This is a genomic window from Streptomyces sp. NPDC017940, assembly GCF_044328435.1.
Taxonomy (GTDB): Bacteria; Actinomycetota; Actinomycetes; order Streptomycetales; family Streptomycetaceae; genus Streptomyces.
The window spans coordinates 888,952-946,168 of record NZ_JBIRHJ010000001.1 but is presented as its reverse complement, the minus strand read 5'-3'; the positions used below and the strand labels follow the sequence as shown (position 1 = coordinate 946,168).

The following is a 57,217-nucleotide window of genomic DNA, read 5'->3' as shown; positions in this document are numbered from 1 at the left end:
CCGCGGGGGCGGGCACTTCGTGGGAGACCTGGGGCAGCCACCTCAGGTACCGCGGGGTGTGCCAGTTGCGCTCACCGAGGAGACTCATGAGGGAGGGCAGCAGCACCATGCGGACAACGGTCGCGTCGAGCAGGACGGCCACCCCGAGCCCGACCCCCATCTGCTGCATGTCCTGCATGGACAGCGTGCCGAAGACGGCGAACACCGCCACCATGATGACCGCGGCCCCGGTCACCGCACCGGCCGTCCGCGTGATCCCCTCCCGGATGGCGTCCGCGTTGCCGAGCCCCCGGTCCCTGGCCTCACGGATGCGGGACACCACGAACACGTGGTAGTCCATCGACAGGCCGAAGAGGACCACGAGCACGAACAGCGGCATCCAGTTCTCGATGGCCCCGACCTTCTCCGAACCGACCAGCGACGCGCCCCAGCCGTGCTGGAAGACGGCCGTCATCACCCCGTACGCGGCCCCCACGGACAGCAGGTTGAGGACGATGGAGGTCACCGCGATGACGACGGAGCGGAAGCTGACCAGCATGAGCAGGAAGGTGACGGCGGCGATGAAGACGAAGACCGGCACGATGCCCCTGCCGAGCTGATCGGTGAAGTCCTCGGACTCGGCCAGGTCCCCGCCGACGTACGCGGTGAGAGCGGTGCCCGTACCGGCGCGCACGTCCCGTACGTCGGCACGCAGCGCGGCCAGTGCCTTCCTGGCGTCCGCGCCGGTTCCGTCGCCGGGCAGCGGCACCGTGATCTCGGCGACGTCCTGCCGTTCGTGGACGGTGAGTTCGGCGCCCTCGCCCGCCCTGCGCGTCAGCTCCCGCAGCGCGTCCCGTGCCGCCGGGGCGCGGATGTCGTCCGCCTCGGCCACGACGCGGGCGGGTGCGGGGCCGCCGGGGAACTCCGCGGTGATCTCACGGAAGGAGACCGAGAGCGGCGCGTCGGAGCCGAACTGCTTCTCCAGGCCCAGCTGCTCGGTCTTCATGCCGAGCGCGGGCGCTGCCAGGGCGAGCAGCAGGGCGGTCGCGGCGACGGCGAAGAACGCGGGCTTGGCCAGTACCGGCTTGAGCAGTGATCCCGCGAGGGAGCCGCCGGCGTGGACGCCCTTCTTGGCGCGGCGGTTGAGGAAGGGGATGCGTCCGGCGTCGATGCGGTCGCCGAGCCAGGCGAGCAGCGCGGGCAGCACCGTCACGGACCCGAGCATGGCCACGCAGACGACGAGGACGGTGGCGACCGCGAAGCCCTTGAACAGGAGCAGACCGGACAGGAACATGCCCGCCATGGCGACCATGACCGTCAGGCCCGACACCAGGACGGCGCGTCCGCTGGTGGCCGCCGCGATCCTGAGGGCCGTCTCCGCGTCGTGCCCCGCGGCCCGCTCGTCGCGCTCGCGGCGCAGGTAGAACAGGCAGTAGTCGACGCCTACGGCGAGGCCCATCAGGAACATCACGGAGAACGTGGTCTCGAACAGGTGCAGCGAGTGGCTGGCGAGGGAGAGCAGGCCGAAGGCGGCCACGCACGCGGTCAGGGCGAGCCCGACGGGCAGCAGCGCGGCCACGACGGCGCCGAAGGCGACCAGCAGGATGCCGAGCGCCAGCGGCACGGCCGTGAACTCGGCCTTCCTCAGGTCGTCGGCGAGCAGGTCATTGAGGTGCTTCTCGGAGCTCGCGTCGCCGAACTGGTGGACGGTGATGCCGCGTTCCGCGCCCGCGTCCTTCGCCTCGCCGACCGCGTCGAGCACCGGCTGCACCCGGTCGGCGGCCTCGTCGGACGCGCCCTTCATCTCGAAGCGGAGGAGTGCCTCCTTGCCGTCCTCGGAGGGCAGCGGCTCCTTCATCCCGGTCACCCTGCCGGTCCGCTCCAGGGCGCGGGACAGGTCGGCGGCCGCGTCCCGCCAGGCGCCGGGCGACTTCGCGCCGACCATGACGAGTTCGCCCGCGGGCTCGTCGATGCCGGCGTCGTCGAGGATCTTCGTGGCCTTCGCCGAGTCGCCGGTGCCCATCTCGTCGTCGGTGGCCGTGACCGTACCGGTCGCACCGCCGACGACCGTGGCGAGCACCACGAACAGCAGCCAGCCGAGGATCGCCGTCCTGCGGTGGTGTGCGCTCCACACCCCCAGTCGTGCCGCGAGGTTCTGCCTCTTGGCGCCCATGTCCTTCGCCCCCAGTCGAGTAAGCGTGCAACAAGCCGAGCTGACGTGGATCACGCTAGGAAGGAGCGCGGCGCGGCCCCAGCCGCCGAGACCCCCTGTGGGTGAAGCACAGGGCGAGGCCCGGGGGTGTTGCCGGCACCACCCTGGGACGGGTGCGAGGCCCCGTGCCCCCGGCCCCGGTGACCAGCGAGAATGTTCGCGTGCCGGTACACAGGCCGGGTACGGGCCGCACGGAGGAGAGGGACAGCATGAGGACGTCGAGGGTGCGCGAGGCGCTGTTGTCGGGGGCGCGCGGCCTGTATCTGGCCGTCGCCACCCTTGCCGGGTCGATCACGCTGTTCGTGCTCTCGGTCGTGTCGATCGTGCTCATCCCGCTCGGCGTCGGTGTCTTCACGACCCCGGTGGTCCTCGCGGCGGTCCGGGGCTACGCGAACACGCGCCGCTCCCAGGCGCAGGCGTGGACGGGCATCCGGATCCCGAGCCCGTACGGGAAGCGGTCCGGCGGCGACCCGGGCGGTGTCGTCGGCCAGGTCGCGCGCTGCACGCGGCTGCTCAAGGACCCGGCGACCTGGCGGGATCTACAGTGGCTCCTCGTCGACATGACGGCGGGCTTCGTCTCCGTCGTCCTCGCGCCCGCGCTCGTGCTGTATCCGGTGTACGGCTGGGTGCTCGCCCTCGGCGTCTGGAAGCCGATCCACAGCGCGGGCGGCGGCGAGTGGTACGGCTTCATCCACGTCGTCTCGCAGTCGGCGGCGAACGGTGCCGCGGCGCTCGGCACGGCGCTCGCCGTCCTCGCCCTCTTCCTCAACCCGGCCATCGTGCGCGGTCACTTCCTCCTGGCCCGCACCCTGCTCGCCCCCACCGCCGCCATGCGCGAGCGCGAACTGGCGCGGCGCGTGGGCCGCCTGGAGGAGACCCGCCACGACGCGGTGGACAGCTCCGCCGCCGAGCTGCGCCGCATCGAGCGGGATCTGCACGACGGCGCGCAGGCCCGGCTCGTCGCCATGGGCATGGACCTCGGCACGATCGAAGCCCTGGTCGAGAAGGACCCGGCGAAGGCCAAGGAGATGATCGCCAAGGCCCGGCAGAACTCCGGCGAGGCCCTGACCGAGCTGCGCGACCTGGTCCGCGGCATCCACCCGCCGGTGCTCGCCGAGCGCGGTCTCGGTGACGCGGTGAAGGCCCTCGCGCTGCGTCTTCCCGTACCCACGGACGTCGACGTGGAGCTGGCGGGCCGGGTCGGGGAGCCGGTGGAGGCGGCGGCGTACTTCGCGGTGAGCGAGACGCTGACGAACGCGGTGAAGTACGCGAACGCGGAGCGCATCTGGGTGGACGTGCACCACGCGGACGGCCATCTGCGCATCGCGGTCACCGACAACGGCAGGGGCGGCGCCGTCGTCGGCGGCGGGTCGGGCCTGAGCGGGATCGAACGGCGACTCGGTACATTCGACGGCGTACTGGCCGTCAGCAGCCCCGTTGGCGGTCCGACCATGGTGACCATGGAGATCCCTTGCGAGTTGTCCTAGCCGAAGACCTCTTTCTGCTGCGCGACGGCCTCGTGCGGATGCTGGAGGCATTCGACTTCGAGATCGCGGCGGCGGTGGAGACCGGGCCCGAGCTGACCCGGGCCCTGGCCGAGCTCGAACCGGACGTCGCCGTCGTCGACGTCCGGCTGCCGCCGTCCCACACCGACGAGGGGCTCCAGTGCGCGCTCGCCGCCCGCCGGGCACGCCCCGGCCTGCCGGTGCTTGTGCTCTCGCAGCACGTGGAGCAGTTGTACGCGCGTGAGCTGCTCGCGGACGGCAACGGCGGGGTCGGCTATCTCCTCAAGGACCGGGTCTTCGACGCGGAGCAGTTCGTCGACGCGGTGCGCCGGGTGGCCGCGGGCGGCACCGCGATGGACCCGACGGTCATCCAGCAGCTCCTGTCCCGGCGCGCCACCGACCAGCCCCTCGGCGCGCTCACACCGCGCGAGCGCGAGGTCCTGGAGCTGATGGCGCAGGGGCGGTCCAACGCCGCGATCGCCTCCCAGCTCGTCGTCACGGAGCGGGCCATCGCGAAACACACCTCCAACATCTTCGCGAAACTCGACCTGCCGGTGTCCGACGACGACAACCGCCGTGTCCTCGCGGTTCTCGCCTATCTCGATCAAGGGCGCTGACGCGCGCGCGTGGTGCCGGGGAGTTTTCTCCGGGCGCCGTTGAACGACGTGGACTGCTGATGCGTACGTAGTCCCATGGGACGTACCTCACGACGCACCTCACGAAAACGATCGAAGCTGGCCGGGCGGGCGATCACCGCGTCGGCGGCGCTCATCCTGGGCGGCGGCGGACTCGTCGCGGTGAATGTCTACGCGAATGCCGACGAGACCGGCGGCCGGTCGCCCGATGCCCGAACGCGGGCCCAGGCCCAGGAGCAAGGTGTCGGGCAGCGGGCGAGCACCATCAGCTGCCCGGACGTAGGCAATCAGCTGCCGGACGTTCCCCCGGGTGCCCGCGCCGAAGTCGACCGCGAACTCGCCGCCCTCGACAGCCAGCTCACCGACGCCTACGCGAAGTTCGCACAGGCCGGGGACAAGGATTCCGTACTCGGCCCGCTGGCGGAGCAGCGGCGACCCACCATCGAGAACATCCGCTCCGCGCTCGACCGGGACGGCAGCCCGCCGGAGGACCTCGGCGGGATGGTTGCCTGCACCCTCAAGGCCGACGACGACGACGGCGGCGCACGGCAGGGCAGCGTACCCGGTCAGGGGCAGGACCAGGGGCAAGAGCAGGGCCAGGGGCAAGAGCAGGGCCAGGGGCAGGGGCAGGCGGGGAACGGGCCCGCGGCCGGGGACTTCGTCGACATCACCTCCGTCCGGCCCAATGTCCGCAAGCCCCGCACCCAGCGCGGCGCGTCCCGCGGCACCTTCACCACCGACTGCGGAACGAACGAGAACGGAAAGTTCAACCCGGACAACGTCATCGTCGCGCCCGGTGTGAGCAATGGCGCGCACCACATGCACGACTACGTCGGAAATCAGGAGACCGATGCCTTCTCCGGCGACGGCGACCTCGCGAACGGTGACACCAGCTGCCGCGACCAGGGCGACAGGTCCACGTACTACTGGCCCGTTCTGCGGTTGCAGAACGGAAACGACGAGAACGACGCGGACGCGGACGGCGGCGGCCGGGACAAGAACGTCGGTGAGATCCAGACGCCGGACCAGGTCACGCTGAAATTCGCCGGAAGTCCGGTCGGCAAGGTCACCGCGATGCCGCGATTCCTGCGCATCATCACGGGCGACGCCAAGGCTTTCACCAATGGGAACGCGAATGCCAACGCCTCCTGGAGCTGCACCGGTTTCGAGAACCGGCAGCTGAAGGACAAATATCCGATCTGCCCCGACGGCAGCAAGGTCGTGCGCACCTTCACTTTCCAGAGCTGCTGGGACGGGCGGAACACCGACAGCGCCAACCACCGCACCCATGTGGCGTTCGCCGACCCGCGCAGCGGCCGCTGCCCGCGGGGCTTCCGCGCCATCCCGCAGTTGGTGCAGCGCGTCGTGTACGACGTACCGCCGGGGCCCGGCTTCGCCGTGGACTCCTTCCCCGAGCAACTGCACAAGCCCGTCACCGACCACGGTGACTTCATCAACGTGTTCGACCAGAGGCTGATGCGACGCGTCGTCAAGTGCATCAACGACGGCCGCCGCTGCGCCTGAGCCTTGACCTGCTCCCCTCCTCCCCCCGGGACTGCTGCGCGGTCGGTCCGCGCGGTGGCGGTGGAAGTGCCCCACGTGCCCAGGGCCCGGTCCTCGCTCCCCCCACCACGCCTCTCGTCAGGAGTGGTGCGAGGACCGCTCCACCGTCCCGCCGAGCCGGCCGCGCAGCGCGCCGACCACGGCGGGCTCGCCGACCGCGACCCACTTCCTGCCGACCAGATAGGTGCCGCCGTAGTCCTTGGCCGCGTTGAGCCACTCGCGTTCGCCGCGGTCGGTGGCGAAGGTGGCGAGGACGAAGCGGCCGTCGTCGTTCAGGCAGTCGGCCTGGCGCAGCTCGTCGGCGTCCGTCTGGATGTCGGGCGCGCACTCGGCCTTCGCGGCGAGCTGCTCCAGGGTGCCGGTCGCCGTCGTCGGCGCCGCGTCCGCGCCCCGGGCCCCGCCCGCACGGTCGCCGCCGGACCCCGCGGCGAGCCCCGCCGCGATCACCAGGCCGCACGTGGTGGCCGAAAGCGCCCCCGCGGCCCACATCATCTTCCTCATCGCTCTCTCCCGTCACGTCCGGCGAGCCGAACTCGCCTTGTGCGTACGCACCGTTGAGCACGGGAGGCCGCCCGGATACCGTGCGCCGCAGCCATCGACGCAGGGGGGTACACATGTCCGGACCGTCGCGACGCTCCGTGCTCGGCACCGCCGGTGCCATCGGCCTGACGGGCGCAGGAGGCCTCGGCGCCGCCGTCGGCACCGGGGCCCCGGCCCGCGCGGCCGAGGGGCCCGCCGCGGGCCCAGCCCTCGATACGGATTCCGCGCGCTCCGTGCTCAATCGACAGCTCCCGCACCACGCGGACCAGTTCCGGCTCCGGCTCGTCCCGGCAAAGGGCGGCCGGGACCACTTCCACGTACGCGGCGCCAAGGGCCGCATCGAGGTGTCGGGCACCACTCCCGCCGTGCTGTGCACCGGAGTCCACTGGTATCTGAAGTACGTGTGCGGCGCGCACATCGCCTGGAACGGCAACCAGCTCGACCTGCCACGGCGCCTGCCCGCGCCCGCGCGCCCCCTGCACCGCTCGACCGCGCTCCCCCACCGGTTCGCCCTCAACGACACCAATGACGGCTACACCGCCCCGTACGCCGACTGGCCGTACTGGGAGCGCATGATCGACGTCCTGGCGCTGCACGGCTGCAACGAGGTGTTCGTCATCGCGGGCATGGAGGGCGTCTACCACCGCGTCCTGAAGGACTTCGGGTACACCGACGCGGAGTCCCGTGCCTGGCTGCCCGCGCCCTCGCACCAGCCGTGGTGGCTGTTGCAGAACCTGGCCGGGTACGGCGGCCCGCTCTCGCCCGGGATCATCGACCGGCGCACCGCCCTCGGCCGGCGGATCGTGGACCGGCTGCGGGAGCTCGGCATGGCCCCGGTCCTGCCCGGCTACTACGGCCACGTCCCCGACGGCTTCGTGGCCCGCAACGGCGGTGACGCCCGCGTGGTGCCGCAGGGAACCTGGCACGGCTTCGAGCGCCCCGACTGGCTGGACCCGCGCACGGACGCCTTCGCGCGGGTCGCCGCGTCCTTCTACCGGCACCAGGGCGATGTCCTCGGCGGCGCGCGGCACTTCAAGATGGACCTCCTGCACGAGGGCGGCACGGCGGGCGACGTGCCGGTGCCGGCAGCGGCCAAGGGCGTGGAGACAGCGCTCCAGAAGGCGCACCCGGGCGCGACCTGGGTGATCCTCGGCTGGCAGGAGAACCCGCTGCCCGAGCTGCTCGACGCCATAGACAGGAAGAGGATGCTGATAGTCGACGGCGTCTGCGACCGCTACCAGAGCGTCACCGACCGCGAGCGGGACTGGGGCGGCACGCCCTACGCCTTCGGCACGATCCCCAACTTCGGGGGCCGCACCACCATCGGCGCCCGCACCCACCTGTGGCAGGAGAAGTTCTTCGCCTGGCGCGACAAGGAGAACAGCGCCCTCGCCGGCACCGCGTACCTGCCCGAGGCCACCGACCGCGACCCGGCGGCCTTCGAGCTGTTCTCCGAACTGGCCTGGCGGGACGAGGAGGTGGACCGCGCCGACTGGTTCGCCGGGTACGCCGACTTCCGCTACGGCCGCCGCGACCGGCACGCCCGCGCCGCCTGGCGGGCCCTGCACGACACCGCGTACCAGCACCGGGCCGTCGAGCGCAGCGACCCGCACGACTCGCTGTTCGCCGCCCGCCCCGACCTCGCGGCGAACCGCGCGGCGGAGTACGCGCCGCGCGCCCTCACCTACGACCCGGGCCGCTTCGACGCCGCCCTCGCGGGCCTGCTCGGCGTCGCGGGCGACCTGAGACGCAGCGCCGCCTACCGCCACGACCTCGTCGACGTGGCCCGCCAGGCCCTGGCCCACCGCAGCCGCCAGCTCCTGCCGCAGCTGAAGAAGGCGTACGAACGCAAGGACCGGACCGCCTTCCGCTCCCTCAGCGAGCTGTGGCTGCGCCTGATACGCCTCACCGACGACGTCGCGGGCACCCACCCGGCGTTCCTGCTCGGCCCCTGGATCGAGGACGCGCGGCGCCTGGCCACCAGCGACACCGAGCGCGCCGAGTTCGAACGCACCGCGAAGGTCCTCATCACGGTGTGGGGCGACAGGCCCACCTCGGACCCCGGCAACCTGCACGACTACGGCAACCGCGAATGGCACGGCCTCACCGCGGACCTCTACTTCGTCCGCTGGCGGAAGTGGCTCGACGAACTGGCGGACGCGCTCGCCGCCGGACGCGCGCCGACGCCGGTGGACTGGTTCGGCGCGGTGGAGGAACCCTGGACCCGCGAGCGCAAGGACTACCCCCTGCGTCCCGTCACGGACGCGTACCGCACCGCGGCCCGGGTCCACGGCGTCCTCGCCCGCGCCCCCTACCAGGGCTCCCTGGAGGTCACCGCGGAGCCGCCGTCCTTCCCGCCCGGCGGGCACGCGCGCGTGGAGGCGCTGTTCCGCAACGTCAACGGGCTGCGCGCGACCGGCCGCGTCGACTTCACCCTGACCGGGCCGGACGCGGAGCCCGAAGGGCCGACGGCGCTCCCCCGCGTGCCCGCAGCGGGCACCGGCACCGTCGCGTGGCGCGTGGACGCCCCCGCCACCTCCCTCGACCGGCCCCTGCGGCCGCTCCCCTTCACCCTCACCGCGCGCTACGGCCCGCAGGGGGAGCCGCGCGTCGACGCCGTGCACGAGGGCACCCTGTTCGTGGCGGGCCCGGTCCCGGCGGACTGGCGCACGTACACCAATAACGAGGCCGTCTTCGGCGCACTGGACGGGCGCTACGCCATCGACGGCGGCGGCGCCGATCTGTGGCGGGGCACTGCGGAGTTCGGGGCGCTCTTCCGTCCCGGTGCGCTGCGGGACGGCGTGTCCGTCACGGTCCGCGTCGACTCCCAGGCCAACACGGGAGCCTGGGCCCGCGCCGGCATCATCGCCCGCAACTCCCTGACCACCCCCGGCTCCCCCGGCTTCCTCAACCTCGCCGTCACCCCCGCCAACGGCGTCGTGCTCTCGTACGACACGACCGGGGACGGCACCCTGGACACCTACCGCCGCGTCACCGGCGTCAAGGCCCCCCTGCTGCTGCGCCTCTCCCGGGCCGGGGGTACCTTCACCGGGGAGTTGTCCACCGACGGGGGCACCGCGTGGCGGACGGTCGCCTCCGTGCCGGTGCCGGGGGCCGCCGCCGCCCAGGACGTGGGGATGTTCATGACGGCCACGCACGGAGGTGCCGGGGGTCGGGGGACCGTGGAGTTCAGCGGGTGGAGGGACGCATGAGCGGACAGAACGAGACGACCGAGGAGTGGGAGCGGCGCGTAGCCGCCGCGTGGGCGGACATCGACGCCTACGGGGACGATCGGGCCGAGGAGTTCCGGGAACGCGTGGGCGAGCTGGCGGACGAGCTGCCGGAGGGCAGTGCGGTCGCCCCGTTCGAGCGGGCGTGCGCCTACGACTCCACCGGGCACTCGGACAGGGCGGTACCCCTGTACGAGGAGGCCCTGGCCAAAGGCCTCTCCGGGTACCGCCGGCGCCGCACCGCCGTCCAACTCGCCAGCTCCCTGCGGAACACCGGCCGCCTGGAGGAGGCCATCGAACTGCTGACCCCGGAACTGGAGGCCGAGCACGACGAGTTGGACGACGCGGTGCGCGCGACCCTCGCGCTGTGCCTCGTCGACGCGGGCCGCGGCCGCGAGGCCGTGTCACTCGCCGTCGGCGCCCTCGCCCGCCACCTCCCGCGCTACCAGCGGTCGATGGCGAACTACGCGCGCCTCCTCGTCGAGCCGGAGTGACCCGGGTGACCCCAGTGACCCCAGTGACTCCAGTGAGCCCCGCGCGTCCCACCGGAGTCGGGTGACCGACCGGCGATTCGCTCGTTCTGCTGAACGTGTCGTCATCGCAGTCCACGAAAGCCCTTGCCTCGACCGGCTTCACGCCGACCGGGTCCGCCACCGTCGTCGACGTGGAGCAGGTCGAGGCCGCTCTCGTCGAGCACTACCCGCGCCTGGTCCGCCTGGCCTACCTGGTGCTGCCCCCCGGCCTCGGCCGCAACCGCCGCGTCCTGACCGCGCACGCCCTGGTCCAGCGCGCCCTCCCGCGCAGCCGCACCACCACCCCCGTCCTGCCGGAGCAGCGCAACCCCGCGAGCCGCGGCACCGACCCCGGCTACGCCTACGTACGCTGCCAGGTGCTGCGCGCCGCCCTCGACGCCGGTAGGCCGCTGCTGCGCCTGGCCCGGCCCCGGCGGGCCCAGCTGCCGCCGCTGCTGCCGCAGGTGTGGGGCCTGCGCCTGTTCCCGCGCTCCGGCGGAGCCGACGAACTCGCCCTCGACCAGAGGCTCTCCGCCCTGCCCGGGCCGGCCCGCGCCGCCTACGTGCTGCGCGGCCTCGAACGCCTCACGGACGACGAGGTGCGCCGGGTCCTGGAGGCCGTCGGCGTCGACACCGACCGGCAGGACGGCGCGCACGCCGAGGCGATCGACGCCGCGCTGGCCGAGGCGGGCGCGCAGACACCGCCCGGCGTCCGGAGCCCGGCCGCGCTGCTCGAATCACCGGAGTTCGACCCGTGCCTGCTGCGGGCCAGGCCCACCGACCTGATGCGCCGGCGCCAGCACCTGAAGGCCCTGGGCATCGCCGCCGTCGCCGCCCTGGTGTGCGGGGCGCTGCTCGGCATGCCCGGCGACGGCTGGGGTCCGGACGGCGCGGCTGCTCCGCCGTACGCGAAGAACCCCGCCGCCGAGGCCGCGCTCGACCCCGCTCGGCTGACCCGGGCCGCCCCCGCCGCCTGGAAGGAGTCCGCGCGCACCGACTTCTCCGTGTGGCCCGCCCGCGGTGAACTCGCCGACGACGAGGGCCTGCTGCGCCGCGCCCTGGCCGTGTGGGCGCGGCCCGGCAAGTCCGTGCGGGTCTCCGCGACGCCGGGCACGGTGACGGGGGCGCCGCCAGGACCCGCCCGACTGCTGTTCGCGGGACCGGTCGACTCGGCGCGCGTGGTGCTCCTGTACGACGGCCTGCGGGTCGTGCGGTACGCCGAGCCGCTCGACGGCACCAGCGGCGCCGCGCTCGACTTCGCCCGTGTCGACGGCGCGGGCACGGCCGACGCCGGTGCCGTCGTGGTCGGCCGCGCGGACGGCAACGTGCGCTATCTGACGGCCCCCTGGGTGCGTGAGGCGGCCGTGCAGGACCTCCTGGAGCCGACCGCGACCCCGTCGGCACTGCGGCGCACCGCCGACGGGGTCACCGCCCCCTTCGCCAGCCCCGCCCTCGCCCGCGCGTGCACGTCCTGGAACACGCTGCGCCTGCGCGACCGGGAGGGGGCGGCGCGGCTCGCCACCGACCTCGGCGAGCTCGTCCCCGCGCACCTCACCGCGGGCCGCCCGGACGCGCCCCGCGAGGCGACGCCCGCGGACTGGTCGCGCACCGCCTGCTCCCTCGCCGCGGCCCGTTCGCACGGGGTACGCACCGTGAACGCCTGGTCCTACGCCGCACAGGCCCTGCCCGACGGCAGCGGCGAGGCGAAGTGGGTGTGCACGCGGGCGGAGACCTGGCGCGGCGGCGGCGGGCGGGCGCTCGCCCAGTTCCTCGCGCCCGGGGCGCGGACGGCCGCCGTGGCCGCCAAGGCGGAGGGCGAGCCCGCCTGCGGGGTGCGGGAGCCCTCGGTCCTCGCCGGAGTGCTGTGGAAGTCCGCCACCGGGTCCTGGTACGTCCTCGCCGGAGGCAGCAAGGACGTGGCGTCCCTCGCCGTGTCCGGCGGGCAGCGGTCACCCGGCAACACCCTCGCCGTACGCAGCAGCCAGGGCGCCCGCCCCACGCTGACCGGCCGCCTCGACGACGGCAGGACGCTCCGCACACTGCGCTGAGGCCTCCCCGCAGCACCCCGCCGGATGCCCCGCCGGACGGGCCCCCCGCGGCCCCGTCCGGCGGGATCAGAAAGCTGCCGCGCACACCTGTACCCCGTCACTACCCGCCAGTACATTGACGCCATGTCTGATAAGAGGGCCCGGCCCCCGCAGCCCGTAGCCTCCGAGCACATCGCGCTCAAGGCACGCAACGTCTCCTTCTCCTGGGAGAGCACCCCGCTCCACTGGCTCCCGGGGGACCCCTTCTCGACGCACACCATCAACGTCCTGCACCTGCTCCTGCCGGCGGGCGAACGCTGGTTCGTGCACGTGTACAAGCAGGTGCTCCCGCTCATCGAGGACGAGCAACTGCGCGAGGACGTCATCGGGTTCATCGGCCAGGAGGCCATGCACTCCCAGGCCCACGACGAGGTCCTGCCGCACCTGCGCGAGCAGGGCCTCGACCCCACCCCGTACACCGCCCAGGTCGACTGGCTCTTCGAGAAGCTGCTCGGGGACCGCACGCTGCCGCCGGGGCGGCCCCGGCGGTGGTGGCTGATGGAGCGGGTCGCGCTGATCGCGGCGATCGAGCACTACACGGCGTTCCTCGGCGACTGGGTGCTGAACGCCGGGGAACTCGACCGGCGGGGCGCCGACCCGACGATGCTCGACCTGCTGCGCTGGCACGGCGCCGAGGAGGTCGAGCACAGGTCGGTCGCCTTCGACCTGTTCCTGCATGTCGACGGCGGGTACCGGCGGCGTGTGCGCACCTGGGCCACCGCCTTCGGCGCCCTGGTGTTCCTGTGGCAGCGCGGCACCCGCTTCTTCATGGCGAACGACCCGACGCTGACCGCAGGCAGGGCCACGCTCCGGGACTTCCACCGCGCCGGACGGGCCGGCACGCTGCCCACCACCGGCGCCATGATCCGTTCCATACCGCGCTATCTGAGCCGCGACTACCACCCCTCGCGGGAGTGCAGCACCGCGCAGGCGGTGGCCTACCTCGCCTCATCGCCCGCGGCCACCGCCGCCGCGGCCCGCACGCACGGAGCCGCCTGACATGCCGCTGCCACGCCCGCTCGGCTCCCGCGCCGCACACACCGCCCTGGCCCTCACCGGCGCCGCCCTCCTCGCCCGCCGCTCCCTGCGCCGCCGCACGGCGGCCTCCCCGCTGTGGCCGCTGCCCGCCCTGGCGGAACCCGTCTCCGGGCAGCCGCGCACGCGGGCGCTGCGGCTGCTCGTCGCCCGGCACGAACGCGTCGCCGACGGCGTCGTCCGACTGCGCCTGGAGAGCACCTCTCGCGCGCCGCTGCCGAGCTGGGAGCCGGGCGCGCACCTCGACCTCGTGCTGCCCTCCGGACTCGTCCGGCAGTACTCGCTGTGCGGCGACCCCGGCGACACCTCCTCGTACACCGTCGCCACCCGGCTCATCGGCCCCGGCGACGGCGGCCGGGGCGGCTCCCGCGAGGTGCACGAGGCGCTGGCCGAAGGCATGGAGGTCGAGGTGCGCGGGCCGCGCAACCGGTTCCCGCTGATCGGCGAAGCGGCCTCGTACACCTTCGTCGCGGGCGGGATCGGGATCACGCCTGTCCTCGCCATGGCGCGGGCCGTGGACGCGGCGGGCGCCGACTGGCGGCTGCTGTACTGCGGCCGGTCCCGGGCCGCCATGCCCTTCCTCGCGGAACTGGAGGAGCTGGGCGGGGCCGCGGGGCGGGTGCGGGTCGTCGCGGAGGACGAGAGCGGCCGGCCCGACGTCGGGGCCTTTCTCGGCGGGGCCGCGGCGCCCGCGGGTGCCGTGTACGTGTGCGGACCCGAAGGCCTCATGGACGCGGCGGCCCGCGCGCTCCCCGAGGGCTGTTCGCTGCACCTGGAGCGGTTCGCGCCCGCCGCCTCCGCCGGCGGGGACAGCGCCTTCGAGGTCGAACTGCGGCGCTCCGGGCGCACGGTGGCCGTCGGCCCCGGCACCACGGTGCTCGCGGCCGTGCGCGCCGAGCTGCCCGGGCTCGCGTACTCCTGCGAGCAGGGGTTCTGCGGGACCTGCCAACACCGCGTCCTGGAGGGCGAGATCGACCACCGGGACGAGCTGCTCACCGACGGGGAGCGCGCGGACTCGATGCTGATCTGTGTGTCCCGGGCCCTCGGCCCGCGGCTCGTGCTCGACCTCTGACCGCCAACTCGACATCTGACCGTCAAGGGGTGGAGCGGGGCGTCCGTTCGCGGCCGGATCGAATCGGTAGAGTGTTCGCATGACTACCGGGGTGCGCCGCAGGATGGGTGTCGAGGAACGGCGGCAGCAACTGATCGGGGTCGCGCTCGAGCTGTTCAGCAACCGCTCGCCCGACGACGTCTCCATCGACGAGATAGCGGCGGCCGCGGGCATCTCGCGCCCGCTGGTGTACCACTACTTCCCCGGCAAGCTCAGCCTGTACGAGGCCGCGCTCCAGCGGGCGGCCGACGATCTGGCCGAGCGGTTCGTGGAGCCGCACGAGGGCCCGCTCGGTGCCCGGCTGCTGCGGGTGACCGGCCGCTTCCTCGGCTTCGTCGACGAGCACGGGCCCGGCTTCTCCGCGCTGATGCGGGGCGGCCCCGCGGTGGGCTCCTCCTCGTCGCCGACCACGAACGCCCTCATCGACTCGGTCCGGCAGGCCGCGTACGAGCAGATCCTCGCGCACCTGGGGGTCACGGACCCGCCCGCGAGGCTCGACCTGGTCGTGCGCTCCTGGGTCTCGCTCGCCGAGTCGACGGCGCTGATCTGGCTGGACGGCCGCCGCATCCCGCGCGCCGAACTGGAGCGGCAACTCGTCCACGACTTCGCCGCGTTGGCCGCGGTGAGCGCGGCGTACGACGACGAGATGGCCCGCCTGCTCGGCACCATCCTCGCGGAGGAGCCCGCCGACGGCCCGTTCGCGGACCTGCTGTCCCGGCTCGCCGCCCTCGCGCCCCGGGCCACGGCGCCCTCCTAGGGCCCGCCCTCTCCCGGAAACCGCCCGCGCCGTCCCTCAGTCGTCCGCGGGCGGTTCTGTCAGGCGGAGCGCGAGCAGGGCGATGTCGTCGTCCCGCTCACGGCCGAAGCACTCCAGGAGGGTGTCGCACAGGGCGGCCACTCCGGGCGGCGTCGCGATGGCCGCGAGGCGCAGTTGCTCCATGGAGACGGCGAGGTCCACGCCCCGGGTCTCGATCAGCCCATCGGTGATCATCAGGAGGCGGTCGCCGGTGGTGAGGCGGGTCTCCACGGGCGGTGGCCGGTCGAGGCCGAGGCCGAGCAGCGGGCCGCTCGCCCTGACGTAGGCGGCCGTGCCCGAGTCGTGGACGACGAGCGGCGGGATGTGACCGGCGTTGGCGATGCGGACGCGGGCGGACGGCAGTTCGACGTGGGCCAGGCACATCGTGGCGGTGACGTCGGGGTGGTAGCGCTGGAGCATGCGGTCGAGACGGGCGGCGAGGCGGCCGGGGTCGGGGTCCTCGACGCAGTACGCCCGCAGGGCGTGCCGCAGCTCCACCATGACCGTGGCCGCGTCGAGCGAGTGGCCCGCGACGTCCCCGATGCCGGTGAGCACACCGGTGGGCGTGGGCAGCGCGGCGTAGAAGTCACCGCCGATCTTCGCCTGCCGGGACGCCGGTTCGTAGCGGACGACGACCTCCGTGCCCGGCAGCAGCGGCAGCTCGCTCGGCAGGAAGCTGTGCTGGAGGGTCAGCGCGACATGGCGCTCCTTCTCGTACATCAGGAGCCGTTCCGCGACCCGCGCGGTGGCGTGCGCCAGGCGGCCGAGGCCGGCGGTGCGGTCCTGCGCGGGACCCGCGGTGGCCAGGCAGACCGGGGTGTGGTCCTCCCGGGTGCGGGCGAGCGCGAGCAGCACCCCGTCGCCGGGTCCCGTCGGTTCGTGGACGCCGTCCGCGGCTCCTTCCCGCGGGGCCGCCCTCGCGCCGCGCGGCTCCGCGCCCCCGAACGCTTCGTACCCGTCGGCCCTGCGCGTCGCGACGCCCAGGAAGCCCGCGGGCCACAGCGACCACGGCACGGTCGTGGTGTGCACGCCGATCCGCCCCGCCATCAGGCGGTTGATCAGTCCTGCCATGCTCTCGAGGCTGTCCGGGCCGGGGTGCGCCGCGAGGGCGCGGCGGTGGGAGCGGCCCCAGTGGATGCCGCCTTCCTCGTCGAGGACGAACGCCGCGGCGGGAGCGCCGCTGAGGTCCGCCGCGTCGGCGGCGGCGACGTCGACGAGCTCGCGCACGCAGCCGGCCGACTGGACGTCGAGGACGGCCTCCGCGAGGCGGCTGAGGCGGCCCGCCCGGGTCTGTACGTCGCTGCGGTGCCGGGCGCCGCGCGCGGCGGCCCTGACCACGGCCGCGATCTCCTCCGGCTCCGCGGGCACCGTCAGATACGCCTCGCCGCCCGCGTCGAGCCCGCGGCAGCGGTCCGCGGAGTCGTGCGCGGCGGCGGAGAAGTGCACGACGGGCAGGGCGGCGGTCGGCAGTGCCTGCTTGAGGCGGCGGCACAGGTCGTAGCCGCTCATGTCGGGCAGGCCGACGTCGACGAGGGCGACATCGGGGAGCCGGCCCTCGCGCAGCCGCGCCTCGATCTCGCCCAGCGCCTCGGCCGCGCTGGCGGCGAGCACCACGCGGTGACCGGCACGGCGCAGCACCGCACCCAGCGCGTACCGGCTCGCGGGCACGTCGTCGACGACCAGGACCGTGGTGACACCGGACCCGGCCGCACCGGCCTCACCCTCGGCACCCTCGGTCTCTTTGCTCTTGGCGCTCACGCGGACATCCCCCAGGAGCGGCGGAACGAACGGGCCCCCACGGGCCCGCATGTCCACGCTAGCGTCCCGGCACGGCGCCGGGGAGTCGACGGCATCCCTACGACCTGGAACGGGGGAGATCGCGCGTCCATACGACTCCCGCGGCCCGAGTGCCGCTAAGATCTGCCCCTCCCCGGCCCGGTCCGCCCGGTCCGTGACCTTCGTGTCGCGCGGGACGTTCACTTCAGTGCCCGGCTCCCCGGCGCGACACGGTGGGGAACGGTCAGCGGATCCCCGTACCGGCAAGGGACTTCATGACTCAGCACAGCACCGGCCCCGCCTCGGGGTCCGTACGCTCCGCCCACACCGCCCGCACGGCTGCCGCGGGGCGTACCGACTGGTGGCGGGACGCCGTCATCTACCAGGTGTACCCGCGCAGCTTCGCCGACTCCGACGGCGACGGCATGGGCGATCTGCCGGGGGTGAAGGACCGGCTGCCCCATCTGCGGCGGCTCGGCGTGGACGCCGTGTGGCTCTCGCCGTTCTACTCCTCGCCGCAGGCCGACGCGGGCTACGACGTCGCCGACTACCGCGCGGTCGACCCCGTGTTCGGCACCCTCGCCGACGCCGAGGAACTCGTGCGGCGGGCGCACGCGCTCGGCCTGCGCGTCATCGTCGACATCGTGCCGAACCACTGCTCGGACCGGCACGCGTGGTTCCGCCAGGCCCTCGCGCAGGGCCCCGGGTCGGCGCTGCGGGAACGCTTCCACTTCCGGCCGGGGCGCGGCCCGGGCGGTGAACTGCCGCCCAACGACTGGGAGTCCGTCTTCGGCGGCCCCGCCTGGACCCGCACCACCGACCCCGACGGCACCCCCGGCGACTGGTACCTGCACCTGTTCGCGCCCGAGCAGCCCGACTTCGACTGGGAACACCCGGCCGTGCGCGCCGAGTTCCGCTCCGTCCTGCGGTTCTGGCTCGACCTGGGCGTAGACGGCTTCCGCGTCGACGTGGCGCACGGCCTGGTCAAGGCGGCGGGGCTGCCGGACGTCGGCCACGCCGAGCAGGTCAAGCTGCTCGGCGCCGCGCCCGTGCCGTACTTCGACCAGGACGGCGTGCACGAGATCTACCGGGACTGGCGCGTGCTCCTCGACGGCTACCCGGGCGAGCGCATCGCCGTCGCCGAGGCCTGGACCCCGACGGTGGAGCGCAGCGCCCTGTACCTGCGCCCGGACGAGCTGCACCAGGCGTTCAACTTCGCGTACCTGACGACGCGCTGGGACGCGGCCGCGCTGCGTGCCGTCATCGACCGCTCCCTGGAGGCCATGGACTCCGTGGCCGCGCCCGCCACCTGGGTCCTGTCCAACCACGACGTCGTCCGGCACACCACGCGCCTCGCCGACGGCGACCCGGCGCGCGGTCTGCGCCGGGCCCGCGCGGCGACGCTCCTGATGCTGGCGCTGCCCGGCTCCGCGTACCTCTACCAGGGCGAGGAGCTCGGCCTGCCCGAGGTGACGGACCTGCCCGCCGAGGTGCGCCAGGACCCGGCGTTCTTCCGCGGCTCGGGGCAGGAGGGCACGCGGGACGGGTGCCGGGTGCCGCTGCCGTGGTCGGGGACGCGGCCGCCGTTCGGGTTCGGTCCCGCCGACGGGGGGCCGAGCTGGCTGCCGCAGCCCGCCGACTGGGGGGACCTCACGGTCGAGGCACAGGAGGGCGACCCCGCCTCGACCCTGGAGCTGTACCGGGCCGCCCTCGCGCTGCGCAAGGCCCACCCGGCGCTCGGCGCGGGCCGTTGCGTCCAGTGGCTCGCGGCGCCGGAGGGCGTGCTCGCGTTCCGCAGGACGGCGGGCGGGACGGCCGGGGCGGAGGGCGGCGCGGAGTCCGTCGTCGTCACCGTGAACCTCACCGGGCGTCCCGTCACCGTGCCGTGCCCCGGCACCGCGGTCCTGAGCAGCCTGAAGTCGCGCGTGCCCGCGGCCGACTCGGCGGGGTCGGGATCCGACGTCGTACTGCCACCGGATTCAACCATCTGGTGGGCAGCGTGAGGGACGACCGGTACAGTCCAATCCTGTGACCGCGCGACTGGCCGACATCGCAGCCCAGGCGGGGGTCAGCGAGGCGACCGTGAGCCGGGTCCTGAACGGCAAGCCGGGCGTCGCTGCGGCCACCCGTCAGTCCGTGCTCGCCGCACTCGACGTCCTCGGCTACGAACGCCCGGTGCGGCTGCGCCGGCGCAGCGCGGGCCTGGTCGGTCTGATCACGCCCGAGCTGGAGAACCCGATCTTCCCCGCGCTCGCCCAGGTGATCGGCCAAGCCCTCACCCGGCAGGGGTATACGCCGGTGCTCGCCACCCAGACACCCGGCGGCTCCACCGAGGACGAGCTCACCGAGATGCTGGTGGACCGGGGGGTCGCGGGCATCATCTTCGTCTCGGGGCTGCACGCCGACACCACGGCCGACATGCGGCGCTACGAGCAGCTGCGGGCGCAGGGCGTGCCGTTCGTGCTCGTGGACGGCTTCTCGCCGCAGGTGCAGGCGCCGTTCATCTCGCCGGACGACCGGGCGGCGATGCGGCTCGCGGTGACCCATCTGTCCTCGCTCGGGCACAGCCGCATCGGGCTCGCGCTCGGGCCGCGGCGCTTCGTGCCCGTACAGCGCAAGATCGAGGGTTTCACGCTCTCGATGCGCGAGCGGTTCCGGCTGCCGCCCGAGGAGATCGAGTCGCAGCTCGTGCAGCACTCCCTGTACACGCTGGAGGGCGGGCAGGCGGCGGCAGCAGCGCTCCTGGACCGCGGTTGCACGGCCGTGGTGTGCGCCAGTGACATGATGGCGCTCGGCGCGGTACGGGCCGCGCGCGAGCGGGGCCTCGAGGTGCCGGACGACGTCTCGGTGGTCGGCTTCGACGACTCGGTGCTCGTCGCCTTCACGGACCCGCCGCTGACCACGGTCCGCAAGCCGGTTCCCGCGATGGGCCAGGCCGCGGTGCGCACCCTCCTGGAGGAGATCGCGGGTACTCCGGCACCGCACAGCGAGTTCGTCTTCATGCCGGAGCTGGTGGTCAGGGGCTCGACCGCGTCCTGCCGCCCCGCGGGGCCTGAGGGGCCCCCGGGGCGCCCCTGAGGGGTTCGCCCGGGGCGGCTCGTCCTTGGGGCGTAGGGAGTGCGGCCGGAACCCGACCGGGGGATGATCTGGGGAGAGGTGGGCATCTGGCAGACTCTGTCCCTATGGGTGAGATGACTGTGACGACACTGGAAGGCCGAGGGCCCGCCACCACATCACCCATCGCGGGCGAGGCAGATGACCGCAATGGGCGGAATCTCCTGCGCCGGTTGCGGACCCCGCGCCGGCCGCGGCTGTGGTTCGAGATCCTGCTGATCGCGGTGAGTTACTGGACGTACTCGCTGATCCGCAACGCCGTGCCGGAGCAGAAGTCCGCGGCCCTGCGCAACGCGGACTGGCTCTGGGGCGTGGAGCACGACCTCGGCCTGGCCTTCGAGCACAGCGTCAACCACGCCGTCGACTCGGTGACATGGCTCATCGTCGGCATGAACTACTACTACGCGACGCTGCACTTCGTCGTGACGCTCGGTGTCCTGGTGTGGCTCTACCGATGGCATCCCGGCCGCTACGCCGCAGCCAGGCTGGGGCTGTTCGCGACGACGGCGGTCGCCCTCGTCGGTTACTACCTGTATCCGCTCGCCCCGCCGCGCCTGATGCCCGGCGGTGACTTCATCGACACGGTCGTGGTGCACAACACCTGGGGCTCGATGGCCTCCGGCGACCTGAAGAACGTGTCGAACCAGTACGCGGCCATGCCCTCCATGCACATCGGCTGGTCCCTGTGGTGCGGTCTGACGATCTTCGCGCTCGCGTCGGTGCCGTGGGTGAAGATACTCGGCCTGCTCTATCCCACGGCCACCCTGGTGGTGATCGTGGCCACGGCCAACCACTTCTGGCTGGACGCGGTGGGCGGCATGATCTGCCTGGCGTTCGGCTTCGCGGTGGCCCGGTTCTGGTACGGGAGCCTGCCGCACCGGCTGCCGCGGCTGATCCCCGACGAGCCGCCCCGCGGCACGGACGCCGGGGGCGAGCGCCGCCGCAAGCGCTACGCCCCGTAGAACCGCTCCTCCACCACGGCCCGCGCCCGCCGCGTGATCCGCCGGTAGTCGTCCAGCATCACGCCGACCGTGCCCGCGTCGTACCCGAGGTAACGCCCCACGGCGGCGAGCTCCCTGCCGTCCGACGGGAAGGTGTCCCCCGCCCGGCCGCGCACCAGCATCACCGCGTTGCGTACCCGGGTGGCGAGCACCCAGGCCTCGTCCAGGGTCGCCGCGTCCTCCGTCGCGAGGAGCCCGGCCGCGCAGGCCGCGTGCAGGGCCGCACGGGTGCGGGTGGTGCGCAGGCCTGGCTCGGCCCAGCCGTGCTGGAGCTGGAGCAGCTGGACGGTCCACTCGACGTCGGAGAGCCCGCCGCGGCCCAGTTTGGTGTGCAGGGTGGGGTCGGCGCCGCGCGGCAGCCGCTCGGACTCCATGCGCGCCTTCAGCCTGCGGATCTCGCGTACGGCGTCGTCGCCGAGGCCCTCGACGGGGTAGCGCAGCGGGTCCACCAGGTCGATGAAGGCCCGGCCGAGGTCCGCGTCGCCCGCGACCGGCTCGGCGCGCAGCAGGGCCTGCGCCTCCCAGACGAGGGACCAGCGGCGGTAGTAGGCCGCGTAGGACTTCAGGGTGCGTGCCAGGGGTCCCGACTTGCCCTCCGGGCGCAGATCGGCGTCGACGAGGAGCGGCGGGTCCGCGCTCGGCAGCTGGAGGAGCCGCCGCATCTCGGTGACGACGGCGCCCGCGGCCTTCGCCGCCTCCTGGTCGTCGACGCCCTCGCGCGGCTCGTGCACGAACAGGACGTCGGCGTCCGAGCCGTAGCCGAGCTCACGGCCGCCGAAGCGGCCCATGCCGATGACCGCGAACCGGACCGGCAGGTCGTCGCCGAAGCCCTCGCGGACCACGGCGCGCAGCGTGCCCGCGAGGGTGGCGGCGGTCAGGTCGGACACGGCCAGACCCACCCGGTCCACCAGGGCGCCCGCGTCAGCCCGCCCGTCTCCCGCCACCACCCTTGTCCCGAGCGCTGCGCGCACACCTTCCCCTTCGGGGCTCTCCTGCGTGCCGTACGAGGAGATGATGTCGGCGGCCGTGGTGCGGAACAGCTCGCGGCGGCGCACGCCGCGGGCCGCCGCGACGGCCTGCTCGGCGCCGTTCGCGCGGCGCACGGCGGCGAGGACCTCCTGTTCCAGGATGCCGCGTCCGCGGGGTTCGAGGCCGCGTTCGTCGCCGAGCAGGGCGACGGCCTCGGGGGCGCGCAGGAGCAGGTCGGGGGCGAGCCGTCCGGCCGAGAGCACCCGGGCGAGGTTCTCGGCGGCCGCGCCCTCGTCGCGCAGGAGCCGCAGGTACCAGGGGGTCTTGCCGAGGGCGTCCGACACCTTCCGGAAGCCGAGGAGACCTGCGTCCGGGTCGGCGGAGTCCGCGAACCAGCCGAGCAGGACGGGCAGCAGCGTGCGCTGGATGGCGGCCTTGCGGGTCACGCCGGAGGCCAGGGCCTCCAGGTGGCGCAGGGCCGCGACGGGGTCGGCGTACCCGAGGGCGACCAGGCGTTCGCGGGCCGCTTCGGTGCTGAGCCTGCTCTCGCCGGGGGCGAGTTGGGCGACGGCGTCGAGCAGCGGGCGGTAGAAGAGCTTCTCGTGCAGGCGGCGGACGACGGACGTGTGCCGTTTCCAGGCGCGGGCGAGGTCGGTGAGGGGTTCGGTGCGCATGCCCAGGGAGCGGCCGATGCGGCGCAGGTCGGCGTCGGTCTCGGGCAGCAGGTGGGTGCGGCGCAGCCGGTGCAGCTGGATGCGGTGTTCCAGGGAGCGCAGGAAGCGGTAGGCGTCGTCGAGCTGGGTGGCGTCGACCCGGCCCACGTAGCCGCCGGCGGCGAGCGCGGCGAGGGCGTCCAGGGTGGTGCCGCTGCGCAGGGACGCGTCGGCGCGGCCGTGCACGAGCTGGAGCATCTGGACGGCGAACTCGACGTCGCGCAGACCGCCGGGGCCGAGCTTCAGTTCGCGGTCGACCTCGCCCACGGGAATGTTCTCGACCACGCGGCGGCGCATCCTCTGCACGTCGGGGACGAAGTTCTCGCGTTCTGCGGCCCCCCACACCAGGGGCGCGACGGCGGCCGCGTACTCCTTGCCGAGGTCGGTGTCGCCCGCGACGGGCCGCGCCTTGAGCAGCGCCTGGAACTCCCAGGTCTTCGCCCAGCGCTGGTAGTACGCGAGGTGGCTGGAGAGGGTGCGCACCAGGGGGCCGTTCCTGCCCTCGGGGCGCAGGTTGGCGTCGACCGGCCAGATGGTGCCCTCGACGGTGGTCTCGGAGCAGATCCGCATCAGATGGGCGGCGAGGCGGGTGGCGGCCCGGAGCGCCGCGCCCTCTTCGACGCCGTCGACGGCCTCGCCCACGAAGATCACATCGACGTCGGAGACGTAGTTCAGCTCGTGGCCGCCGCACTTGCCCATCGCGATCACCGCGAGGCGGCACGACGCGGCGTCGTCGGGCGCCGCGCGCTCGGCCATGGCGAGTGCGGCGCGCAGGGTGGCCGTGGCCAGGTCGGCGAGTTCGGCCGCGGCCTCGGCGACGTCGGTGGTGCCGCAGACGTCGCGGGCGGCGATGGACAGCAGGCAGCGGCGGTAGGCCACGCGCAGCGACACCGGGTCGGTGGCCCCGGCGAGGCCGCGCTCGAACTCCTCGACGCCCGGATGCAGGTCGGCGGCCTCGTAGGTGACCAGGGCACGCCAGTCGCCGGGGTGCCGGGCGAGGTGGTCGGCGAGGGCCTCGGAGGCGCCGAGGACACCGAGCAGGCGGTCGCGCAGGGGCTTGGCGCTGAGCAGGGTGTCGAGCAGCTCGCGGCGCGCGGTGGGGTCGGGCTGCGCCTCGGCGAGCCGGACCAGGCCGAGCAGTGCGAGGTCGGGGTCGGCGGTGGCGCCGAGGGCGTCGAGGAGCACCGCGTCGGTGCGGACGGCGGCCAGCTCGTCGGCGCCCAGGAGCCGCTCGGCGGTGGAGGGGTCGGTGAACCCGTGCCGCAGCAACCGCGTGAACGTGCTGCTCCTGCGTCCCTGCGGCACCGTCATCCCCGCGCCCTTCGCTCGCCCGTTCCTGGCCCCGAGCCTACTAAGAGCCCGCCGATGAGTTCTGCGCGCGTGCGCGGTCCACACGGGGACAGGAGTATGAAGAGCAGGAGGCCACGCCATGCCGAGCCAGGAACCCCGCGTCGACGTCGACGCCCGCTACAGCAGCGAGGGAGCCGCCGCGACCCCCTGGCCCCGGGCCCGGGAGGTGCTCGCGGCGGCCGAGCTGTTCTGGATCTCGACGGTGCGCCCCGACGGGCGCCCGCACGTCACCCCCCTGAGCGCCCTGTGGCAGGGGGACGCTCTGTACTTCTCCACCGGCCCCGCCGAGCGCAAGGCCCGCAACCTCCTGGCCAACCCCGAGGTCGTCCTGACGACGGGCACCAACGTCTGGGACGAGGGCCTCGACGTGGTCGTCGAGGGCACGGCGGTCCGGATCACGGACGACGCGCGGCTGCGGGGCCTCGCGGCGGCCTGGGAGGAGAAGTACGGCGGCTTCTTCCGCTACGAGGTGCGGGACGGCTGCTTCCACCACGAGTCGGGGCAGGCTGACGTGTTCGCGGTGACGCCCCGTACGGCGTTCGCGTTCGGCAAGGGCGACCCGTTCGGCCAGACGCGCTACCGCTTCGCGTGAGGCGGGCGGCGTACACCGTACGGAGCTGTGCGGCCTGCGCCTTCCCTTTCCCCGGGACAGGGCTCCCGATCGCTGGTGTACTCCTCGCATGGAATACACACTCGAAGTGATCGGCGTGCCCGTCAGCGACATCGACCGCGCCAAGGAGTTCTACGCGGCCAAGTGCGGCTTCCACGTCGACCTCGACACGGAGGTCATGCCGGGGGTGCGCGTCGTGCAGCTCACCCCGCCCGGGTCCGGCTGTTCCATCATGCTGGGCGACGCCATCTGGGACACCACCCCGGGCCCCACCCCGCGGCCCGGCACCTACCACGGCCTCCAGCTCTGCGTCCCCGACATCGAGCGGGCCCACGCCGAGCTGACGGCCCGCGGCCTCGAGGTCACCGAGCCGGTCAAGTACGCCGAGCAGGACGGCGGCACGTTCATGTACTTCACGGACCCGGACGGCAACGGGTGGTCCGTCCAGGAGTACCGGGTTCGGGCGGGGACGCCACTGCGGGAGGCAATCCGCCCCTGACCGGGCTGTGGGGGGTGCCCCCACCCGGGGCGCGGGCCGCGCCCCGAAGCCCCGGACTCACGGTCGTGCCCCGCAGGGGCGCGGGGAACTGCGCGAGCAACCAGCGACAAGCCGCAGACGCGTCTGCTGCGTCACGAGCAGACGCGTCTGCGGCCTTTCTCCGGCTGAGCGCGCCGTTCCCCGCGCCCCTTCAGGGCGCTCCCGCACAGGGGGGTTACAGGACCGGCAGGTTCTTGCGGAGTTCGAAGGCGGTCACCTCGGACCGATACTCCTCCCACTCCTGCTTCTTGTTCCGCAGGAAGAAGTCGTACACATGCTCCCCGAGCGTCTCGGCGACCAGCTCGGACCGCTCCATGAGCGCGATCGCCTCGCCCAGGTTCTGGGGCAACGGCTCGATCCCCATCGCGCGGCGTTCGGCGTCGGACAGGGCCCACACGTCGTCATCGGCGCCCGGCGGGAGTTCGTAGCCCTCCTCGATGCCCTTGAGGCCGGCGGCGAGGAGGACGGCGTACGTGAGGTAGGGGTTGGCGCCGGAGTCGATGGAGCGGACCTCGACGCGGGCCGATCCGGTCTTGCCGGGCTTGTACATGGGCACCCGGATGAGGGCCGAGCGGTTGTTGTGCCCCCAGCAGATGTACGAGGGGGCCTCACCGCCCGCGCCCGCGGTGCGCTCCGAGCCGCCCCAGATGCGCTTGTAGGAGTTCACCCACTGGTTGGTGACCGCGGAGATCTCGGCGGCGTGCTTGAGCAGGCCCGCGATGAAGGAGCGGCCGACCTTGGAGAGCTGGTACTCGGCGCCCGACTCGTAGAAGGCGTTGCGGTCGCCCTCGAAGAGGGAGAGGTGCGTGTGCATGCCCGAGCCGGGGTGCTCGGAGAACGGCTTGGGCATGAAGGTGGCCTGGACGCCCTGCTCCAGGGCCACCTGCTTCATGACCAGGCGGAACGTCATGATGTTGTCGGCCGTGGAGAGCGCGTCGGCGTACCGGAGGTCGATCTCCTGCTGGCCGGGGGCGCCCTCGTGGTGGCTGAACTCGACCGAGATGCCCATGGACTCCAGCATCGTGATGGCCTGGCGGCGGAAGTCCATGCCGACGTTCTGCGGGGTGTGGTCGAAGTAGCCGGAGTTGTCGGCGGGGACGGGCCGGGAGCCGTCCAGGGGCTTGTCCTTGAGCAGGAAGAACTCGATCTCGGGGTGGGTGTAGAAGGTGAACCCGAGGTCGGAGGTCTTGGCGAGGGCGCGCTTGAGGACGTAGCGCGGGTCGGCGAAGGACGGGGAGCCGTCGGGCATCAGGATGTCGCAGAACATCCGGGCCGTGCCCGGGGCCTCCGCGCGCCACGGCAGGACCTGGAAGGTGCCCGGGTCCGGCTTGGCGATCATGTCGGACTCGTAGACGCGGGCGAAGCCCTCGATGGCCGAGCCGTCGAAGCCGATGCCCTCGTCGAAGGCCTGTTCCAGCTCGGCGGGGGCGACCGCGACCGACTTCAGGAAGCCGAGTACGTCCGTGAACCACAGGCGTACGAACCGGATGTCGCGCTCCTCCAGAGTGCGGAGCACGAACTCCTGCTGCTTGTCCATCTCGACTTCCACCCATCCTTGCTGGTCGGAACCGGCTGCTCCCGAGCCTCGGGACGTCGCCCCGGCACATGAGCATCCCACCACACGGTTTCCTGCGCGTTGCGGCCGTTCCTTGCCCATAGTGCACGCTCCCCCGACCGCGGTGACAGCGGCGCCGGCCCACTCCTTCGAAGTGTCCGGCGGGAACCCGGCGGCCCGCCCCCGCCGGGGCCGTCGCCCGGTTCGAACAGAGATCGCTGCCGGGCCGGGGCGGGCGGCCGGGTCCGCGCGTCCGGTATTTGCCGGAGCGGCCCTTCCCTCCGCCGGGGTGAAGGCTACGATCAACGCACTCAGTCGCACCGTCGCAGCACCACCACCGCACCGCCACTTGTTCAACCCATCCGATTCCGTCCCTTTCCGCAGAAGGACACACCATGGGTTCCGCCAAGAAGTCGAGCAGCGCCGAGCGCAAGGCCCGGATAGAGGAGATGCGGCGCGCCGAACGCGCCCGCGAGCGCCGCAACCGCGCTCTCACCATCACCCTGAGCGCCGTCATCGTCGCCGCAGTCGGCATCGGCGGCTTCTTCCTCATCTCGAGCGCCGACGACGACTCGGACTCCGGCGGCAAGGCGGGCGACGCGAAGGCCGCGGCCAAGTTCACCACGACCGGCGACGGCGAGCGGGTCTGGGACGCCAAGAAGCTGGGCCGCACCCACGTCGACGGCAAGGTGAACTACCCGGTGACACCGCCGGTGGGCGGCAACCACAATCAGGTGTGGATGAACTGCAACGGCGACGTCTACACCAAGGAACTCCCGAACGAGAACGCCGTGCACTCCCTGGAGCACGGCGCGGTGTGGGTGACGTACAACGACAAGGCGAAGCCCGCCGACCTGAAGAAGCTCGAAGCGAAGGTCAAGAAGACCCCGTACTCGCTGATGAGCCCCGTCAAGAACCAGAAGGACCCGATCCTGCTTTCGGCGTGGGGCCACCAGCGCGTGATCGAGCGCGCGGACGACCCGAAGGTGAACGCGTTCTTCTCCACGTACGTCCAGGGCAAGCAGACCCCCGAGCCCGGTGCGGCCTGCACCAACGGCCTGGGGCAGTGATGAGGCGCACGGACTGGCTGATCGGCGCCGTCGCGGGCGCGGTGCTCGCGGCGGGCGGCATCACGGCGGCGGTGGCGTCCACCGGCGACTCCTCGGGCTCCGCGGATTCCTCGGACGCCGCCCGTACGCCCGCGACTTCGTCCGCCGACGCGGGTTTCGCCCGGGACATGTCGGTGCACCACCAGCAGGCCGTGGAGATGTCGTACATCGTCCGGGACCGCACCGAGAACGAGGAGATCCGCCGCCTCGCCTACGACATCGCCCAGACCCAGGCCAACCAGCGCGGCATGATGCTCGGCTGGCTCGACCTGTGGGAACTCCCCAAGGTCCCGCCCGGTGAGCCCATGGAGTGGATGGACATGGCGGGCGCCCCGTCGCCCGGCGACGGCTCCCTGATGCCGGGCATGGCGACGAACGCCGAGATGAAACGACTCGGCCGGCTGAACGGCAAGCAGGCCGAGGTGTACTACCTGCGACTCATGACCGCCCACCACAAGGGCGGCATCCACATGGCCGAGGGCTGCGTCGAGCGCTGCGCGGTGCCGGTGGAGAAGCGGCTCGCGCAGGGGATGGTGGAGTCGCAGGCGTCGGAGGTCAAGCTGATGGGGGACCTGCTGAGGGCACGGGGCGCGAAGCCGTAGGGGGCCCTGCCGGGGCCTCAGGCCGCGCCCCACACCACCCCCGGCGGCCGCACCCCCGCGCACAACGGCATCCCCTTCTCGTCCGTGAGCCCCAGCTCCCCCACGGCCACGCCCGCCGCCACCGCCGCCGCGGGGATGTCCGCGAACCACAGCTTCGCTCTGCGGAACATCGCGAACTCGCCGCCGGGAGGCAGTTCGCCCCAGGTCAGGTAGAAGAAGCGCTCGCCGCGCCCGCCCTGGACGTGCGGCCCCTTGAAGTCCGGGGTGCCGTCCGGCGCGGCGACCACGGACACCTCGAACTCGAACACCGCCTCGGCGGCGTCGGCCCGCACCGGGTCCTCGGGCCCGGACCCGCGCTGCACGGCCACGTGCACGTCCCGGTACTCCCCGCACTCCGCCCCGGGCAGCTCACGGCCGACGAGGCGCACGGTCAGCTTCTGTGCCATGCCCCCAGTGCACCACGGGGGTACGACATCGCCACGGGGTACGACATCGCCACGGGGGCACGACATTCCCTCCCGGCGGAACCGCTGCGGGGGAGGAGGGGCACAGCCCGTGCGGGGTGCGCCTCACCGTGCCGCCAGGATCGCTTCCGTGACCTCGCGGGGGCGGGCCCGCATCAGGAGGTGCCCCGCGGGGGCCAGCACGTGGAAGTTCGCTCGCAGGGTGTCGGCGAGGGCGTGCTGGCGGCGTACCCAGGCGTCGGTGCCGGACGCCGTCGGGGACGCCGCGAGGACCGTCACCGGCGCCCCGCCGGGCAGGGGGGCCTCCCGCCGCATCGTGTCCAGTTCGCGGGCCATGTCCCCGTACGTCAGATACTCCGTCAGCGCCGCCCGCCACACCCGCTTCGAGCCGTACACCGCACACGACTCCCGCGCCGGAGGCGGGCTCCAGCGCCCCTCGGCCAGGCGGCGGACCGGCGGCCCCACGGCGCGCGGCACGCCGAGCCCGCCGAGGGCGGCCCCCGCCCCGCGCGCGAGCGCCGGCCGCAGCCTCCGGCCAGGAGCGTCCCCCGTCCCGGTCCCCTCCTCCACGCTGGAGTCCACGAGGACGAGCCCCGCCGTCCGCCGAGGGCACAGCCGCGCGAACGCCTCCGCGTGGAAGCCCGCCAGCGAGTGCCCCACCACGGTCACGGCCTGCTCACCGAACCCGACCGCGTCCAGCACGCGCCCGATCCGCTCGGCCTCCCCCACCAGCGTGGGCGCCTCCCGCGCGGGCCCGCTGAGCCCGAGCCCGGGCCGGTCGAAACGGACGACGGTACGGGAGCGGGCGAGCAGCGCCACCACCGGATCCCACTCGAACCAGGCGAGCCCGAGCCCCGCACTGAGCACGCACGCGGGCCCCGCGCCCGTCACCCGCACATGGTGCGGCACCCCGTCGATACGGACGAACACCCCCCTCACGGCCGCCGACGCCCCGCCCACACCAGCCACGCCATCACCACCAGCCAGACCGCGATCGTCAGCAACTGGATGCGCTGGGCGACCCCCAGGCCCCATGTGTCCAGTACGGAGGGGCCGTGGCCGGAGGGGCCGTGGCCGGAGGTGCCGTACCCGGAGTCGAACGCCGCGACGGCGGCCAGCGTCCATCCGGTGGCGATCAGTTCGACCCCGATCAGCGTGCGCAGCAGCCCCCTGAACCGGACCCCGGCCAGGTCCCCGCTCCGGTGCACCACCACCGTCAGGAGCACCATCCCCACCAGTGCCCCCGCCACCGCCACGCTGCTGCTGACGGCGTGCGCGGCGTGGGTGAAGGGCACCGCGCCCGCCCGCTCCCGTGCCGCGCAGGCCGCGTCCGCGGTGGGTGCGCAGCTCAGTGGGAGCCGCGAGTCGGCGGCCGTCGCGGCGCCGAAGACGGCGACGGCGGCCCAGCCGCCGACGGCGAGGAGCACCCGCCCGCGCACCGCGGCGCGCGGGCGCAGCCACACCAGGCCGCCGACGGCCCCCGCGCACACCAGGATCCCCGCCGCGAGGTCGAGCGTCCGGAAGAACGTGCCGTACGGCTGGTCCTCGGCGGCGAGTTCACTGACGTACGTACGCAGCGGCGAGAGCCCGGTGGGCAGGAACGCCTCCAGGGTCCAGGTGGTGTAGGAGAGGGCGCCGAGCGTGAGGAGCACGGCGACGGCCGCGCGGGCGCCGGTACGGGCCGCTCCGGCGGCCGGGGGCCCTCCTCGCTCGGCGGAGGCCCGCCCGGGCACGAGCGTGCCGACGTCCGACGGGAGGCGGCGCACGCTCGCCGCCGCCGCGGTCCCGCTCCGCCCCGATCCGTCCGAAGTCGTCATGGGCTCATGATCGTCGGTGGCGGCCGGGCCCGCATGTCGCCCCATACCGGGGAGGGGTAGGCTCCCGCCCGTGCCCCAGTGGAACCCGAAGAGCCCGGCGACACCCGCGAGCCATCTCGCGCTGCTCGCCGTGCTGCTCCTCGGCATCGTGGCCATGCACTCGCTGGGCCACCCCCGGGAGCACGGAACGGGCACCGAACAGGCACCGGGCGAACACGCGGTGACGGCACACGACGACCGCCGGGGGGCGGGGCGCTCCGGTGCGGGGGGCGACACTCGGCCGCACTTCCTGGTGGACGGCACGCGGCCTGACGCCGGGGCTGGCGGCACGCGGCCGTACGCCGGAGTGGAGGGCACGCAGCGCTCGGGGGCGAAGGACACGGGGCGGCACATCGGAGCGGACGGCACGCAGCCGCGCCCCTGGGCTGACGGCACGCAGCCGTACTCCCGAGCGGAGGACACGCGGCGTCACGCCACAGCGGACGGCACGCAACCGCACTCCCGCGCGGACGGCACGCGGCGGCACACCGCAGCGGAGGACACGCAACCGCGCCTCGGGGCTGACGGCACACAGCCGTACTCCCGCGCGGACGGCACGCAGCCCCACCCCGCAGCGGACAGCACGCAGCCACCCCCCGAGGCAGCGACCGCGCCCCAACCCCCCTCCCCCGCGCCGCACGGCCCCAGCACGGACCCGCTCTCCGTCTGTCTTGCGGTCCTCGGGGCCGCCCTCGTCCTCGCCCTGTCGCACGCGGCGGTCCGCCACCGGCCAGGGGGTGCCCCGGTCCCCGTACAGCGGCTCGCCGGGCTGCTCGACGCGCTGTGGCCGCGGCCGCCGCCCCGCACCCTCCTCACCCGTCTGTCCGTGCTGCGCGTATAGGCCGCCGCACCGGCTGCTTCGCGCTGCCCGCACGTCCGGGGTCCGCACCAGGGAACCTCCGGGCACCGAGCGGGGCGGCAGGAGCAGCGGACGCGCCCTCACGCACGCACCACACAGACGAGGTGTTCATCAACCATGCGCAAACCGATCACGCGCATCCCCGGTCCCGCGTCCCCCGACGGTCCTGCGAAGCCGTCGCGGCGCGCCCTGCTCGGCGCGGCAGCCGGCGCCGCGGGCGCCGGACTCGTGACGGCCTGCTCCGGAGCCGGGAACGGGGGCGGCGGCTCCCACTCCGGTCACTCCGGCGGCGGCGAAGCGGGACCGTCCGCGGCCCCGGAGGGCTTCGTGTCGCCCACCGGCGACGAGGTCGCCGCCGCCGAGCGCGCCCGCCCCGGGGGCGGCCGGGTCCGCGAGGTCCGGCTGACGGCCGCGAAGGCCACGCTGGACCTGGGCGGCCCCACCGTGCGGACGTGGGCGTACGGCGAGGAGCTGCCCGGCAGGGAAGTCCGTGTCACCGCGGGCGACACCCTCGCCCTCACGCTCGCCAACCACCTTCCCGAAGCCACCACCCTGCACTGGCACGGCCTCGCCCTGCGCAACGACATGGACGGCGTCCCCGCCCTCACCCAGCGCGCCGTCGCCCCCGGCGCCGACTTCACGTACCGCTTCAAGGTCCCGCACCCGGGGACGTACTGGTTCCACCCGCACTCCGGCACCCAGCAGGACCGCGGTCTGTACGCACCCCTGATCGTCGACGACCCCCGGGAGCCGCTGCGGTACGACGAAGAGTGGGTGGTCGTCCTGGACGACTGGGTCGACGGGGTGGACGGCTCGACGCCGGACGGGGTCCTGACCGAACTGCGCGCCGGTATGGACCACGGGGGCGGCACGGACCAAGGCGGCGGTATGGACCACGGGGGCGGAGGTGACGGGGGTGGCGGTCACGAAGGGCACGGCATGGCGGCCGGGCCCACCAGCCGCACCGGGCCCTCCCGCATGATGATGGGCGCGCGCAGCGACATCCTCGGCCCGGACGCGGGCGACGTCGCGTACCCGCACTACCTGATCAACGGCAGGACCCCCCGCTCCCCCGAGGTGTTCCGCGCCCGCCCCGGCGACCGCATCCGGCTGCGCCTGATCAACGCGGGCGGGGACACGGCCTTCCGCGTGGCCCTCGGCGGCCACGAGCTGACGGTGACGCACACGGACGGCTTCCCGGTCCGGCACCGCACGACCGACGCGCTCCTGATCGGCATGGGCGAGCGGTACGACGTCCTCGTCACCGCCAAGGACGGCGTCTTCCCGCTGACGGCGCTGGCCGAGGGCAAGAGGGCCGCGGCGCGGGCGGTGCTCCGCACGACGGGCGGCAGGCCGCCCGCGGCGTCCGCGCGGCCCGAGGAGCTGAAGGGCCGCGTCCTGCTCGCCGACCGCCTCACGGCCGACGACTCGGTGGCCCTGCCGCGCCGGAGGCCGGACCGCACGATCAGGATCCGGCTGACCGGCGGCATGGGCAAGTACGACTGGGCCTTCGACGGGAAGCCCTACACACCGGATCAGCGGCATCCGGTGCGGGCCGGTGAGCGGGTTCGCCTGATGTTCACCAACGGCACGGCGATGTGGCACCCGCTGCATCTGCACGGCCACACCTTCGCCCTCGCCGACGCCCCGGGCCGCCCCCGCAAGGACACGGCGGTCGTCCTGCCGAACGGCACCCTGACGGTGGACTTCGACGCCGACAACCCGGGCCTGTGGATGATCCACTGCCACAACGTCTACCACGCGGAGGCGGGCATGATGACGGCCCTCGGCTACCGCGCGCGGTAGTCCGGTCCGAGCGGATCACGGGGCGCGTCCGGCGCCGCGGGCGCACACCCGCGGGCAGCCGGACGCGCACCCGCCCGAGGCCCCGTTCACGAGGACATCGCGTCTCTCTGACGATTAGAGTGGGCCGCGTGCCTCAACTACGCCTCGCCCTGAACCAGATCGACCCGACCGTCGGTGATCTCGCGCGGAACGCCGAGGCGATCGTCCACTGGACCCGGCACTCCGCCGAGCAGGGGGCGCACCTGGTCGCCTTCCCCGAGATGGCCCTGACCGGCTGCCCCGTGGAGGACCTCGCGCTGCGCTCCTCCTTCGTCGACGCCTCGCGCCGGGCACTGGGTGCCCTCGCGGAGCGGCTCGCCGACGAGGGCTTCGGCGAACTGCCCGTGGTGGTCGGCTATCTGGACCGTACGGAGGAGGCGAAGCCGCGGTACGGCCGGCCCGCGGGCGGGCCCCGCGACGCGGCGGCCGTGCTGCACCGCGGCGGTGTGGCCCTCGCCTTCTCCCAGCACCACCTCCCCGAGCACGGCGTCCTCGACGAGTTCCGGTACTTCGTGCCGGGCGGGACGCTGCCCGTGGTGCGGGTGCACGGCGTCGACGTGGCGCTCGCGATCGGCGAGGACCTGTGGCAGGACGGCGGCCGGGTGCCCGCGGCGCGCACCGCGGGGGCGGGCCTCCTGCTCTCCCTCAACGCCTCGCCGTACGAGCGGAACAAGGGCGACCAGCGCCTCGACCTGGTGCGCAAGCGCGCCCAGGAGGCGGGGTGCACGACGGCGTACCTGGCGATGACCGGCGGCCAGGACGAGCTGGTCTTCGACGGGGACTCGATCGTGGTCGACAAGGACGGCGAAGTCCTCGCGCGGGCGCCGCAGTTCGCGGAGGGCTGCGTGGTCCTCGACCTGGAGCTGCCCGCGGCGGGTCCGGTACCGCACGGTGTCGTCGGCGGTGGCGGTGACGGTGACGGCGGTGGGCTGCGCGTCGAGCACGTGACGCTGTCCGCGGAGCCGCTGCCCGCGTACGAGGCGGAGTTCGGCGGCGGTCACGCCGACCGCCTCGACGACACCGAGGAGGTGTACTCGGCCCTAGTGGTGGGGCTGCGCGCGTACATCACCAAGAACGGCTTCCGCTCCGTGCTCGTCGGGCTCTCCGGCGGCGTCGACTCGGCGCTGACCGCGGCGATCGCCTGCGACGCGGTGGGCGCGCGGAACGTGTACGGGGTCGCGATGCCCTCGCGGTATCCCTCCGCGCACGCGTCGACCGACGTCGAGGAGCTGGCGCGGCGCACCGGGCTCCACTTCCGTACGGTGCCGATCGCGCCGATGTTCGACGCGTACACGGAGTCCCTGGAGCTGACCGGGCCCGCCGAGGAGAACCTCCAGGCGCGGCTGCGCGGGACCGTGCTGATGGCCCTCTCCGACCAGGAGGGGCACCTCGTCCTCGCGTCCGGCGACAAGTCGGAGCTCGCGGTCGGTCGTTCGACGCTGTACGGGGACTCCGTCGGCGCCTACAGTCCCCTCAAGGACGTGTACAGGTCCGCGGTGTTCCGGCTCGTCCGGTGGCGCAACGAGGCCGCCGCGGAGCGGGGGCAGACGCCGCCGGTGCCCGACTCGATCCCCGAGCCGCCGAGTGCGGAGTCGCGGCCCGGGCAGGTGGACACGGACTCCCTTCCCGACTCTCCGGTCCTGGACGGGATCCTTGAGCTGTACGTGGACCGGGGCCAGGGGGCCGACGCGATCGTCGCCGCCGGGTTCTCGGCGGAGCTCGTCGCTGCCACGCTGCGCCGGGTGGACGCCGCGGAGTACGAGCGGCGGCGGTATCCGCCGGGGACGAAGGTCTCCCCGAAGGGGTTCGGGAGGGGCGGCGGTTGCCCGTCACCAACCGCTGGCGCGAGGGCGGCTGACCGCCTGGGTCGGGGCGGGGGTTGTTGCTTGCCCGCGGGCCGGTGGGGGTTGCTGCTTCCCCACCGCTACCGCGGCGGGAACCTCTCCCACCCACCCACCCGTTTCCAGCCACCCGACAGGCACAGGCACGAAGAACATCCCAACCGCCCCCACCCCTGCGGGCACCGTCCCCCGTCCCCCTGCGGGCAATCGCCCCCAGGACGGGCCGGGTGGGCACACCCCGCACCGCCCCCGTCCCCCTGCGAGCCCTCACCCGCAGGACGGGCCGAGCAGACACACCCCGCGCTGGCCCCGCCCCCCCTGGGAACCCTCGCCCGCTAGGACGGGCCGGATGGGCACACCCCGCGCCACCCCCGCCCCCCTGCGACCCCTCGCCCGCAGGACGGGCCGGGTGGGCACACCCCGCACCGCCCCCGTCCCCCCTGTGGGCAATCGTCCCGCAGGGCGGGACGGGTGGGCACAGCCGCAGTGCCGGGTTTCCGTTCTGTGGGCGTCAGGGAAGGCCGGGCAGGTCCTCGTGCCCGGTGCCCGGCCACGGAGCGTCAGGGGAGGTCAGGCGTTCACCCGGTCCCCGGTGCCGGGCACATGCTCGGCGACCAGGCGCTCCGCGCCGGCGGCGGAGGGGCGGGCGCGGTCGACCGCGTAGGCCACCGTGGCGACCCCCACGCCGAGCACGGCGAGCCCCGCTCCCGCGACGGCGGGAGAGGTCACGCCGAAGCCGGCGGCGAGGGCCAGGCCGCCGATCCAGGCCCCGCCCGCGTTGGCGAGGTTGAACGCGGCCTGGTTCGCCGACGAGGCGAGCGAGGGCGCGGCGGCGGCCTTCTCCATGACCATGAGCTGAAGCGGCGACCCGGTCGTGAACGCGGCCATGCCGAGCAGCGTCACACCCACGGCCGCACTCCACTCGGCCCGCATGAGCAGCGGGAAGAACGCGAGCACGACGACCAGCGAGCCGAGCCCGCCGAACAGCGTGCCGCGCAGCGAGTGGTCGGCGAACCGCCCGCCGAGCAGGTTCCCCGCCGTGGCCCCCACGCCGAAGAGGGCGAGCAGCAGCGTGACCCCGGCCTCGGCGAACCCGGCGGAGTCCGTCAGCATCGGCGTGACGTAGCTGTAGGCGGCGAACAGCGCGCCGAAGCCGGCGACGGTCGTACCGAGCGCGAGCCACACGGGCAGCGAGCGCAGCGCCCGCAGCTCGCCCCGCAGCCCGGGGTTCTCACCGTGCCCGTGGTCGGCGGGCACCAGGAGCGCGAGCGCGGCGATGGCGGCGATCCCGATGGCGCTGACGGCGAGGAACGTCGCACGCCAGCCGAGCTGCTGCCCCATGAGGGTGGCCACGGGCACACCGACGACGTTGGCGACGGTGAGGCCGAGGAACATCAGGGACACCGACCGCGCCTTGCGCTCGGGCCCGACGAGTCCGGTGGCGACGACCGCGCCCACGCCGAAGAACGCGCCGTGCGGCAGCCCGCTGACGAAGCGGGCGGCGGTCAGGAGGTGGTAGTCGGGCGCGGCGGCGGACAGCGCGTTGCCGACGACGAACAGCCCCATGAGGCCGATCAGGACCCGGCGCCGGGGCATCCGCGCGGTGACGGCGGCGAGCAGCGGTGCGCCGATGACGACGCCGAGCGCGTACGCGGAGACCAGGTGTCCCGCGGTCGGGATGGACAGGTGCAGGTCGTCCGCGACGTTGGGCAGCAGGCCCATCATCACGAACTCGGTGGTGCCGATGCCGAAGGCGCCCACGGCTAGGGCGAGCAGGGCCAGGGGCATGAGGACGTACCTTCCAAACGGGCTGGGCCATACGGGCGTGGGTGCGGGCGGGCGCGCGGGGGCAGCGGGGACGGCGCGCGCGACCCGTAAGTTTACGTACGGAACAAAAGATCCCGGCCCGAGTATTCCGCGAGGTCACCGGGGGTGGGCCGCGCGGTCAAGAGACGGGGACCGTCAGAGGTCCACACTCGCGGCGACCGGCAGGTGGTCACTGCCCGTCTCGGGCAGCGTCCAGGACGACACCGGCTCGACGCCCTTGACCATGATCTGGTCGATGCGGGCCATCGGGAACGAGGCGGGCCAGCTGAAGCCGAACCCGTCGCCCGCGGCTCCCTGCGTGGACCGCATCTGCGAGGTCACGGCGTTCAGCGCGCGGTCGTTCATCGTGCCGTTCAGGTCGCCGAGCAGCACGACCCTGCCGACGCTCTCGCGCCGGATGGCCGTACCGAGCGCGTCGGCGCTGTCGTCGCGCTGGCCCGCGGTGAAGCCCGCGTCCAGCTTGACCCGCACCGACGGCAGGTGCGCCACGTACACGGCGACCTCGCCCTTGGGGGTGTCGACGGTGGTCCGCAGCGCCCGCGTCCAGCCGAGCTTGATGTCGACGGGCCTGGTGCCGCTCAGCGGATACTTGCTCCACACGCCGACGGTGCCCTGCACCGAGTGGTACTTGTACGTGCCCGCGAGGGCCTTCTCGTACGTCGGTACGGCGCCGGAGGTGAGCTCCTCCAGGGCGATGACGTCGGCCCCGGACGCCGCTACGTCGCGGGCGGTGCCGGACGGGTCGGGGTTGTCGGCGTTGACGTTGTGCGTGGCGACGGTCAGGTCGCCGCCGCTGCCGGACTTGTCGGTCATGAGGCCGCCGAAGGCGCTGAACCAGGCGCTCACCGGCAGCAGCAGGGCGATCAGGGCGATCGCGGACCTGCGGACGACGGCGACGACGAGCAGGACGGGGACGAACACGCCGAGCCAGGGCAGGAACGTCTCGGTGAGGCTGCCGAGGTTGCCCACGCCGTTGGGGATCTGGGCGTGCAGCAGCATCACGAGCCCGATGAGGACCGCGCATCCCGCCGTGACGAGCCCGCGCCGCCAGATGCCGGGGTCGCCCCGCCATCCGCCGACCAGGCGTCGCAGTCGGGAATCCGGACGCTCGGGCTCCGTGCCGCCGCTGTCCGTCTCCGCCTTGTACGCCTGCGCCATGTCTGTCGTCGCCTCACTGACTGCCGTGCACACCGTCTTCCCGCCCTCAGCACCCTAGGCGATGATCCGGTGTCGTCCCCGCCGTCCGGGGACGGCCGTACGGGGACGAGGACGAACGGGAGCGCTCACGGGGTTCCGTATGTGTGTGCGGGGGGTGACCTCTGTGACAAAACGCGCACATCGACCCGGTGCCCGGCGTGGTGAACGCCACGCCGGGCACCGCCGGTTCACTTCTGCGGACGCATCCCCTCGAGGACCGCGTCGACGATGCGCACCGCCAGGTCGTCGTCCAGCGGGTCGTTCGGGCGCATCACGGCGCGCACCAGCATGGGGCCGACGAACAGTTCGTTGGCGAGCACGAGGTCGACGTCCGCACGCAGCTCGCCGTTCTCGACGCCGCGGCTCAGGACGTCCCTGACGATGCGGCGCTGCGGTTCGATCACCGTCTCGTGGTACACCTCCCAGAGCTTCGGCAGGCTCTTCATTTGTGCGAACACGTTGTGCAGGAGTGCCGAGGAGCGCATGCTCAGGCCGCGGCGGCGGATGCGTTCGACGAGGACCACGAGGTCGTCGCGCATGGAGGTGCCCGGCAGGACGGCGGGGGGCTCCTCCAGGCCGCGCAGGACGTCGACGAAGATCTCCTCCTTGCCGCTCCAGCGGCGGTAGATCGTGGCCTTGCCCACGCCCGCGGTGCGGGCGATGCGCTCCACGGAGATGTCCGCGAGGGGGATGCCCTCCTCGAAGAGCTTGACCACGCCTTCGAGGATGGCCCTCTCCACGGCCTCACTGCGGGGCCGCCCCCGCGCCCCCTTGGCGTTCCGCCCCTGCTCCACGTGTCACGACTCCTTAGCGGTGTGCGTCCCCCGCATTCTCCCCGGTCGGATGTGTCGGCTCCGCCGGTCGGTGGCCGTGCCCACCCGTGCGGGCGCGGTCAGCGGTCGGCGCGCACCCGGTCCTCCTCCGGGGCCGACGCGCCGGCGGGCGTGGAGAGGTCCTTGCGCGCCTTGCCGGGCAGGTACAGGGACACGACGAGCACACCCACGAGGGCGACCCCCGCCCCGCACAGGGCGGTGATGTGCATGGCGTGCAGGAAGGAGTCGTTGGCGGAGGCGACGAGCGCGTCCCCGCGGCCCCCGAGCCGCCCGGCGGCCCCGAGCGTCGCCTCGATCGACTCCCCCGCGGTGTGCCGCGCCCCCGCGGGCAGCACCTTCAGCTCGTCCTCCACGCCCCCGCGATAGGCGGTGGACAGCACGGACCCGAGCACGGCGATGCCGAGCGCCCCGCCGACCTGCCGGAAGGTGTTGCTGAGCGCCGACGCGGAGCCGGCCTTCTCGCGCGGCAGGGCCTGCATGATGACGACGCTGGTCGGCGTCATGATGTGCGCCATGCCCGCGCCCATCAGGAAGAAGATGACTTCCAGGACCCAGATGGGCGTGTCGGCGTCGAGGAGGGTGAAGCCGACGAGCGTGAGGGCGACGAGCCCGAGCCCGCCCGCACACACCGCGCGCACCCCGAAGCGGTCGACGACGAGCCGGGCGCGCGGCGCGAAGATCAGTTGGGCGACGGCGAGCGGCAGCATCAGCAGACCGGTCTTCAGGGGCGAGTAGCCGCGCACGCTCTGGGTGTAGAAGACGGCGAAGAACGTCACGCCCATCAGCGCGAAGAAGACGAGCGCGATGGCGGTGATGGCGGCGGAGAAGACGCGGTTCCTGAAGTACGAGATGTCGATGGACGGGTGCTCGCTGCGCTTCTCGTACCAGACGAAACCGGCGAGCACGGCGACGCCCGCGAGGATCGTCGCGAGGGCTGCGGGATCGGTGAAGTCGGCGAGCTGGCCGCCCTTGATGATGCCGTAGACGAGCAGCACGAGGCCGATGACGGACAGGACGACGCCGACCAGGTCGACGCGGCCCGGCTTCGGGTCCCTGGAGTCCGGGACGAGCGCGATCATCAGTCCGATGGCGGCGAGCACGATCGGCACGTTGATGAGGAAGACCGAGCCCCACCAGAAGTGGTCGAGGAGCAGGCCGCCGGTGATCGGTCCGATCGCGACGGCGAGGCCGACACCGCCCGCCCAGATGCCGATGGCCTTGGGCTGCTCCTCGCGCTCGAAGACGTTCATGAGGACGGCGAGGGTGGCGGGCATCACGAAGGCGGCGCCGAGGCCCATCACCCCGCGGAACGCGATGAGTTCGACCGGTGAGCCGGACTGGGCGGCCAGCGCGGAGCCGATGCCGAAGACGGCGAGCCCGGCGATCAGGACCTTCTTGCGGCCGACGCGGTCGCCGAGCAGGCCCGCGGTGAAGAGCAGTCCGGCGAAGACGAGCGTGTAGGAGTTGATGGCCCACTCGAGCTCGCTCTGGGTGGCGCCGAGGCCGGTGGGTTCCGGGGTGGAGATGGTCTTGATGGCGACGTTCAGGATCGAGTTGTCCAGGACGACGATCAGCAGGCTGAGCATCAGGACACCGAGGATCGCCCAGCGGCGCCGGTGGACCGCCTCCGGTATGCGGGGCGCGTCGGGGACGGCAGGTGTGGTCATGGATCCGAGCGTAGGGGCATTTCGATACGAGACCGTCTCGTATTGGAAAGGCTTTACCGCGGCTTTCCCTGACCGTCACCCGGCCCGGCAGCCGGTCCACTCCGCGGAACAGCTGCGTCCACTCTGCGGAATGCGCCCTTCCGGAGACCAGAACCCGCCAGGCCTCCGCCCGAGCCGGAAATGGCCGAAAAAACATCCCCTAGCCGCAAGGCGGCACGCGATGCCACCATGGACGTGATCCGGGGACGCCGTCAGGGCGCCTCGAGACGACAGAAGGAGCCGTTGCGATGACGCAGCTTTCGGCTGCCCAGAGCCCCGCTTCCACGGAGCGGAAGACCGACAGCAGCAAGGCGCTGTACGGCGGCAAGGGCACACGCCGCATCACGGTCCGCGACATCACCGCCGCCAAGGAGCGCGGCGAGAAGTGGCCCATGCTCACCGCGTACGACGCGATGACCGCGTCGGTCTTCGACGAGGCCGGGATCCCGGTCATGCTCGTGGGCGACTCGGCGGGCAACTGCCACCTGGGGTACGACACCACCGTGCCCGTGACCCTCGACGAGATGACCATGATGGCCTCGGCCGTCGTGCGCGGCACGAGCCGTGCCCTGATCGTCGCCGATCTGACCTTCGGCTCGTACCAGGAGGGTCCCGTCCAGGCCCTCAGGTCCGCGACCCGCCTGGTCAAGGAGGCCGGTGTCGGCGCGGTGAAGCTGGAGGGCGGGGAGCGCTCGCTGGCCCAGACCGAGCTGCTCGTGCGGTCCGGCATCCCCGTCATGTCCCATCTGGGGCTCACCCCGCAGTCGGTGAACACCATGGGCTACCGCGTCCAGGGCCGCGGCGAGGAGGCCGCCCACCAGCTGCTCAGGGACGCCAAGTCGGCCGAGGCCGCGGGCGCCTTCGCGGTGGTGCTCGAACTCGTGCCCGCCGAGCTGGCCGCCGAGGTCACCCGGTCCCTGAACATCCCGACGGTCGGCATCGGCGCGGGCGCCGACTGCGACGCCCAGGTCCTGGTGTGGACCGACATGCTGGGCCTGACCGGCGGAAGGATGCCGCGCTTCGTGAAGCAGTACGCGGACCTGCGCGGCGTCATGGGCGACGCCGCGAAGGCCTTCGCCGAGGACGTGGTGGGCGCCGCGTTCCCGGCCCCCGAGCACGCCGTCCACTAGCGGAACCCGTGCCGTGGGCGCCGACACCGCGTGCCGGTGCCCACGGCCGACCTGAACCATCGCGGCACCAACGGCAGCCCGCCGGCCGTCCCCCGTCGGCGGGCTGCCCTCCACCCCGGCGCTTCCGTTCGCCTGTGACGGAACCCGCGCCTCCGGGGCGACTTCACGCCATCTTGATCATGAGGCGTCATGTGCCGCTTCGTGGCGTTCTCCACCCCCCTGTCACCGTGCCCACCGACCTCCTGTCGCTTCCCGCTCCTGCCGCTGTCGGTCGGCTGTCGGCGGATTGTCGGTGGCGACTGCTCTCATGTACGGCATGACAGAAATCGACAACAAGCCCCAACGGGTGACCGGCGGAGCGGCGAACGCCGTCTCGGTACGGGGGCTGGTCAAGCACTACGGCGAGACCAAGGCGCTGGACGGCGTCGACGTGGACGTCCGCGAGGGCACGGTCCTCGGCGTCCTCGGGCCCAACGGCGCCGGCAAGACCACGCTCGTGCGCTGCCTCTCCACCCTGATCACCCCCGACTCCGGCTCGGCCGTCGTCGCCGGGTACGACGTGGTGCGCCAGCCCCGCCAGCTGCGCCGCGTGATAGGCCTCACCGGTCAGTACGCCTCGGTGGACGAGAAGCTGACCGGCTGGGACAACCTGTACATGATCGGGCGCCTGCTCGACCTGCCCCGCAAGGAGGCCCGCTCCCGGGCCGAGGGCCTGCTCGAGCGGTTCTCGCTCACCGAGGCCGCCAAGCGTCCCGCGCGGACGTACTCGGGCGGCATGCGCCGCCGCCTGGACCTGGCGGCGTCCATGATCGGCAGCCCGGCGGTGCTGTTCCTCGACGAGCCGACGACCGGCCTCGACCCGCGCACGCGCAACGAGGTCTGGGACGAGGTCAAGCGCATGGTCGGTGACGGCGTCACCGTCCTGCTGACCACGCAGTACATGGAAGAGGCCGAGCAGCTCGCGAGCGAGCTCACGGTCGTCGACCGCGGCAAGGTCATCGCGAACGGCCGCATCGAGGAGCTGAAGGCGAAGGTCGGCGGCCGCACCCTGCGCGTCCGCCCGGCCGACCCGGCGCAGCTGCGCCCCACCGCCGCGGCCCTCGACGAGTCGGGCCTCACCGGCCTCGCCACCACCACCGTCGACGACGAGACCGGCGTGGTCCTGGTGCCGATCCTCAGCGACGAGCAGCTCACGGCCGTCGTGGGCACCCTCACCGCGCGCGGCATCACGCTCGCCGACATCGCCACCGAACTGCCCAGCCTCGACGAGGTCTTCCTGTCCCTCACCGGCCACAAGGCCGGCGAGTCGCAGGACGCCGCGTCCACGAAGGCCACCGACTTCGAGGAGGTCGCCGCATGAGCGCCACCACGGCCCCGGCGCCCCCCGCGGCGCCCGTCGACAGCCCCGTCGGCAAGGCGGGCGCCGACACCCGCATCGGCCCCCGCGGCCATGTCCGGCACACCGCCGCCCTGGTCCGCCGCAATCTGCTGTGGATCAAGGCGGACATGGAGTCGATGATCGACGCCGTGCTCATGCCGATCGTCTTCACGCTCCTGTTCGTGTACGTCTTCGGCGGCTCGGTCGGCCAGTCGCTCGGCGGCGGCCGCGACGAGTACGTCCAGTACGTGATCCCCGGCCTCATGGCCATGATGGGGATGAACATGGCCATGGGTGTGGGCACGGGCTTCAACCAGGACTTCCAGACCGGCGTGATGGACCGGTTCCGGTCGCTGCCGATCGCGCGTTCCTCGGTGATGGTCGCGAAGATCGTGGTGGAGCTCCTGCGGATGCTGGTCGCCACCGGCATCCTCATGATCGTCGCGCTGAGCATCGGCTTCACCGTGGAGAGCGTCCCCGGCTTCGTCGCGTCCGTCGGTCTGGCCATGGCCTTCGGCGTGGGCCTGATGTGGATCTTCCTCACGATGGGTGTCGTCATGAAGAGCGCCCAGGCCATCCAGGGCATGGGCTTCCTCGTCCTGATGCCGCTCCAGTTCGGCTCGTCCATCTTCGCGCCGACGCAGTCGATGCCGGGCTGGCTCCAGACGTTCACGGACTACAACCCGCTGTCGTCGCTGGCCGACGCGGCCCGTGGCCTGATGAACGGCGGCACGCCGATCGCTCACGACGTGTGGGTGACGCTGATCTGGTCGGTCGCCCTGACGGCGGTCATGGCGCCGATCGCGATCCACAAGTTCCGCACCAAGACGTGACCCCCTCGGGTCACAGCTCCGCCGAGGCGACGGCCCGCTCCCATGTGAGGCCGTCGCCCTCGGCGTAGGCGGCGGCGTAGCCCGCGTCGCCGAGCGCCGCCCGGGTGGCGCGCTCGGCGCCGCCCCGGATCTCCCGCTCCAGGGCGACGGGGACGTGACCGGGCGGCAGCTGCGCGTCGGCCACCGCGAGCAGCCGGGCCGCGGCCGCGGCGCGGCCGGCGTCATGGCAGACGAGCGCCCTGGCCAGGGTCGCGAGGTGCACGGCGAGCAGTTGCGGCGCGACCAGTCGCGCCAAGGGGTCCGCGGCCTTCTCCACGGCCTCGCGGGCAGAGCCGAGCGCCCGCTCGTACAGGCCGTCGACGGTGTCGAGCCAGGCGTGCGAACCGCACACGAAGCCCTCGAAGAGCGCGAAGCCGAAGGCGGTGAACTCCTCCTTGAGGCGCGCCAGTTGCTCACGGGCCTCGGCGGTGCGGCCGGTGCGGCCGAGCAGGCCGACGAGGAAGAGCCGGGCCGCGGGCAGCGCCCCGTTCAGACGGTTGCCCGCGTCGCCCACGACCTGCCGCAGCAGCGCCTCACCGCGCTCGGCCTCGCCCGCCTCGACCAGGACCGTGCCGAGCCGTGCGGTCAGCAGGGACACCTGCGCCCACGCGCCGAGTTCCGTCGCGTGCGCGATCGCCGCGCGGAAGTCGGCGGCGGCCCGCAGGTACGCGCCGCGCCGCTCGTGCGCCTCGCCGCGTGAGGACAGGGCCTCGGCCGTGCCCCAGGCGTCGCCGAGCCCGGTGTAGATCTCCAGGGCCTCGTCCGCGTCGCTGCGGGCGTCACCGGCCCAGTCGGTGCGGTTGGCGAGGATGTTGGCGCGCTGTTGCAGGGCGCCCGCCAGCTCCCAGGTGAAGCCGTACGCACGGCAGGCGGTGACGGTCTCGTCGATGAGGCGGCGCAGCCGCTCCACGTCGCCGGTCATCAGGATGGCGAAGAACCACAGGCTGCCCGGGCTGCGGCAGGTCTGCGGCAGCCCTGGCCGGTAGGTGTCCCTGATGGCGCTCAGCTTCCGCGCGGCCTCGGGGGTCCGCCAGTCGGAGGGGTCCATGTCCATGCAGGACAGCTGGATGAGGTGCACACCCCGGCGGGCCTCCAGGAGCACCTCGCCGGACAGCGGGGGCGGGGTGTCCGTGCAGCGCGTGTACAGCGGGGCGGCGGGGGTGACGGGCGGGGCGAACGGGTCGGGGCCGAGCGCCATCACGTCCCTGGTCCAGTTCCTCGCCTCCTGGCGCAGGTCGCGGATGATCCAGAACCACGCCAGGGAGAGGACCAGGCACAGCGCCTCCTGCTCGTCGCGGGCGGCGACGGCGCGGCGCAGGGCGGTGCGCAGGTTCTCGTACTCCGCCTCGAACGCCGCGACGGCCGCGAGCTGCCCGTGCCCGCGCAGTTTCGGGTCGGTGGTCCTCGCGAACTCCCGGAAGTAGGTGAGGTGCGCGCGCTCCGCCGCGCCCCGCTCCCCCGCCTCGTCCAGGCGTTCGGCGGCGTACTCGGAGACGGTCTCCAGGAGCCGGTAGCGCATCACGTCGCCGTGCGCGGCGGGCGCGGCGACGACGAGCGACTTGTCGACGAGGGAGCCGAGGACGCCCGCGATGTCGCGCGCGTCCACGTCGCCGCTCGCGCAGACGGCCTCGGCCGCCGCGAGGTCGCAGCCGCCCGCGAGGACCGAGAGGCGGCGCAGGACCGACCGTTCGGCGGTGTCCAGGAGGTCCCAGGACCAGTCGACGACGGCACGCAGGGTCTGCTGGCGCGGCAGCACCGTGCGGGCCCCGTTGGTCAGGAGCCGGAAGCGGTCGTCGAGCCGGTCGGCGATCTGGCGCGGGGTGAGCATCCGCAGCCGGGCCGCCGCCAGTTCGATGGCGAGCGGCAGGCCGTCCAGGCGGCGGCAGATCTCGGCGGCGGCGGGGGCGTCGTCGTCGATCCGGAAGCCGGGCCGCGCGGACGCCCCGCGGTCGGCGAGCAGCCGCAGCGCGAAGGGTTCCGGCAGCGGTTCCACCGGGTGCAGCAACTCGCCGGGAACGCCGAGGGGTTCGCGGCTCGTGGCGAGCACGGTGACTCCGGGGCACTCGGCGAGCAGCCGCTCCACGAGGCCCGCGGTGGCGTCGACGAGGTGCTCGCAGTTGTCGAGCACGAGGAGCATGCGGCGCGGTCCGCAGTGCTCGGTGAGCCGGAACAGGGGGTCGGCGGCCTTGCGTTCCGCCGCCGCGCGCAGTTCCTCCGCGCCCGCGCCCCGCAGCACCGTCTCGCGCGCGCCGAGGGCGGTCAGGACGGCCTCCGGCACGTCGTCAGGGTCGTCCACCGGCGCGAGTTCGGCCAGCCACACCCCGTCGGGCACGGTGTCGGCGACCGACTCCGCGGCCTCCTGGGAGAGCCGTGTCTTGCCCGCCCCGCCGGGTCCTGTCAGCGTCACGAGCCGCGCCCGCCCCAGGTCGGCCCGGATCGCGCCGATGTCCCCGGCCCGCCCCACGAAGGAGGTGAGCCGGGCGCGGAGGTTGCCCTGGGCGGGGGTTCTGGCGGGTGGCCCGGGCGCCGTGCGGGGGGTCGCCGCTTCCGGCGCGCCGCCGGGAGGGGGCCGCTCGGCAGCGCTTACCGCCTCCCGGTCACGCCCCGGGACCTCGCCTCGTCCCGGGCCCCCGCCACGGTCCCCGCCCCGGTCATGGTCCCGCTCCCCGTTCCCGCCCCGGCTCCGGTCCCCGTCCCCGCCGTCCGGGCGCAGCAACTCCGCGTGCAGGGCGCGCAGCTCCGGGCCCGGGTCGGTGCCGAGGCGGTCGGCGAGGGTGCGGCGTACGTCGTCGTACGCGGCCAGGGCCTCCGCCGTGCGGCCGGCGTCGCGCAGGGCGCGCAGGCGCAGGGTCTGGAGGGCCTCGTCCAGGGGGTGGGTGTCGCACAGGGCGGTCAGCTCGGGCAGCGCCGAGTCCGCACGGCCGAGGGCCAGGTCGGCGGCGCACCGCGCGCGCCTGGCGTCCAGGCGGCGGGCGGACCAGCGGGCCGCCTCCGCGGTGTGGTCCGGCAGGTCGGTGAAGGCCTCGCCGTGCCACAGGGCGAGGGCGTCGTCCAGGAGGGCTGCGGCCTCGGCGGGGTCGCCGTCGGCGAGGGCGCGGGTGCCTTCGCCGACCAGGCGCTCGAAGCGGTGGGCGTCCACGTCGTCGGGGGCGGCGCGCAGGTGGTAGCCGCCTTCGGCGGAGGTGACGGCGTCGGCGCCGAGGACCCTGCGCAACCTGCCCACCAGGGCCTGGAGGGCGCCGGTGGCGTCCGAGGGGGGTGCGTCGCCCCAGACCTGGTCGACGAGGAGGTGCACCGGGACGGTGCGGCCCGGGCGCAGGGCGAGAGCCGCGAGCAGGGCGCGCAGGCGGGCGCCGCCGACCGGCACCTTGGTGCCGTCGGGGCGCTGTGCCTGGGTCACGCCCAGAACGCGGTATCGCACGCCCCCATTGTCGCCGGTCGCCGCACTCGGGGACCGCGCAGGGCCCACCCGTCGGCCACCGGGGCCCGTGAAGGGGAAGGATGGGGAGGGATGGGGAGGGATGGGGAGGGGCGGGAAGCCGGGGGAGGACGCGCGGACCGGCTGCCCGTCCGGGTGCGGGCGGTAGCCTCGCCGCAGCAGCGCATTCCGGCCCGTACGAAGGAGCCGCATGACCACCGCCCCCACCCGGAGCGACCGTCGGGTCAGCCCCGTCTTTCTCGGGATCGCCGCGGTCACCGCGGCCTCCGGCTGGGCGGCCTGGACCGGGTTCGCCGACAACCCGGGCTTCGCCGTCTTCCTGTTCGTGACGGCGGCCTGGATCGTCTCGCTGTGCCTGCACGAGTACGCGCACGCCCGTACCGCCCTGCACAGCGGCGACATCACCATCGGCGCGAAGGGCTATCTGACCCTCAACCCGCTGAAGTACACGCACGCGCTGCTGAGCATCGTGCTTCCGGTGCTCTTCGTCGTCATGGGCGGCATCGGACTGCCCGGCGGCGCGGTGTTCATCGAGCGCGGCCGCATCCGGGGGCGCTGGCGGCACAGCCTCATCTCGGCCGCGGGCCCGCTGACGAACGTGCTGTTCGCGGTCGTGTGCACCGCGCCGTTCTGGCTCGACGCCCTGGACGGCGTGCCCGACACGTTCCGCTACGCGCTCGCGTTCCTCGCGCTGCTCCAGGTGACGGCGGCGATCCTGAACTCCCTGCCCGTCCCGGGCCTGGACGGCTACGGCGTGATCGAGCCGTGGCTGCCGTCGGCCGTCCGCCGCCAGGTGGAGCCGTTCGCGCCGTTCGGCCTGCTCGCGGTGTTCGGCGTCCTGTGGATCCCCGAGGTCAACCACGCGTTCTTCGACGCGGTGGACGCGATCCTGCGCGGCCTCGGTGTCACGGACTTCGACACCTACTGGGGCCAGCGCCTCTACCGCTTCTGGCTGGGCACCCCGGACATCCCCGCGATCAGCGGCTAGCGGCCGCGGCCGCGTCCCGCTGCCGCAGGGCCTTCGCGCGGCGGGCGTAGTACCAGGTCATGTTGGACGAGAGCCCCGCGAGCAGCACCCACACGATGCCGAGCCAGCTGCCCTGGGCGAAGGAGACCACGGCGGCGGCGACGGACAGGACGCAGACGACGAGGGCGTAGAGGGCGAGGCGGGGCATGGGGAGCGCTCCTGGGTGCGGCAATCCGGGCGGACGTACCGCACCAGTGTCCCCCATGCCCCGCACGGGCCCGTACGCGGTGGCCGACGGGCCCGTACGCGGTGCTAGACGTCGGTGACGCGCAGGCCCGCGTGCGCCTTGTAGCGGCGGTTCACCGAGATCAGGTTGGCGACGAGGGACTCCACCTGGTGGGCGTTGCGCAGCCGGCCCGCGAAGACGCCGCGCATGCCGGGGATGCGGGCCGCGAGTGCCTGCACGACGTCGGTGTCGGCGCGGCTCTCGCCGAGCACCAGCACGTCCGTGTCGATCTCCTCGATCGACTCGTCCTGGAGCAGCACCGCGGACAGGTGGTGGAACGCGGCGGTCACCCGGGACCCGGTAAGGATCGCGGCCGCCTGCTCGGCGGCGCTGCCCTCCTCCGGCTTCAGGGCGTACGCGCCCTTCTTGTCGAAGCCGAGCGGGTTGACGCAGTCGACGACGAGCTTGCCGGTCAGCTCCTCGCGCAGCCCTTCGAGGGTCTTCGCGTGCCCGTCCCACGGCACGGCGACGATCACGATGTCGCTGCGCCGTGCGCACTCGGCGTTGTCCAGGCCCTGGACGCCGTGGCCGATCTCGGTGGCGGCGGCCGCGGCCCGCTCGGCCGCGCGGGAGCCGATGATCACCTTCTGGCCCGCGCGGGCGAGCCGCTGGGCGAGGCCGCGGCCCTGGTCGCCGGTGCCGCCGAGCACGCCCACGACGAGCCCGGACACGTCGGGCAGGTCCCAGGGGTCCTTGGCCGGAGCCTTCTGCGCACTTTCCGTGGAAGTCATGGTCAGACCCTACGTCCGCGCGCTTGCGCCCGGCCGGACCGGCGGGTCAGTTCAGGAGGTACAGCGGTACGCGCCGGAAGGTGATCGTCTCGTAGGCGCTGAAGTCCCCGGTCTCGTAGAGCAGTCCGAGGGTGCCCGCGTCGACGCGGACGAGGTCGGAGTACGCGGCGGGCAACCCGTCGACCGTGTGTGCGACGTGCCAGGTGGTGCCGCCGTCGAAGCTGGCGCGGACGCACATCACGGCGCGGAAGCCGGGGTCGGCGGGCCCGGAGTACAGCAGCACGTCCGGGTCGCGCAGCTGGAGCACGCTGCCCTCGACGACGGGTCCGGTGAGGCAGGCCTGCGGCCGGAAGGGTTTGGCGAGGCTCTCGCCGCCGTCGTGGGAGTGGGCGTCGGCGCGGGTGCCGGGGGCGGGCGAGTCGTTGCGGGTGTTGAAGTAGACGCGGCCGTCGGGCAGCTCGGCCGCGGTGGTCTCGTTGACGTTGACGTAGCCGTCGGGGTTGTCGTCGACGTACCCGATGCGCCAGGTCTCGCCGAGGTCGTCGCTCAGCAGGCAGTGCCCGCCGTTGTACCGGCCCTCCGTTCCGACGTCGCTGCCCGCGGGGGGCAGCGAGTGGTTGGCGGGGACGACGATCCGGCCGCCGCTCAGCTGGATCGCGTGCCCGGGCGTGGTCGCGTACCACCGCCAGTGGGGCTCCTTCGTCTGCTGGGTGATCTCGCGCGGCGTCGACCAGGTGAGGCCGTCGTCGTCGCTGTGCTGCACCCAGACGCGGCGGCCGTCCGCCGCGGCCACGCCACCGCGCCGGATGGCGTTCTCGGTGGCATCGGCGGCGTTCCTGATCTGTACGAGCAGGATCCGCCCGGTGCCGAGGACGACGGGGGCGGGGTTCCCCGCGAGGTCGGCGCCGTTGGCGCCGACGACCTGGAGCGGACCCCAGGTGCGGCCGCCGTCGACGGACCGTCTCAGGACCACGTCGATGTTCCCGAAGTCCTCCTGCGAGCCGACGCGGCCCTCGCAGAAGGCGAGGACGGTACCGGTGTGCGCGACGACGACGGCGGGGATGCGGAAGCTCGCGTAGCCTCCGTCCCCCGCGCGGAACGGGACGGATGTCTCCACCGTCACGGCCCGTCCGACGCTCCCTGCGCTCCCGGCGCTCCCAGCGCTCTCAGGGCCCACAGCGCCCGCGGCCTGCCCGGTGTTCCCGGTCGTCCCAGTGCGACCGGGCCGCTCGATCTGCTCAGTCTGCTCAGTTTTACCCATTGGCATCCGTGCCTCTTCCCCATCATGGGGGAATTCGCGGTGAACCCCCGCTGACGAATCTCCCGTTGAGGCAGTATGCGCCGCATGGACGCCGTACGCGTCGCGCTGTTGCGCGAAGTTCTCGCCGGAACCGAATGGCCGGGCGCCACCCGCCGTTTCGCCGGGGCCCTGCGCTCCAGCGTGGTGCCGCAGGGCGGTGGTCTCCTGCTCGTGGGCACCCGGGAGTACGAGCCGTGGCACCTGGCGGCGCACCTGGTGGACGAGGCCGCGTGGTCCGGCACCCCGGAGCTGACGCCCACCCTCGTACGGCACCGGCCACGCCCGGACGCGCCCGCGCAGCTCTCGGTGGGACTCGGCCGCATCGAGGCGGCGCGGCGCGGCGAGACGCTGCTCGTGGTGGCGCCCACCGAGCCCCCGGCGGAGCTGCTTTCGCGTGTGCACGACGCGCGGCGGGCGGGCGCGGCGGTGTTCGCCCTGAACGAGCACGAGGGGGACCTGGGCACGCTCGCCCACGAGGCGCTCACGGTGCCGGACGGCTCGGGCCTGGACCTGGACACCGTCCAGCACCTGGTGAGCGCGGCGGCGGGCGAGAACGGCGCCCCCGCGCCGCGGGGGCGCGGACGGGTGCGTGACCGGCTCTCCCGCCTCGCGGACCAGCTGACGGCGCCACCGCCGTCGCGGTGGTGACCCGGGCTCCCTGGAGGCCCCGTGCTTTGCTCCCGGAGGGTCCCAGCTCCCCGCCGGAAGGACCCGCGCTCCCCGCCGGGAGACCCCGGAGGGCCGTTGCCCCGCAAAACCGTTTGCGCGGGATGCCGTCCGCCGCTGACCATGTCCCCTTGTGAAACGCATCGTCGCCCTGCTGCCCGATCTCTCCCCCTGGCGCTCCACCCGCGACTTCCGCCTGCTGTGGGTGCAGGGCCTGGTCACCTACTTCGGCAGCTTCATGGCGATGATCGCCCTGCCGCTCCAGATCAAGCACCTCACCGACTCGCCGCTCGCGGTCGGCGCGATGGGCGCCGTGGAACTGGTGCCGCTGATCGTCTGCGGCCTGTACGGCGGGGCGCTCGCGGACGCCGTGGACCGGCGCAGGGTGATCCTCCTGACCGAGGCGGCGCTCGGCCTGCTCGCGCTCGTGCTGTTCGTCAACGCGCTCCTGCCGCAGCCCATGCTGTGGCCGCTGTACGTGGTGGCCGCCGGTGTCTCGGGGCTCGCCGGGCTCCAGCGGCCCGCCCTCGACTCGCTGATGGCCCGCATCGTGCCGCACGACCAGCTCACGGCCGCCGCCGCCCTGAACTCGCTGCGCTGGAACGTGGGCGCCATCGCGGGACCGGCGCTCGCGGGCGTCGTCGTCGCCTACGCCGGGCACGCCAGCGCGTACGCGGTGACCGTCGTCGGCTTCGCCGTGTCGGTGGCGATGTGCACCCGTCTGACCCCCGCGCCCGCCGCGCACGGGGCGGAGAAGCCCTCCCTGCGGGGGCTCGCGGAGGGGGCGCGGTACGCGTGGTCGCGTCCTGTGCTGCTCGGGACGTACGCGATCGACGGCGTGGCGATGCTGTTCGCCTTCCCGAACACGATCTTCCCCTTCCTCGCGGACGATCTGGACGCCGAGTGGTCGCTCGGCCTGATGTACGCGGCCGGGGCCGTCGGCTCGCTGCTCCTCAGCCTCACCAGCGGCTGGACCTCGCGGGTGCGGCGGCACGGGGTGCTCGTGGTGTGCGGGGCGGCGGGGTGGGGCGCCGCGATCACGCTGGCGGGCCTGCTCTCGAACGTGTGGCTCGTACTGTGCTGTCTGGCGCTCGCCGGTGCGGGCGACATGCTCAGCGGGCTCGGGCGGTCGACCATCTGGAACCAGACCATCCCCGATGAGCTGCGGGGGCGGCTCGCGGGCATAGAGGTGCTCTCCTACAGCGTCGGGCCGCAGCTCGGGCAGGTCCGCGCCGGTGCGGCGGCGGGGTGGAGCGGGACGCGGCCCGCGATCTGGTCGGGCGGGCTCGTGTGTGTGGGGGCGGTGGCCGCGCTGACCGCGGCGATGCCCGCGCTGTTGCGGTACGACTCCGCCACGGATGTGGACGCCCGGCGTCGCCGCGACGCGGCTGCCGCCGGGGCGTAGGTCTTCCGGTCGGCCGCTCACGGGACGGTTGCCCGGCGCCGGGGGCTGTGCCCACCCGTCGCGCCCCTGGCGGGCCAGTTGCCCACAGAGGGGGGCGGGTGCGTCGCCCGCGGGAGACTCGACGGGTGCCCCGTGGTGCGGGTGCCCGGCAGTGCGGGGCGGGTGCCCTGCGGGGCTGGACGGGTGCCCCGTGGGCGGGGCGGGTTGCCGCAGGGGTGGCGGGCGGCGTCCGCAGGGGGCGCCGTCCGCCACCGTGGGTGGGCGTCAGCGCGGGGCGGCGTCGGGGCCCTCGGTGCCCGGCCCGCGGTCGTGCCAGCGGGGGTCCGTGTCCCATTCCAGGTTGCGCTCTGCGGCGCTCTCCATCGCGCGGGTGGCCTCCGCACGGGAGGCATAAGGGCCGAACCGGTCCTTGCCGGGACACTCCGGCCCCTCCTCGACCTTCTTGTGGTCCAGGCAGTAGTACCACTCCCCCGGCTTGCCCACGGTCCGCTTCTTGAACAGCGCCATGTCCAGCTCCTCTCTCTCCCGCCATGCTGCCCCACGGGTGCTCGTTAGACTCGCTGGTATGTCTGGCCAGTCACTGCTCGTACCAGGGGAGCTCTCTCCCACCCGTTCCGTGCCCGGAAGCATCCGGCGCCCGGAGTACGTCGGCAAGCCCGCGCCGACGCCGTACAACGGTCCGGAGGTGCAGACCCCGGAGACCATCGAGCTGATGCGGACCGCGGGCCGCATCGCCGCCCGCGCGATGGAGGAGGCCGCCAAGGCGATCGCGCCCGGCGTGACCACCGACGAGCTCGACCGGATCGCGCACGCGTACATGTGCGACCACGGCGCCTACCCCTCGACGCTCGGCTACCGTGGCTTCCCGAAGTCGCTGTGCTCCTCGGTCAACGAGGTCATCTGCCACGGCATCCCCGACTCCACCGTCCTCAAGGACGGCGACATCATCAACCTGGACGTCACGGCGTACATCGGCGGCGTCCACGGGGACAACAACGCGACGTACCTGGTGGGCGACGTCGACGAGGAGTCGCGGCTGCTCGTCGAGCGCACCCGCGAGTCCCTGAACCGCGCCATCAAGGCGGTCAGGCCCGGCCGCCAGATCAACATCATCGGCCGCGTCATCGAGTCGTACGCCAAGCGCTTCGGCTACGGCGTCGTACGCGACTTCACCGGCCACGGCATCAACTCCTCGTTCCACTCCGGGCTGATCGTCCCGCACTACGACAGCCCGCACGCGACGACGGTCATCCAGCCCGGCATGACGTTCACCATCGAGCCGATGCTGACCCTCGGCACGTACGAGTACGACATGTGGGACGACGGCTGGACCGTCGTGACCAAGGACCGCAAGCGCACGGCGCAGTTCGAGCACACGCTGGTCGTGACCGACACCGGGGCGGAGATCCTCACGCTGCCCTGAGTGACCAAAGAGCGCCGGGCCCCGTCCGTCGGGGCCCGGCGTTTCTGCTCGCGCACGCATCAGTGATCGCGAACAGGGGTACGTTTTTTGCCGACAGGATGTCGGGAACCAGTTGACTTAGGTCACCCTAACCTTGGATGATCGGTCCTGGCCACCTTGGTTCCCGCCCGTCTCTCGGCCCGGAGGTCCCCCATGGACTCGGCGATCACTCAGCGCCCCGCGTTCTCGACGCTCATCCGCACCGCGTCCCACGAACAGCACACGGAGGCGGAGTCGTCCCCGTTCATGAGCGACCTCCTCGGTGGCCGCCTCGACGTGACCGCGTACGCGAGGTACACGGAACAGCTGTGGTTCGTCTACCGCGCCCTGGAGGACGCCGCGCGGACGCTGCGCGAGGACCCGGTGGCCGGGCCGTTCATACGGCCCGAGCTGATGCGCGTCGCCGAGCTCGAACGGGACCTCGCCCATCTGCGGGGCGCCGGCTGGCGCGCGGGCCTCAGCGCCCTGCCCGCCACCGCGGCGTACGCGGCCCGCGTCGAGGAGTGCGCCCGCACCTGGCCCGGTGGTTATGTGGCCCACCACTACACCCGCTACCTCGGAGACCTGTCCGGCGGACAGATCATCCGCGGCAGGGCGGAGCAGACGTGGGGCTTCGACCGCAAGGGCGACGGAGTGCGGTTCTATGTCTTCGAGGGGATCTCCAACCCCGCCGCGTTCAAGCGGGGGTACCGCGAGCTGCTCGACGGGCTCGACGCCGTCGTGCCCGACGAGCTCGAGAAGCAGCGCATCGTGGACGAGTGCAAGTTCGCGTTCCTTCTGAACACCGCTGTCTTTCGGGAGCTGGGCGGGGAGTTTCCGCTGTCCGCGTAGGAGTTGCCCCCTGGCGGGGTGAGCGTCGATCGCGCTGCGCGCTCGTCCTCAAACGCCGGACGGGCTGAAATCGTGCTGCGGGCTCGTCCTCAGACGCCGGACGGGCTCTCTTGCCCCTTCGGCGTCAGGAAAGGGCGGGTGGGTGGGGAAAAGCCACCCTGCCACCCAGTTCGATGAAGTCGTCGGGGGCCGGTGCCGTGAGGAGCTGGGAGCCGTTGCCCTGGGTGATGTTGAGGGCGCGGCCGAGTTCCCGGGTGAGTTGCAGCGCCGCCGCGCCGGTGGCCTCGTCCTCGACGATGCCGTCCCCGCGGCCGGGGAACCCCCGTGCGCGCACCCGGCCGGCGGCCTCGTCCTCCCACGCCCACGCGTAGATCTCCTCGCCGGCGGGCGGCACGGCGAGGGCCTCCACCTCGGCTGCCGACGCGTACCGGCGCAGGGTCCGCGGCGGCGCCCAGTCGGCCCGCGCCACGATCCAGCTGAACTCACCGTCGTGCCGCGCCTCGACGACCCCCGCCGCCGTCACCAGCTCAGGGACGTCGAGCAGCCAGGCCGCGCCGACGCACGGGTGTCCCGCGAACGGCAGCCGTTCCGTGGGCGTGTAGACGTCGATCGCGCCGCGCTCCGGGTCGTCCACGAACACCGTCTCGCTGAAGCCGAGTTTGGCGGCGAGGGCCTGCCGGTCCGTCCGCGCGGCCACCCGTGCGCCGTTGCGCACGACCCCGAGTTCGTTGCCGTGCCGTCCGTCCGGCGCGCAGAAGACCCGTACGACGTCGATTCCCTGGTGCACGTCCAGGACGTCGCTCGTTCCCTGCGCGCCGGGTTCAGTCTCTGCGTTCACTCCGGCATTGAAGCATCACCCGTGGCGCTCGCGCCCCGTCCCGGAGGCCGACGGCCCTCGCCCTACGCGTGTCCGCGCGGACGCAGCGGCCGCCGTCGCGCCGCGTACACCGCTCCCGCCCCGGCCACGACCACCGCGCCCGCGACCCCGAGCAGCGCCCCCGACGGCGTGCCTGACCCGGTGGCGGCGAGCGACCCGGCGCCGCCCACGGAACCGCCGCCGACACTGCCGCCGCCGACCGAACCTCCGCCCGCCGCCGCGTCACCGCTGCCCCCGCCGGCCTGGCCGGAGGCCCCGACTCCGCCCCCGGACGGCAGGATCTCGGCGTCCTCGGACAGGGTGAGCGCCACCGTCAGGGGGTCCAGCTTCTCGCCCGCCTTGTACACCGACCCCATCTCCTCGCTCTCGAACTGCTCGGCGCCCGCCGCGGTGAGCCGCGCCGGTACCTTGCGGAGCTGGACGACGTCGCCCTTCGCGGCGTACGGGACACCGGACAGGTCGAGGGTCGCGAACCGCACGTCATCGGTGGTGCCCGCCGGGGTCTTCACGTCCACCGACAGCGTGCCCTTCGTGCCGCTCGCGCGGACCTTGAAGTCGCTGAACCGCATGTCGATGCCGTGCCCCTGGTAGCGGAACCGCACGCTGCCCTTGAAGGACGCGTTGACCTTCTTGGCCCGGGCGTCCCAAGTCGCCTTCGCGTACGGGAAGTCGTACCCGGCGGAGGTCTTCCTGGCACCCCCGGCCGCCTCCACCCCTCCGCCCGCAAAGATGTAGCGCCGGAAGGACTCCTTCAGGCCCCAGGACAGCTTGCCGCCGACGACCTCGCCGGAGGGCGCCCGGCCACCGGAACCGCCCGTGCCGGACGTCGGCTTCGGCGTCGGCGTCGGCTTCGTGGGCTTCGTGGGCTTCGGCGCGGGCTTGTCCGAGGGCTTCGGCGACGGC

The 57,217-nt window shown here is 73.5% G+C and carries 44 protein-coding genes and 2 pseudogenes (2 of these 46 running past the window's edge); 27 read left to right on the top strand and 19 right to left on the bottom strand.

Annotated features, from left to right (window positions below; all coding sequences use genetic code 11):
* Positions 1 to 2,152 carry the 5' portion of an MMPL family transporter gene (locus ACH4DX_RS03930; RefSeq protein WP_398153882.1) on the bottom strand. Its footprint begins 35 nt before the window's first position, so 2,152 of the gene's 2,187 nt are visible here — the first part of the coding sequence; the start codon lies at positions 2,150 to 2,152; its stop codon lies beyond the left edge, outside the window.
* A 248-nt stretch (positions 2,153 to 2,400) separates the two neighbouring features.
* Between ACH4DX_RS03930 and ACH4DX_RS03925 the strand changes: the two genes are divergently transcribed.
* The 3 genes from ACH4DX_RS03925 (at position 2,401) to ACH4DX_RS03915 (ending at position 5,855) form a co-directional block, all read left to right on the top strand.
* A complete protein-coding gene (locus tag ACH4DX_RS03925; protein WP_398153881.1) occupies positions 2,401 to 3,678 on the top strand; it encodes a sensor histidine kinase in 1,278 nt (425 codons plus the stop codon).
* Positions 3,663 to 4,313, top strand: coding sequence for a LuxR C-terminal-related transcriptional regulator (locus ACH4DX_RS03920; RefSeq protein WP_398117521.1), 651 nt, complete (start codon positions 3,663 to 3,665; stop codon positions 4,311 to 4,313). Before ACH4DX_RS03925 ends, ACH4DX_RS03920 begins: the two co-directional genes overlap by 16 nt.
* A 75-nt stretch (positions 4,314 to 4,388) precedes the next feature.
* A complete protein-coding gene (locus tag ACH4DX_RS03915) occupies positions 4,389 to 5,855 on the top strand; it encodes a DUF1996 domain-containing protein (protein ID WP_398153880.1) in 1,467 nt (488 codons plus the stop codon).
* Between the two features lie 89 nt (positions 5,856 to 5,944).
* Here the strand turns inward: ACH4DX_RS03915 and ACH4DX_RS03910 are convergent.
* Positions 5,945 to 6,395: pseudogene (locus tag ACH4DX_RS03910) on the bottom strand (hypothetical protein); the annotation flags it as partial.
* A gap of 113 nt (positions 6,396 to 6,508) precedes the next feature.
* On the opposite strand from ACH4DX_RS03910, the gene ACH4DX_RS03905 reads away from it, so the two are divergent.
* From ACH4DX_RS03905 to ACH4DX_RS03880, 6 genes are all read left to right on the top strand, one after another.
* Positions 6,509 to 9,646: an alpha-N-acetylglucosaminidase gene (locus ACH4DX_RS03905; RefSeq protein WP_398153879.1), complete on the top strand. Its 3,138-nt coding sequence runs from the start codon at positions 6,509 to 6,511 to the stop codon at positions 9,644 to 9,646.
* Positions 9,643 to 10,158 carry a tetratricopeptide repeat protein gene (locus ACH4DX_RS03900; RefSeq protein ID WP_398153878.1) on the top strand — a complete coding sequence of 172 codons (516 nt, stop codon included), beginning with the start codon at positions 9,643 to 9,645 and terminating at the stop codon, positions 10,156 to 10,158. Before ACH4DX_RS03905 ends, ACH4DX_RS03900 begins: the two co-directional genes overlap by 4 nt.
* Positions 10,159 to 10,253: 95 nt before the next feature.
* Positions 10,254 to 12,224, top strand: a complete 1,971-nt coding sequence (locus tag ACH4DX_RS03895) for a hypothetical protein (RefSeq protein ID WP_398153877.1) — start codon at positions 10,254 to 10,256, stop codon at positions 12,222 to 12,224.
* Between the two features lie 123 nt (positions 12,225 to 12,347).
* On the top strand, positions 12,348 to 13,262 hold the full coding sequence (locus ACH4DX_RS03890; protein WP_398153876.1) for a metal-dependent hydrolase: 915 nt from the start codon (positions 12,348 to 12,350) through the stop codon (positions 13,260 to 13,262).
* Between the two features lies 1 nt (position 13,263).
* Positions 13,264 to 14,370 (top strand): PDR/VanB family oxidoreductase, encoded by a 1,107-nt coding sequence (locus tag ACH4DX_RS03885; protein ID WP_398153875.1) that lies wholly within the window; start codon positions 13,264 to 13,266, stop codon positions 14,368 to 14,370.
* 79 nt (positions 14,371 to 14,449) lie between these two features.
* The gene (locus tag ACH4DX_RS03880; RefSeq protein WP_398117509.1) at positions 14,450 to 15,166 is read left to right on the top strand and encodes a TetR/AcrR family transcriptional regulator; all 717 of its coding nucleotides are present in this window, start codon (positions 14,450 to 14,452) and stop codon (positions 15,164 to 15,166) included.
* 36 nt (positions 15,167 to 15,202) lie between these two features.
* Here ACH4DX_RS03880 and ACH4DX_RS03875 read toward each other — a convergent pair whose 3' ends face one another.
* Positions 15,203 to 16,963, bottom strand: coding sequence for a SpoIIE family protein phosphatase (locus ACH4DX_RS03875; protein ID WP_398153874.1), 1,761 nt, complete (start codon positions 16,961 to 16,963; stop codon positions 15,203 to 15,205).
* A gap of 293 nt (positions 16,964 to 17,256) precedes the next feature.
* Between ACH4DX_RS03875 and ACH4DX_RS03870 the strand changes: the two genes are divergently transcribed.
* From ACH4DX_RS03870 to ACH4DX_RS03860, 3 genes are all read left to right on the top strand, one after another.
* Positions 17,257 to 18,984, top strand: a complete 1,728-nt coding sequence (locus ACH4DX_RS03870) for an alpha-amylase family glycosyl hydrolase (protein WP_398153873.1) — start codon at positions 17,257 to 17,259, stop codon at positions 18,982 to 18,984.
* A gap of 25 nt (positions 18,985 to 19,009) precedes the next feature.
* The gene (locus ACH4DX_RS03865; protein WP_398153872.1) at positions 19,010 to 20,059 is read left to right on the top strand and encodes a LacI family DNA-binding transcriptional regulator; all 1,050 of its coding nucleotides are present in this window, start codon (positions 19,010 to 19,012) and stop codon (positions 20,057 to 20,059) included.
* Between the two features lie 104 nt (positions 20,060 to 20,163).
* On the top strand, positions 20,164 to 21,057 hold the full coding sequence (locus ACH4DX_RS03860) for a phosphatase PAP2 family protein (protein WP_398117502.1): 894 nt from the start codon (positions 20,164 to 20,166) through the stop codon (positions 21,055 to 21,057).
* On the opposite strand, the gene ACH4DX_RS03855 is transcribed toward ACH4DX_RS03860, so the two are convergent.
* Complete coding sequence (locus ACH4DX_RS03855; protein WP_398153871.1) at positions 21,045 to 24,089, bottom strand: bifunctional [glutamine synthetase] adenylyltransferase/[glutamine synthetase]-adenylyl-L-tyrosine phosphorylase; 3,045 nt, start codon at positions 24,087 to 24,089, stop codon at positions 21,045 to 21,047. The two genes, ACH4DX_RS03860 and ACH4DX_RS03855, sit on opposite strands and share 13 nt — an antisense overlap.
* A gap of 118 nt (positions 24,090 to 24,207) precedes the next feature.
* Here ACH4DX_RS03855 and ACH4DX_RS03850 point away from each other — a divergent pair, with 118 nt between their 5' ends.
* Both ACH4DX_RS03850 and ACH4DX_RS03845 read left to right on the top strand, forming a co-directional pair.
* Entirely contained in the window at positions 24,208 to 24,720 is a 513-nt protein-coding gene (locus ACH4DX_RS03850; RefSeq protein WP_398117499.1) for a pyridoxamine 5'-phosphate oxidase family protein, read from the top strand.
* Positions 24,721 to 24,808: 88 nt separating this feature from the next.
* Complete coding sequence (locus ACH4DX_RS03845; protein WP_398153870.1) at positions 24,809 to 25,237, top strand: VOC family protein; 429 nt, start codon at positions 24,809 to 24,811, stop codon at positions 25,235 to 25,237.
* A gap of 214 nt (positions 25,238 to 25,451) precedes the next feature.
* Here ACH4DX_RS03845 and ACH4DX_RS03840 read toward each other — a convergent pair whose 3' ends face one another.
* Positions 25,452 to 26,813, bottom strand: a complete 1,362-nt coding sequence (locus ACH4DX_RS03840) for a glutamine synthetase family protein (protein ID WP_030563849.1) — start codon at positions 26,811 to 26,813, stop codon at positions 25,452 to 25,454.
* Between the two features lie 413 nt (positions 26,814 to 27,226).
* Between ACH4DX_RS03840 and ACH4DX_RS03835 the strand changes: the two genes are divergently transcribed.
* A complete protein-coding gene (locus ACH4DX_RS03835; protein ID WP_398153869.1) occupies positions 27,227 to 27,901 on the top strand; it encodes a DUF3105 domain-containing protein in 675 nt (224 codons plus the stop codon).
* On the top strand, positions 27,901 to 28,542 hold the full coding sequence (locus ACH4DX_RS03830; protein ID WP_398153868.1) for a DUF305 domain-containing protein: 642 nt from the start codon (positions 27,901 to 27,903) through the stop codon (positions 28,540 to 28,542). Before ACH4DX_RS03835 ends, ACH4DX_RS03830 begins: the two co-directional genes overlap by 1 nt.
* A 17-nt stretch (positions 28,543 to 28,559) precedes the next feature.
* Here the strand turns inward: ACH4DX_RS03830 and ACH4DX_RS03825 are convergent, their stop codons facing one another.
* The 3 genes from ACH4DX_RS03825 to ACH4DX_RS03815 all read right to left on the bottom strand — a co-directional run bounded on the left by ACH4DX_RS03825 (position 28,560) and on the right by ACH4DX_RS03815 (position 30,823).
* Positions 28,560 to 28,988: a DUF5990 family protein gene (locus ACH4DX_RS03825; RefSeq protein ID WP_398153867.1), complete on the bottom strand. Its 429-nt coding sequence runs from the start codon at positions 28,986 to 28,988 to the stop codon at positions 28,560 to 28,562.
* A 123-nt stretch (positions 28,989 to 29,111) separates the two neighbouring features.
* On the bottom strand, positions 29,112 to 29,936 hold the full coding sequence (locus ACH4DX_RS03820) for an alpha/beta fold hydrolase (protein ID WP_398153866.1): 825 nt from the start codon (positions 29,934 to 29,936) through the stop codon (positions 29,112 to 29,114).
* A gap of 5 nt (positions 29,937 to 29,941) precedes the next feature.
* Complete coding sequence (locus ACH4DX_RS03815; protein ID WP_398153865.1) at positions 29,942 to 30,823, bottom strand: DUF998 domain-containing protein; 882 nt, start codon at positions 30,821 to 30,823, stop codon at positions 29,942 to 29,944.
* Between the two features lie 70 nt (positions 30,824 to 30,893).
* Here ACH4DX_RS03815 and ACH4DX_RS03810 point away from each other — a divergent pair, with 70 nt between their 5' ends.
* The 3 genes and pseudogenes from ACH4DX_RS03810 (at position 30,894) to ACH4DX_RS03800 (ending at position 35,424) form a co-directional block, all read left to right on the top strand.
* Entirely contained in the window at positions 30,894 to 31,703 is an 810-nt protein-coding gene (locus tag ACH4DX_RS03810; protein ID WP_398153864.1) for a hypothetical protein, read from the top strand.
* A gap of 135 nt (positions 31,704 to 31,838) precedes the next feature.
* Entirely contained in the window at positions 31,839 to 33,527 is a 1,689-nt protein-coding gene (locus tag ACH4DX_RS03805) for a multicopper oxidase family protein (protein WP_398153863.1), read from the top strand.
* Positions 33,528 to 33,655: 128 nt separating this feature from the next.
* Positions 33,656 to 35,424 (top strand): annotated as a pseudogene (locus tag ACH4DX_RS03800) (NAD+ synthase).
* A gap of 553 nt (positions 35,425 to 35,977) precedes the next feature.
* Here the strand turns inward: ACH4DX_RS03800 and ACH4DX_RS03795 are convergent.
* The 4 genes from ACH4DX_RS03795 to ACH4DX_RS03780 form a co-directional block, all read right to left on the bottom strand.
* Positions 35,978 to 37,195: an MFS transporter gene (locus ACH4DX_RS03795; protein ID WP_398153862.1), complete on the bottom strand. Its 1,218-nt coding sequence runs from the start codon at positions 37,193 to 37,195 to the stop codon at positions 35,978 to 35,980.
* 174 nt (positions 37,196 to 37,369) lie between these two features.
* A complete protein-coding gene (locus ACH4DX_RS03790) occupies positions 37,370 to 38,392 on the bottom strand; it encodes an endonuclease/exonuclease/phosphatase family protein (protein WP_398117479.1) in 1,023 nt (340 codons plus the stop codon).
* Between the two features lie 227 nt (positions 38,393 to 38,619).
* Positions 38,620 to 39,225: a TetR/AcrR family transcriptional regulator gene (locus ACH4DX_RS03785; RefSeq protein ID WP_398117477.1), complete on the bottom strand. Its 606-nt coding sequence runs from the start codon at positions 39,223 to 39,225 to the stop codon at positions 38,620 to 38,622.
* Between the two features lie 98 nt (positions 39,226 to 39,323).
* Positions 39,324 to 40,931, bottom strand: coding sequence for an MFS transporter (locus tag ACH4DX_RS03780; protein ID WP_398153861.1), 1,608 nt, complete (start codon positions 40,929 to 40,931; stop codon positions 39,324 to 39,326).
* 287 nt (positions 40,932 to 41,218) lie between these two features.
* Between ACH4DX_RS03780 and panB the strand changes: the two genes are divergently transcribed.
* The 3 genes from panB to ACH4DX_RS03765 all read left to right on the top strand — a co-directional run bounded on the left by panB (position 41,219) and on the right by ACH4DX_RS03765 (position 44,311).
* Positions 41,219 to 42,100, top strand: coding sequence for a 3-methyl-2-oxobutanoate hydroxymethyltransferase (gene panB, locus ACH4DX_RS03775; RefSeq protein ID WP_398117474.1), 882 nt, complete (start codon positions 41,219 to 41,221; stop codon positions 42,098 to 42,100).
* A 316-nt stretch (positions 42,101 to 42,416) separates the two neighbouring features.
* On the top strand, positions 42,417 to 43,460 hold the full coding sequence (locus ACH4DX_RS03770) for an ATP-binding cassette domain-containing protein (protein ID WP_398117472.1): 1,044 nt from the start codon (positions 42,417 to 42,419) through the stop codon (positions 43,458 to 43,460).
* Positions 43,457 to 44,311 carry an ABC transporter permease gene (locus tag ACH4DX_RS03765; protein WP_398153860.1) on the top strand — a complete coding sequence of 285 codons (855 nt, stop codon included), beginning with the start codon at positions 43,457 to 43,459 and terminating at the stop codon, positions 44,309 to 44,311. Before ACH4DX_RS03770 ends, ACH4DX_RS03765 begins: the two co-directional genes overlap by 4 nt.
* Positions 44,312 to 44,321: 10 nt before the next feature.
* Here the strand turns inward: ACH4DX_RS03765 and ACH4DX_RS03760 are convergent, their stop codons facing one another.
* On the bottom strand, positions 44,322 to 47,771 hold the full coding sequence (locus ACH4DX_RS03760) for an AfsR/SARP family transcriptional regulator (RefSeq protein WP_398153859.1): 3,450 nt from the start codon (positions 47,769 to 47,771) through the stop codon (positions 44,322 to 44,324).
* Between the two features lie 208 nt (positions 47,772 to 47,979).
* On the opposite strand from ACH4DX_RS03760, the gene ACH4DX_RS03755 reads away from it, so the two are divergent.
* Positions 47,980 to 48,777 (top strand): site-2 protease family protein, encoded by a 798-nt coding sequence (locus ACH4DX_RS03755; RefSeq protein WP_398117467.1) that lies wholly within the window; start codon positions 47,980 to 47,982, stop codon positions 48,775 to 48,777.
* On the opposite strand, the gene ACH4DX_RS03750 is transcribed toward ACH4DX_RS03755, so the two are convergent.
* The 3 genes from ACH4DX_RS03750 to ACH4DX_RS03740 form a co-directional block, all read right to left on the bottom strand.
* Positions 48,767 to 48,964: a hypothetical protein gene (locus ACH4DX_RS03750; protein WP_398153858.1), complete on the bottom strand. Its 198-nt coding sequence runs from the start codon at positions 48,962 to 48,964 to the stop codon at positions 48,767 to 48,769. The two genes, ACH4DX_RS03755 and ACH4DX_RS03750, sit on opposite strands and share 11 nt — an antisense overlap.
* A 104-nt stretch (positions 48,965 to 49,068) precedes the next feature.
* Positions 49,069 to 49,773 carry an NADPH-dependent F420 reductase gene (gene npdG, locus ACH4DX_RS03745; RefSeq protein ID WP_398117463.1) on the bottom strand — a complete coding sequence of 235 codons (705 nt, stop codon included), beginning with the start codon at positions 49,771 to 49,773 and terminating at the stop codon, positions 49,069 to 49,071.
* 46 nt (positions 49,774 to 49,819) lie between these two features.
* Positions 49,820 to 50,896, bottom strand: a complete 1,077-nt coding sequence (locus ACH4DX_RS03740; protein WP_398153857.1) for an exo-alpha-sialidase — start codon at positions 50,894 to 50,896, stop codon at positions 49,820 to 49,822.
* A gap of 222 nt (positions 50,897 to 51,118) precedes the next feature.
* On the opposite strand from ACH4DX_RS03740, the gene ACH4DX_RS03735 reads away from it, so the two are divergent.
* On the top strand, positions 51,119 to 51,721 hold the full coding sequence (locus ACH4DX_RS03735) for a hypothetical protein (protein ID WP_398153856.1): 603 nt from the start codon (positions 51,119 to 51,121) through the stop codon (positions 51,719 to 51,721).
* A 160-nt stretch (positions 51,722 to 51,881) separates the two neighbouring features.
* Positions 51,882 to 53,144, top strand: a complete 1,263-nt coding sequence (locus tag ACH4DX_RS03730) for an MFS transporter (protein ID WP_398118077.1) — start codon at positions 51,882 to 51,884, stop codon at positions 53,142 to 53,144.
* Positions 53,145 to 53,408: 264 nt separating this feature from the next.
* Here ACH4DX_RS03730 and ACH4DX_RS03725 read toward each other — a convergent pair whose 3' ends face one another.
* Positions 53,409 to 53,651, bottom strand: a complete 243-nt coding sequence (locus ACH4DX_RS03725) for a hypothetical protein (protein ID WP_398117458.1) — start codon at positions 53,649 to 53,651, stop codon at positions 53,409 to 53,411.
* A gap of 58 nt (positions 53,652 to 53,709) precedes the next feature.
* Between ACH4DX_RS03725 and map the strand changes: the two genes are divergently transcribed.
* On the top strand, positions 53,710 to 54,567 hold the full coding sequence (gene map / locus ACH4DX_RS03720) for a type I methionyl aminopeptidase (RefSeq protein WP_398153855.1): 858 nt from the start codon (positions 53,710 to 53,712) through the stop codon (positions 54,565 to 54,567).
* 192 nt (positions 54,568 to 54,759) lie between these two features.
* The gene (locus ACH4DX_RS03715; RefSeq protein ID WP_398153854.1) at positions 54,760 to 55,437 is read left to right on the top strand and encodes a heme oxygenase (biliverdin-producing); all 678 of its coding nucleotides are present in this window, start codon (positions 54,760 to 54,762) and stop codon (positions 55,435 to 55,437) included.
* Positions 55,438 to 55,561: 124 nt separating this feature from the next.
* Here the strand turns inward: ACH4DX_RS03715 and ACH4DX_RS03710 are convergent, their stop codons facing one another.
* Both ACH4DX_RS03710 and ACH4DX_RS03705 read right to left on the bottom strand, forming a co-directional pair.
* Complete coding sequence (locus ACH4DX_RS03710) at positions 55,562 to 56,230, bottom strand: PhzF family phenazine biosynthesis protein (RefSeq protein ID WP_398154174.1); 669 nt, start codon at positions 56,228 to 56,230, stop codon at positions 55,562 to 55,564.
* A gap of 107 nt (positions 56,231 to 56,337) precedes the next feature.
* Positions 56,338 to 57,217, bottom strand: the 3' portion of a protein-coding gene (locus ACH4DX_RS03705) for an HtaA domain-containing protein (protein ID WP_398153853.1). The gene runs 719 nt beyond the window's last position; only the last 880 of its 1,599 coding nucleotides appear in the window; the start codon falls outside the window, past its right edge; it ends in the stop codon at positions 56,338 to 56,340.

Coding starts and splice junctions, on each gene's coding strand:
- ACH4DX_RS03925 (WP_398153881.1), top strand. CDS start 2,401: ATGAGGACGTCGAGGGTGCGCGAGGCGCTGTTGTCGGGGGCGCGCGGC.
- ACH4DX_RS03915 (WP_398153880.1), top strand. CDS start 4,389: ATGGGACGTACCTCACGACGCACCTCACGAAAACGATCGAAGCTGGCC.
- ACH4DX_RS03905 (WP_398153879.1), top strand. CDS start 6,509: ATGTCCGGACCGTCGCGACGCTCCGTGCTCGGCACCGCCGGTGCCATC.
- ACH4DX_RS03900 (WP_398153878.1), top strand. CDS start 9,643: ATGAGCGGACAGAACGAGACGACCGAGGAGTGGGAGCGGCGCGTAGCC.
- ACH4DX_RS03890 (WP_398153876.1), top strand. CDS start 12,348: ATGTCTGATAAGAGGGCCCGGCCCCCGCAGCCCGTAGCCTCCGAGCAC.
- ACH4DX_RS03885 (WP_398153875.1), top strand. CDS start 13,264: ATGCCGCTGCCACGCCCGCTCGGCTCCCGCGCCGCACACACCGCCCTG.
- ACH4DX_RS03880 (WP_398117509.1), top strand. CDS start 14,450: ATGACTACCGGGGTGCGCCGCAGGATGGGTGTCGAGGAACGGCGGCAG.
- ACH4DX_RS03870 (WP_398153873.1), top strand. CDS start 17,257: ATGACTCAGCACAGCACCGGCCCCGCCTCGGGGTCCGTACGCTCCGCC.
- ACH4DX_RS03860 (WP_398117502.1), top strand. CDS start 20,164: ATGGGTGAGATGACTGTGACGACACTGGAAGGCCGAGGGCCCGCCACC.
- ACH4DX_RS03855 (WP_398153871.1), bottom strand. CDS start 24,089: ATGACGGTGCCGCAGGGACGCAGGAGCAGCACGTTCACGCGGTTGCTG.
- ACH4DX_RS03850 (WP_398117499.1), top strand. CDS start 24,208: ATGCCGAGCCAGGAACCCCGCGTCGACGTCGACGCCCGCTACAGCAGC.
- ACH4DX_RS03845 (WP_398153870.1), top strand. CDS start 24,809: ATGGAATACACACTCGAAGTGATCGGCGTGCCCGTCAGCGACATCGAC.
- ACH4DX_RS03840 (WP_030563849.1), bottom strand. CDS start 26,813: ATGGACAAGCAGCAGGAGTTCGTGCTCCGCACTCTGGAGGAGCGCGAC.
- ACH4DX_RS03835 (WP_398153869.1), top strand. CDS start 27,227: ATGGGTTCCGCCAAGAAGTCGAGCAGCGCCGAGCGCAAGGCCCGGATA.
- ACH4DX_RS03830 (WP_398153868.1), top strand. CDS start 27,901: ATGAGGCGCACGGACTGGCTGATCGGCGCCGTCGCGGGCGCGGTGCTC.
- ACH4DX_RS03825 (WP_398153867.1), bottom strand. CDS start 28,988: ATGGCACAGAAGCTGACCGTGCGCCTCGTCGGCCGTGAGCTGCCCGGG.
- ACH4DX_RS03815 (WP_398153865.1), bottom strand. CDS start 30,823: ATGACGACTTCGGACGGATCGGGGCGGAGCGGGACCGCGGCGGCGGCG.
- ACH4DX_RS03805 (WP_398153863.1), top strand. CDS start 31,839: ATGCGCAAACCGATCACGCGCATCCCCGGTCCCGCGTCCCCCGACGGT.
- ACH4DX_RS03795 (WP_398153862.1), bottom strand. CDS start 37,195: ATGCCCCTGGCCCTGCTCGCCCTAGCCGTGGGCGCCTTCGGCATCGGC.
- ACH4DX_RS03790 (WP_398117479.1), bottom strand. CDS start 38,392: ATGGCGCAGGCGTACAAGGCGGAGACGGACAGCGGCGGCACGGAGCCC.
- ACH4DX_RS03780 (WP_398153861.1), bottom strand. CDS start 40,931: ATGACCACACCTGCCGTCCCCGACGCGCCCCGCATACCGGAGGCGGTC.
- panB (WP_398117474.1), top strand. CDS start 41,219: ATGACGCAGCTTTCGGCTGCCCAGAGCCCCGCTTCCACGGAGCGGAAG.
- ACH4DX_RS03770 (WP_398117472.1), top strand. CDS start 42,417: ATGACAGAAATCGACAACAAGCCCCAACGGGTGACCGGCGGAGCGGCG.
- ACH4DX_RS03765 (WP_398153860.1), top strand. CDS start 43,457: ATGAGCGCCACCACGGCCCCGGCGCCCCCCGCGGCGCCCGTCGACAGC.
- ACH4DX_RS03755 (WP_398117467.1), top strand. CDS start 47,980: ATGACCACCGCCCCCACCCGGAGCGACCGTCGGGTCAGCCCCGTCTTT.
- ACH4DX_RS03750 (WP_398153858.1), bottom strand. CDS start 48,964: ATGCCCCGCCTCGCCCTCTACGCCCTCGTCGTCTGCGTCCTGTCCGTC.
- npdG (WP_398117463.1), bottom strand. CDS start 49,773: ATGACTTCCACGGAAAGTGCGCAGAAGGCTCCGGCCAAGGACCCCTGG.
- ACH4DX_RS03735 (WP_398153856.1), top strand. CDS start 51,119: ATGGACGCCGTACGCGTCGCGCTGTTGCGCGAAGTTCTCGCCGGAACC.
- ACH4DX_RS03725 (WP_398117458.1), bottom strand. CDS start 53,651: ATGGCGCTGTTCAAGAAGCGGACCGTGGGCAAGCCGGGGGAGTGGTAC.
- map (WP_398153855.1), top strand. CDS start 53,710: ATGTCTGGCCAGTCACTGCTCGTACCAGGGGAGCTCTCTCCCACCCGT.
- ACH4DX_RS03715 (WP_398153854.1), top strand. CDS start 54,760: ATGGACTCGGCGATCACTCAGCGCCCCGCGTTCTCGACGCTCATCCGC.